This is a genomic window from Pseudomonas sp. NFPP12, assembly GCF_900103205.1.
In the GTDB taxonomy this organism is placed as follows: domain Bacteria; phylum Pseudomonadota; class Gammaproteobacteria; order Pseudomonadales; family Pseudomonadaceae; genus Aquipseudomonas; species Aquipseudomonas protegens.
This window is the reverse complement of record NZ_FMWW01000001.1, coordinates 1,137,344-1,193,730: the sequence shown is the minus strand read 5'-3', so window position 1 is coordinate 1,193,730 and position 56,387 is coordinate 1,137,344. Positions and strand designations below refer to the sequence as shown.

The window sequence follows — 56,387 nt, the reverse complement described above, 5'->3', positions numbered from 1 at the left end:
CCAGCCTGGACGAACTGCGTGATCGCCTGACCCAGGCCTTGCGCGCCCAGCGCCAGGAGCAGATCGCCAAGGCCTACCTGGAAGGCATGCTCAACACTGCGACCCTGAGCATCGATGGCGCGGTGTTGAACCAGGTCCTGGAGGACAAGCTGTAGGAGCTGGCTTGCCCGCGAAGGCGATCCCACGGCCCCGCCGTCCGCCCGCCAAGGAAGCAACATTCAACAAGACAGGGAGTCACCGATGTCATTTCTCGAACCAGCTCCACTCCAGGGCTTTGCGCCATACACCGCGCCCCAGGAACCCCGGGAAGCCTGGCTGGCCCTGGCCGCCGGCATCGAACCTGCGGTGGCCCAGTATTTTCTGGTCAGCGCCCGTTGCGGCTGCTTCATGCAGGCGGCCCGCAGCCTGAACATCAAGGCCACGCTGCTGCGCAAGCAACTGGCGCAGTTGGAGGAGCACCTACGCCGTTCGCTGTTCTGCTACCACGGCAATGCCTTGAGCCTGAGCCGCGAAGGCCTGCAACTGCAGGCCCAGCTGATTGCCCTGGCCCACCAGCGGCGGCTGCCGGTGATCGAGCAACCCCTGATCCGCGTGGCCGTGGCGGAAACCATCCTCCACGACATCCTTGGCCGTGACCTGATCGCCTTGCTGCGGCGCAACGCCAGCGCCCGGCTGGAAATCATCTCCATCGACAGCGACCTGTCCCTGCAGGCCCTGAGCGCCGACCTGGTGCTGTGGCTGGCGGCCGAGGATTCACCCCTGCCGGGCCCCAGCTTCGCCACCCGCGAGCCCATGCCCCTGGCGCGCATCGACTACCTGCCGCACATCGCCAAGCGCTATTCCCGGGTCGCGGCCCGCCCCGACAGCCTGGACGACCTGGCGGACTACATGCTGGTGCAGTGGCAGCACGACCGTCATATCGAGCCGTTCCGGCCCTGGAACAGCCTGGTGGAACAGCGCCTGGCCGGGGTGGTGCAGGTGCATTCCTATGAACTGATGCTGGAGATGATCCGCTGCAGCGCCTGCATTGGCCTGCTGCCGCAGTACATGAGCCGCTTCGACCGCGGCCTCACCGCCTTGCCAGGCCTGTTCGAGGAAAGCATGCAACGCCGCGCCTGGCTGGCGGTCAATGCCCAGGTGGAGCATGAAGAGCAGGTACAGCAACTGGTGGAACTGATCCTCAACACCTTCAGCGAACGCCAGGACTGGTTTGTCTGAACGGACCCGCCCGCTCTTGCAGAGATTCACCCCCGCGCCCACGAGCGGGCACCCACCGCGACTCCATGCAGGAGCCGGCTTGCCGGCGAAAGGGCCCCGCAAATCCTGCGTCGGCTCCGGAAACGCCTTCGCTGGCAAGCCCGCTCCTACGGGTGTGCCTGCGCGACGGTTCCTTGGCGGCGAACGAGCACCAATCCCCTCGTCATCCAGAGCCGCATGCCTTTACACTCGATGGCCACTTCGACTTCAAGGATGACCTCGCCATGCCCAACGTCCATCCCACCATCGTCATCGAGCGGTGCAACGAAGCCCATATCGACGGCCTGACGGCGCTGTACAGCGAACCCAGTGTGGCGGCCCAGACCCTGCAACTGCCTTACCAGTCCCGCGAGTTGTGGCGCAAGCGCGTCGGGCAGGGGCAGGAAAACGAGGGGCTGGTGGCCCTGGTTGCCCTGCACCAGGGCGCGGTGATCGGCAGTTGCAGCCTGCTGCAGGTGGCGCGGGTGCGCCGGGCCCATTGTGCCGGTATCGGCATGGGCGTATCCCCGGCCTGGCAACGCGAGGGCATCGGCAGCCGCCTGCTGGCGGCGGTGCTGGAGGTGGCCGACAACTGGATGAACCTGCGCCGGGTGGAGTTGACGGTGTATGCCGACAACCAGGCCGCCATCGGCCTGTACCGCAAGTTCGGCTTCGAAACCGAAGGCCAGCTGCGCGACTACGCCGTACGCGACGGCGGTTATGTCGATGTGCTGAGCATGGCGCGCTTGCGTCGTTGAGGCCGGGTTCATGTAGCCGCTGCCGCAGGCTCGGGCCGCGTTCGGACGATCGGCTCCGCAGCAGATGCAGGGCTCCTGAGGCCGCCCGAGGTTCGACAGGCGATCGCCATGCAAGGCCCTGCGGGCCTTGACGTTCACTCCAGCAAAGCGAAATCCACCGCCGCCCGGGCATGCAATTCGGTGGTGTCCAACAGGGGCAGGGCGCTGTGTTCGGGCTTGAGCAGCAGGCCGATTTCCGTGCAGCCGAGGATGATCGCCTCGGCACCACGGGCCTGGAGCCCGTCGATCACGTGTTGGTACAGCCGCCGCGAGCTCTCGCTGACAACGCCCACGCACAGCTCCTCATAGATGATGCGGTGCACCGCCTGGCGCTGCGCTGCATCGGGCACCAGCACCTTCAGGCCCTGGTCTTCCAGGCGGCCTTTGAGGAACGCCTGCTCCATGGTGAAGGCTGTGCCCAGCAGCCCCACGCTCAGGGTGCCGGCTGCATGGGCGGCCTGCACCACGGGGTCGGCAATATGCACAAAGGGCACTCCAATGGCGGCCTCTATCTGCCCGGCGACCTTGTGCATGGTGTTGGTGCAGAGCACCACGCATTCGGCGCCGCCGGCTTCCAGGCGCCGGGCTGCCTCCACCAGGATCGCCGCCGCGTCGTCCCAGCGCCCGGCATGCTGGGCCTGTTCGACAGGCCCGAAGTCGACGCTGTACATTAACAGCCGCGCTGAACGCAGCGGCCCCAGTCGATCGCGAACCTGCTGATTGATCAGGCGATAGTATTCGGCGCTGGACTCCCAGCTCATGCCGCCGATCAGGCCGATGGTGCGCATGGGCAACTCCTCTGTGGTGCGGTTGGGTAAGGCTCAGTTTCACGCCGCCACGGGTGGCGATCTATCAGGAAATTTCACATGCCCCAGGTGCTCGAACATCGTCTGCTGGACGGCCGCCTGCTGCTGCAATTGCTGCCGGCCGCGGCCTACAGCGCACGGGATCCGGCCCAGTGGCAGACCTTGGGGGTGACCCTGGAACGTCAGCGCGGGGTGCATGCCATCGACTCCGACCGCCGCGAGGATTTCGATACCTGGCCCGGCACCCTGGCCCTGACGCCCGCTGGCATTGAAGTGTTTTCCGAATCCGCCATGGGCGGCGAATACCTGCTGCTGCGCTGGCAGGGCGCGACGCCGCTGGTTCCTGGCCAGCGCCGGATGCAGAGCCCGGGGCATGCCCGCGCCCTGGCCCTGGGGCGCGAAGCCAGGCGCCTGCTGCTGGCGCCCGAGGCCGATGAGCTGGCCCTGGAGCAATGCGCGCTGGCGTTTCTGGGGCTGGCCCAGCCCGGTCGGGCGGCGCCAGCCCCGGCCCCGGAGCTGGGGCAGGTGCTGCAACAGATGGCCGATGAATACGCCCGGCCCCTGTCACTGGCGCAACTGGCCCTGACCTACGGCCACAACGAACTGCGCCTGCTGCGCGACTTTCGTCGTGCTGTAGGCATCACGCCCCATGCCTGGATCACCGAGGTGCGTCTGCAAGCGGCCCGGCGGCTGCTGGAGCACACGGACCTGCCCCTGGCGGCGGTTGCCCAGGACTGTGGTTTTGCCCATCAGTCCCACCTGGGCAGCGCCTTGCGCCAAGCCACCGGCCTGACGCCGCGTCAGTACCGGCTGCAGTTTCAGCGCCGAGCGGCGGATACCGCGCTGTAGATTTTGCCTGGTAATGCCTCGCCGGTGATCGCCGTCAGCGGCCCGCGGGATCATCATCGGTGGGCGCAGCTACAGGGCTCGGCGAGCCGGCGGGCAAACAACTCAACGCCCGACACCGGCATCTGCCATGCTCAGGGCCGGCGACCTGCTGTTCTCAAAGGTCGAAGCCAGGGACACAGCACAATGGACGATATCCAGCAACTGGGCGAGATGCTGCGCCACTACGCGGCCAGTGAAGCCCACAAGAAGCAGCTGTTCGACAGCCAGTCGGTGGTCTGGGCGCGTCGCATTCATCAATTGTTCGGGCAGATCGAAGACTGGCTGGCGCCGGTATTGCTGCCGGACCTGCTGGCGTTGCAGCGCGAGCCCTATGTGGCCTTCAGCCCGGCGGTGCCGCTGGAGGTCTCGACCTTCAAGAGCGAGAAGCTGACCATCCATATCGCCGGCAAACCGGTGGAGTTCGTGCCGGATGTGATGGGCCCCCAAGGGCAGATTTCCCTGGCGGTGATCGGCCTGACTGCGGCGCGGCTGGGCAGCGTGTCCCTGGTCGGCGAGGCTTCGGGCGGCTGGCAATGGCGCAAGACCAACGGCTTGAAGGACCCTGACGTCTTTGCCTTTGACGGCAATTTCCTCGCCGCTCAGTTGCAGAGCCTGATCCCCCGCGAGCGCGCCTGACCCGGCCAATACCCCCACTGTAGGAGCTGGCTTGCCAGCGAAAGCGATGCCCGGGATTGCGCGAGGCGTGCTGGCCCCTTCGCCGGCAAGCCGGCTCCTACAGGGGATTGCTGGCGCTGGCTTGCCAGCCAAAGCGCTCTACATATCCAGGTTGATCCAACCCGGCTTGGCTTCCTCCGGCGCCACGGCGTTGATTTTCTTGCCCGTGGCCAGCTCCACCCGGCGGGCTACGTCGGGGTCGTCGGCGAAGGGGATCAGGCTAGCGTCGTCCAGGCTCTTGGCACTCTGGTGACGCAGGCAGTACTCGATGCAGAGGTAGAGAAACGCCACCCCCAGCAGGTTGAGCAGTATATCCATGGGTTTTCAGGCTCCCTGAGACGCAACACGCCGGCCACGGGGGCCGGCGAGGGGCAGGTGGGTCAGGCGATCCGGGCGTCGCTCAGCGCCAGGCGCTCATCGGCAACGCGCACGGTGCGCCAGGTGTTGTAGGCCATCAGCAGCATGCCGCTGAGGAAGAACACGCCGCCGGCGAAACGCACCACGAACCCCGGATGGCTGGCCACCAGGGCCTCGACGAAAGAGTAGGTGAGGGTGCCGTCTTCGTTCACTGCCCGCCACATCAGGCCCTGGGTGATGCCATTGACCCACATCGAGGCGATGTACAGCACGGTGCCGATGGTGGCGAGCCAGAAGTGCAGGTTGATCAGCGGCACGCTGTACATCTGCTCGCGGCCGAAGACCTTGGGCACCATGTGGTAGATGGCCCCGAAGGTGATCATCGCCACCCAGCCCAGGGCACCGGCGTGTACGTGGCCGATGGTCCAGTCGGTGTAGTGGGACAGGGCGTTGACGGTCTTGATCGCCATCATCGGGCCCTCGAAGGTGGACATGCCGTAGAACGCCAGGGACAGCACCAGGAAGCGCAGGATCGGGTCGGTGCGCAGCTTATGCCAGGCCCCGGAGAGGGTCATCATGCCGTTGATCATGCCGCCCCAGCTCGGGGCCAGGAGGATCAGCGACATGGCCATGCCCAGGGACTGGGCCCAGTCCGGCAGCGCGGTGTAGTGCAGGTGGTGCGGGCCGGCCCAGATGTACAAGGTAATCAAGGCCCAGAAGTGCACGATGGACAGGCGATAGGAGTACACCGGGCGCCCGACTTGCTTGGGCACGAAGTAGTACATCATCCCGAGAAAGCCCGTGGTCAGGAAAAAACCTACGGCGTTGTGCCCGTACCACCACTGGACCATGGCGTCGGTGGCCCCGGAATACACCGGGTAGGACTTGAACCAGTCCACCGGGATCGACAGGTGGTTGACCACGTGGAGCATGGCGATCACCAGGATGAAGGCGCCGAAGAACCAGTTGCCGACGTAGATGTGCTGGCTCTTGCGCCGCACCACGGTGGTGAAGAACACAATCGCGTAGGCGACCCAGACCACCGCCATCCACACGGCGCCGGCGAATTCGATCTCGGCGTATTCCTTGGTGGTGGTGTAGCCCAGGGGCAGGGTGATCAGCATGATCACGATCACCGACTGCCAGCCCCAGAAGGTGAAGGCGGCCAGGGTGTCGGAGTACAGCCGCACCTGGCAGGTGCGCTGGACCGCGTAGTAGCTGGCGGCGAACTGCGCGCTGCCGGCGAAACCGAAGATCACAAGGCTGGTGTGCAGCGGCCGCAGCCGGCCGAACGTGCTCCAGGGCAGGTCGAGGTTCATCTCCGGCCACACCAGCTGCGAGGCAATCCACACCCCCATGGCCATGCCGATCACGCCCCATACCACTGTTGCGACGACGAATTGGCGAACCACCTTGTAGTTGTAGGCCTGTCCGATTGTTGCTGAGTTCATGGTCAATGCTTCCACGGTTGCAAAGTCTTGCCAGGCCACCCGGTCTGGCACGGGGTGCACTGTAGGAATCAGCGGGGAAACAAAACAGGCTCAGAAAAACCACATTAATACGGATCAGATTTTCCTCATGCCTACGGTGGTGCAGCCTTGGCTGATATGGTTTTTTAGTTTTTACCTGAATCTGTAACGCTCTGCGCCGTACGCGCATAGTCGCCCCCTCACAACACGCGCCGTTTAGAGCACGATCAGCTTCGATGAGGTAGGGACATGTATCAGTACGACGACTATGACCGGGCCCTGGTGCTTGAGCGGGTGGCGCAGTTTCGCGACCAGGTCGAGCGCTTCATGGGCGGCCAACTGAGCGAGGAGGAGTTCCTGCCCCTGCGCCTGCAGAACGGCCTGTATATGCAGAAGCACGCCTACATGCTGCGGGTGGCGATTCCCTACGGCACCCTCAGCGCCCGGCAGATGCGTACCCTGGCCAGCATTGCCCGGGACTTCGACCGCGGCTACGGCCACTTCACCACCCGGCAGAACCTGCAGTTCAACTGGATCGAGCTGGCCCAGGTGCCGGATATCCTGCAGCGCCTGGCCGAAGTGGAGATGCACGCCATCCAGACTTCCGGCAACTGTGTGCGCAACATCACCACCGAAGCCTTTGCCGGGGTGGCCGGCGACGAATACCTGGACCCGCGCCCCCTGGCGGAGATCCTGCGCCAGTGGTCCACCATCAACCCGGAATTCCTATTCCTGCCGCGCAAGTTCAAGATCGCCATCTGCTCGGCCAAGCAGGACCGCGCGGCGATCATGATGCATGACATCGGCCTCTATCTTTACCGTGCCCGCAACGGCGAGATGCTCCTGCGGGTGATAGTCGGCGGCGGCCTGGGGCGCACGCCGATCCTCGGCCTGCAGATCCGCGACGGGCTGCCCTGGCAGCACTTGCTGTCCTATGTCGAAGCGGTGCTGCGGGTCTACAACCGCTACGGCCGGCGGGACAACAAGTACAAGGCGCGGATCAAGATCCTGGTCAAGGCCCTGGGCATCGAGGCCTTCGCCAGGGAAGTGGAGGAGGAGTGGCAGCACCTCAGGGACGGCCCGGCGCAGCTCACCGAGGACGAATTCCAGCGGGTGGCCAGCGCCTTTGTGCCGCCGATCTACGAGCGCCTGGCGGACACCGACCTGGAGTACGGCAGCCACCTGGCCGAGTCCCCGGCCTTCGCCCGCTGGGTGGCGCGCAACGTGCACCCGCACAAGGTGCCGGGCTACACCTGCGTGGTGCTGTCGACCAAGCCGGGCCCGGCCTCGCCACCCGGTGACGTCACCGGCCAGCAGATGGAAGCGGTGGCCGACTGGTCCGAGGACTACGGCTTTGGCGAGATCCGCATTGCCCACGAACAGAACATCGTCCTGCCGGATGTGCCCAAGTCGCGCCTGTTCGAGCTTTGGCAGCGGGCCTGCGAGCATGGCCTGGGGACCGCCAACGCAGGGTTGCTGACCGATATCATCGCCTGCCCGGGCGGTGACTTCTGCGCCTTGGCCAACGCCCGTTCGATCCCCATTACCCTGGCCATCCAGCAGCGCTTCGACGACCTGGACTACCTCCACGACCTGGGGGACATCAGCCTGAACATTTCCGGCTGCATGAACGCCTGCGGCCATCACCACATCGGCAATATCGGCATCCTCGGCGTCGACAAGAACGGCAGCGAGTGGTTCCAGGTCACCCTGGGCGGGGCCAAGGGCCGTGACAGCGCCCTGGGCAAGGTGATCGGCCCGTCCTTCAGCGCCGAGGAAATCCCCGAGGTGATCGAACGCATCATCGCCACCTTCGTACGCTACCGGGAAAGCGACGAACCCTTCGTCGAGACCCTGCAGCGCATCGGCCTGGAGCCGTTCAAGGAGCGGGTCTATCCCAAGGCCCTGGAGGCGCTGGCATGAACAACCTGCTGCGTTTGCACGAAGGCGAGGCCCAACGGGTGGAAGACGATGCCTGGAGCCTGGTGCGCGGGGTCGACGACGCATTGCCGGACGGGCCGCTGATTCTGCCCCTGGCCCTGTGGCTGATGCGCCGCATCGAGCATCACCCGGCCCGGGACGGAGTGTGGATCGGCCCGGATGACGAAGTGGAAAGCCTCAAGCCCTGGCTCAAGCTGATCCCGCTGATCGCCGTGGACTTCCCCAGCTTTCGTGATGGCCGGGGTTACAGCCAGGCCTACCTGCTGCGTACCCGCCTGGGCTGGATGGGCGAATTGCGAGCGATTGGCGATGTGCTGCGCGACCAGTTGAGCCATATGCGCCAATGCGGTTTCGACAGCTTTGCCGTGCGTGAAGACAAGTGCGCGCTGGACGCACTCAAAGGGTTGGCGGGGATGAGCGTGCTCTATGGCCGCTCGGTGATCGAGCCGCGACCGCTGTTCCGTCGGCGCTGAAGGTGGCGCGCGGTTGCGCTGGTTAATGTAATTTCTAGAATAAATTGTCTTTTAAAATCAATAGATTAAAATTGATAGTTAATCCTATTTGATTGGTTTTAGTGGGGCTCGGGTAACCGAGCCCTCCTTGCCACCCTGCCTATTGCAACGCCGGATCCCCGGGGTTGAGCTGCTTCCATTGCTGCATCAGTGCCTGGGCCTTGGGTTCCTGGCCGCTCTCCAGGTAGTACTGGATCAGGCTCAGGCGCGCATTGCGCTGGGTCGGCTGGCGCTGCAGCAGCGCTTGCAACTGACGGTTGGCAGCGTCCTGCTGGCCACTGTCGTGCAGGGCCACTGCCAGCACATAGGCGTACTGAGGATTCTGCGGTTCCAGCTCGGCGGCCTTTTTCAAGGCGGCCATGGCCCGGGCAGTGTCGCCCCCACGAATCAGGCTCAGGCCCCGGGTGTGCTGCAGCAGCGCCGACTCCGGGTGCTGTTGCAGGGCCTGGGCCAGCAGTTGCTGCGCCTCCTGGCTGCGGCCATTGGCTTCCAGCCACTGCCCCAGGGTCACCAGGGCCGGGAAGAAGTCGCTGTCGCGGCGCAAGGCTGCGCGCAGGTAGGGTTCGACCTCGGCACCGCGCCCGCTGGCCTGGTAGAGCATGGCCAGGTTGAGGTTGGCTTCGGCCCGCTCCACGAGGCTCAACTGCACCGCCTCATATTCGCCAAGGGCTTTGTCCCAGACCCCTTGAGCCGGGCCCAGGCCACTGCGCGCGGCGCCCAGCAGGTCGCGAGCCGCGGTGATCCGCACGGCCTTGACCGGGTCTTGCAGCAGGGGCACCAACAGCGGGCCACGTTCGGCCGGCGGCACCAGGGCGCTGGTGGCTCGCACCGCGCTTTCGCGCACCTGGGGGTCCGCATGCCCGAGGGCCTGGGTAGCCAGTTGCAGTGCCTGGGCACTGGGATAGTTGGCCAGCTCGGCCAGCAGGGTGGCACGCCGGATCGGTGGCAGATCGCTGCGCTGCAGTTGTTCCTGCAACGCCTGGGCTGCTCCTGGGTGGCCGCCGCGGATCAACCACAGGCTGTCGTCGTAGCGTGGTGGCTGGGGTGGGCTGTTGGCGGTCCATAACTGGAACTGCCGGCTGATGCGTTCGCCGGCCTGTTGCCCCTGGTGGCAGCTCAGGCAGGCATCGGCCGTGCCAAGCTTCTGCGCCCGCAGCGGGTTGGGCAGGCTGAAGCTGTGGTCATGGCGATAGTCATTGCCCATGTAGACCTTGCCCGGCATATGGCAGTCCACGCATTGCGCACCGGGCTGGCCGGGGGTGTGCCGGTGATGGTCGGGGGAATCGTAATCCTTGGCCTGCAACCCGCGTCCGTCGATGCCGGCTGCCGCGCTCTTGCCGGCGGGGTTGTGGCATTGCAGGCATACGGCGTTGCCCGGGGCCTTGAGCTGGGTGCTGTGGGGGTTGTGGCAATTGCTGCAGCGCAGCCCCTTGTCGAACATCTTGCTCTGGGCGAAGGAGCCGTATTCGAACACCTCGTCCTTGATCTTGCCGTCCAGGGCGTACAGCTCCCGGGTCAGGGCGCTGGGCAGGTAGTCATCCATCAGGCGCTGGCCGACGTGGTAGCCGTCGCCCAGGGGCGCGCGCCGGGCGTGGCAGCGGGCGCAGGTCTCGATCTCCTGGGTGGCGCTTGCGGCCTTGAGGTCCACGGCGAAGCCGGCGTTGGCCAGGGTGGCCTTGCTGGCCGTGGCCTGCAGATGGTTGGAGGCCGGGCCGTGACAGGCCTGGCAGCCAACGCCGAGGCTGTTCCAGCGGCTGTCGAAGCGCTCCTGGCTGGCGCTGAAATTGCGCTGGTAGCCGGTGGTATGGCATTCCACACACATGAAGTTGGCGTTCTGGCTGGGCTTGCTCCAGTGCAGCGGGTTCTTGAAGTTAACGCCCTGGCCCGGATACAGGTGGAACCACTGCTGCTTGCGGGTATCCCAGGCCACGCCCAGGGCCTGCAGGCGTCCCTGGCCGACCTCGATCAGGTATTGCTGCAAGGGCTCGATGCCGAAGGTGTAGGCCACCTTGAAGTCCGCGGGCCTGCCGTCGGCTCCGGGGGTGTTGACCCAGAACTCGGTCCCGCGGCGAAACAACCGGGTGCTTTCGCCTTCGGCCTTGAAACGCTGTTCATTGAAATTGCCCAGCACCGTCTGCGGGTTGGCCTCCTGCATCGCCAGTTGATGGTGCGAGCCTTGCCAGTCCCTGGCCTGGGCCTGGTGGCAGCCCTGGCAGGCCTGTTCATCGACGTACTGGGCGGCCGGTAGCGCCGGCACGGCCTTGGGCTGGGCGGGGGGCGGGGCCGCAGCCACCTGCGGCGCCGCCAGCCGGGGCGGTTCGGCCAGCAGGAACCAGACGAGCCCGCCGAGCACCAGCAGCAACAGCAGGGCGCCGAAGGGGAACAGATAGCGGTGGGGCGAAGGTGCAGTTGAAGCAGGGGGTGTCGGGCGTGGGTTACTCTTCTTCGGCTTGGGCATTGCGACGTCCGTATCCAGAATGCGGTGCCTTGATCGGCACTCTCAGGCTCGATGGAGCTTTGACGGCAGCTGCCGGTCTGTCAAATCCGGGCTGTGAATCAGCCCGCAAGCCGTGACAAACAACCCGCGCCGGCGGGGCAAAGCGCCGGCTTTTGGCTATACCTTAATTTCCCCTAGCCAGTCCCTGGCTGCTGCACCTACAGGAGTTACACATGAAGCTTGCTCTGACCCTCAGCACGCTGTGCCTTGCCACCCTCGGGATGGTGGGCTGTTCCAGCAAAGTGCCCCAGCCTGACGAGTACTCCGGGTTTCTCAGCGACTACAGCCAGCTCAAGGAAGCCAAGTCGCCCTCCGGCGTGGAGGTGATGCGCTGGATCGATCCCAAGCTCAAGCTGAGCAACTACAGCAGCGTGTACATCGAACCGACCCAGTTCTACCCGCAGCCGCAGCCGACGGCGAAGATCCCCCAGAGCACCCTGACCGCCATCACCCGTTACTACGACCAGGCACTGCAGCGCGAGGTGAGCAAATCCCTGCCACTGGCCACCGGCCCGGGCCCGGGAGTGATCGTGGTGCGCGCGGCGATTACCGCAGTCACCAGCAAGACCGAGGGCCTGAAGCCCTATGAAATCATTCCCGTGGCCCTGGTGGCGGCGGCGGTGAGCACCGCCAGTGGCATCCGCGACCAGGAAACCACCCTGGCCACCGAGGCGGCGTTCCTGGATGGCAGCACCCACGCGGTGATTGCCGAAGTGGTCCGCAAAGGCACCGGCAAGCCCCTGGAAAACGACACCCAGGTGATGCAGGCCAGCGACGTGAAGAACGTCATCGACGGCTGGGCCTATGACATGCACCAGTCCTACCTGCAACTGAAGAAAAAGTGACCGACCGTTGATGGCCGCGGCATCTTGAAAGGTGCCGCGGCCATCGTTCGGTTTCAGTACTGGCTGCGCGCCAGTTTGTTGTAGTGGTAGAGCATCTGGTCGTAACCCTGGGTCACTGCGTGGTAGTCGTCGCTCAGGCGTTGCGGCTCGGCATGTTGCTGCCAGTCGCGGTGCAGGGTGTCCAGCGCCTTGAGGTACTGTTCGCCGGGCTGGGCGATCAGTTGCCAGAGGTACAGCACCTGCTCGGTGTTCTTGTCCGGCTGGCCTGTTTTCAGGTACTGCTGCCGAGCGTCCCAGGTCTGGCGCAACTGCCGGGTGACCTGCGTCAGTTGGTCCGGGGTCAGGCTTTGCTGGCGTACGCCTGCCTCGACAAACTCCACAGTGCTGCGGGCCTGGATCATGTAATCGAGCAATGCCCAGTGGGCATTGCGCCCCAGGCGTTGCTCCAGGCGCAGCAGTTGCTGGCTGCGCGGTTCGATATCCAGGGCCGGGAGCAGCCGGCGCACGGCATTGGAAGCTTCCAGGTAAGCCTCGCTCTGTTGCGCCAGTTGGCGGGCAAACTCATCCAGTTGCGCCTCGGTCAGGGGCCGCCCGATGCCCATTTTGCGCATGAAGGAATCCTTGGTCAGGGCCGCGAAGGGCCCGAGCACTTGCAGATAGCGCACGGTGGCGGGGAGCAAAGGGCTGTCCGGGGCCAGGACCTGCAATTTATCGGTGATCCTGCCGGGGCAGTTGAGGCGGTACAGCGCGTCGATGTCCTGGTGGCTGTAGGCATACAGGTCGTAGGCTTCGGGCGCCTTGGCCCGGGGCGCACCCTCGGCCATGAAGGCCTGGTGGGCCAGGCGCCAGGGTACATCCACCTGGTTCATGCAATTGACGATCGGTGCCAGGGCATTGGCCTGGGCGGTGCTCGGGCTGTCCTGGTGGTCCAGCCACAGGTCGAGGCGCCCCAGGGGCTTGCTGGCCCCGGCCAGGCCGACCAGCGTCAACCCCAGAACCAGGCCGATGGGCAGCAACCAATTGGGGTTCATGGCTGCCCCTCCTGGCCGTACCACTGGCGGGCGGTGGCCGGGGCCGCGCAGCCCTCGGCATTGGCGGGCATGCGCGCGCACAGGCGTTCGCTCCATTGCTGCAGGCCCTGGTTGGGGTTGAGCGCGCGCTGGCTGGTGAACAGCTGGAGGCTGCCCAGGCCTGCCACCAGCACCATGCAGCCCAGGCCGATCAACAGCCGCCGGCGCCAGGGAGCGGGTTTTTCCCAGGAAGCCTGGGCCTTGAGTTCGCGGCGCCGCAGGCTCGCCACCCCCAGCAGCACGGCCAGGTAAGTGGCGGCGCTGACCGGGCCGCAGAAATATCCCAGGGCACTGCTGACCAGCAGGGCCGGCAGCAGGTCGCGCAGGACCAGCACCTCACGGTCCGGGTCGAGCCAGTGCGGCAGGCGTGCGCCGAGTGCCTGGTCGCGTGCCCAGAGGCGGTGAGCCAGAGGCTGCCAGAGCCACCCCAGCAGGGCCCCGGCGCCGGCAAAACAGGTGCTCCAGAACAGCGTCACGCCGATGATTTCCCCCAGGCTGCCGGCTTGCGGCGCATAGCGGGCCACGGCCCCCGCCAGGCAGGCGAGGACAATGCCCAGGTACATGGGCCAGGCGTTGAAGGCGAACTCCCAGTCGCGCCAGAAGAACGGCGTGCCGCCGGGCATGCCGGCCGATACCTCGGGGTGATTGGCGTGCAGCCGCGAGCTCAGTTGGCGGCAGCAGGCCCAGTCATCGGGGCGCAGGCGCCGGGCGAAGTTGCGCCGGCGGGTGAAGCTGATGGGCGCCAGCAGCAGGTAGGCGGCGCGCTGTTGCGGGCTGGCCGGCGCCTGGGTGGCCAGGGCCTGCTGGCGGGCAATGAATACCGGTGCTTCGTCACGGGCTTTGAGGCGCTCCCATTCCAGCGCCGGACAGGCGTTGTCCGCACCGTTGTGCCAGCCCTGGCCGGCACACACCGCGGCGAACCCCGGGCTGGACCAGTAGGGGCTGTTGAGCAGCAGCTCCACCAGTTGCAGGTTGAACCACTGGCCCTGGTCCAGGCTGTTCAGCCAGGGCTGCTGCTGGCGTTGCGCGTAGGCCTGGAGCAGAGCCTGGTCGTCGCGCTGGGCCAGAGCGTCCTGAAGGGGCTGCAAGAGCTTTTCCTGGCACTGTTCCAGCAATGCATCGATCAGGTACTCCGGCAGTTCCAGGCGCTGCCAGGCGCTGAGCCAGTGGAACGTGGCAAAGGCCCAGGCCAGCAGCTGTTGCGAGTGGTCCGGGCGTTCCACGCAGTGGCGCAACAGGCCCAGCTCGAACTCCAGCAGGCAGTCGCTCTGGATCGCCTGCTGATAGCGCAGGTCCAGTTGTTCGATGCGGATGCCCTCCAGCAAGGGGGCGACTCGCTGCGCCGGCGACAGCGGCTTTGGGCCCTGCGGCGCCTGCCCGGCCAGCGGCACCGGGTCTTCGTCCGGGTGTGGATCCTGCTCCTGCATGCCCAACCACCGGGCTTGCTCCAGCGCCGATTCATAGGCTTCGCGCAGACGCTGGAACGCCACCGGGTCTTCATCCGGGCGGGTCTGCTTGAGCAGCCTGGCGTAGTGGCGTTTGATGGTGCGGGTATCGGCGGTGGCCGGCAGGCCGAGCAGGGTCCAGCAACTCATTGGGCGGTACGACTCCATGAAAGACCGCCGCGCCCGGGCAGTGGCGCGCTGAAACTGCGCACCCTACCGGTTTCCTGAAAAAAAGTCCCAGGCCGCATGCAACGGCCCGGGATGGGCGCTTCAGCTCACTGGCCGACGAACCAGCGGTAGTAGGGGTTGCCGCCATCCACCTGGAGCAGTTCGCGGATCTCCCGGGCCCAGGCTTCGCGGTCGCCCTCATAGGCGTGCAGGCTGGCGCGGTAGAACTGCATCAGGTTGCGGCTTTCCTGGTTCATCCGCTGGCGAAACTCGGGGCTGACATTCACCAGCACCGGTGGATGGCGCAGGTTCAGCAGTTCCGGCAGAACCCGGTTGATCTCCCGTGGCCGCACCCAGGGTGCGTACTCGATGCGCGGCCGGTCATCGGTGACCGCCGGGGCATCGCCGGCAAAGCGCTGCAGGCCGTCGCGGTCGCTGACCCAGGTGGCCAGCAGCGCCTGGGCGGAATTGACCCCGACTTCCCCCAGGGCGCTGCGCACGCTGTCCTGGGCAAAGCGCCGCTCGATCCTGGCCGCGTCCAGCTCGATGGGGTCCGGGGAACCCACCAGCAGCATCTCGTGGAACTCGCTGGTCCACAGGGTGGCGTAGGGGAAGACCTCGAGGAAGCTCTGCACCAGGGCGCGGGAGTCTTCGGTGTTCTGGGTCGGCAGGGGCAGCCACTGGGCCACCAGGCCCTGGGTGTTGAGGCGCCGCGCGGCCAGTTGGTAGAAGTCCCGGGAGTACAGGTTGACCACCCCGGCAGCGGAGGGCGGCGGCGGTTCCAGGGTGATCAGGTCATAGTTCTGCGGGCTGCGCAGCAGTGCCTGGCGCCCGTCCTGCAGGCGGATCTGAATGCCCGGGTCGCTGGCGGCATTGAAGTTGCCCTGGAACAGCGGCGCGGCGTCCAGTACCGCCGGTAGCAATTCCGCCACCACCCGCTGTTCCAGCCCCGGGTAGCGCAGCAGGGCCCCGGCGGTGATCCCGGTGCCGAAGCCGATCACCAGCGCCGAGCGCGGCTCGCCGTTGTGGATCAGCAGCGGCAGCAGGGCCTGGATGCGCATGTAGCGCAGTGACGGCATGGCATCGCCGGTGTTCGACACGCCCTGGATATACAGGCGATGGAAGCGCCGCTCGGGCTGGCCCTGGGTCACCACCGCCACCGTGGCGCCGCGGCCTTCCTGGTAGAAACTCAGTTCGGCGTGGCGGGCCCCGGGCAGGAGTTGCGCCAGGCGCTGGGGCGGGGTCAGCAGGGCCACGGCCAGGGACAGCAGCCCCAGGGCAACCACCCCCTGGCGCCGGCCCTTGTTCACCCCGGGGCCCTGGCGCACGGCAAGCAGGCCCACCAGCGCTGCGATCAGCGCCAGCAGCCCCAGGGTGCGCACCAGCCCCAGCCAGGGGATCAGCACGAAGCCGCACAGGGCCACGCCAATGATCCCGCCCAGGGTGTTGCAGGCCAGCACGGCGCCAACGTCGCGGCCCACTGCGCGGCCGTCACAGCACAGGCGCAGGGCCAGGGGGAAGGCCGCCCCCAGCAGCAGGGTGGGCACGAACACGATGCACAGCGCGGCCACGGCAAAGCGCCCGCTCATGCCCAGCAGCGGGCTGCCCCCCAGGCTGAGGATGAGGGCTTCGACCTGGGTCTGGGCGAGGATCAGCCAGCGCCCCAGCAGCGCCATTTCCAGCAGGGCCAGCAGCCCGGCACCGGTAATCAGCAGGCCGAACAGGCCCCAGGGGTCACGTACCCGGTCGGCCCGCGGGGCCATCAGGCTACTGCCCAGGAACAGCCCGCCCAGGTAGGTGGCCAGCACTACGGCAAAGGCGTAGGTGCGGGTGCTCATGAACGGCACGATGGACTGCGACCAGACCACCTCGTAGCCCAGGGCCACGCCGCCGGCGAGGCTGTACAGCAGCAGGGCCAGGCGTGCCGGTCGCGGGTTGCGGGCCAGCTTTGCCGGCGCGCTGGCGGGCAGGACCTGCTGTTGTTGCAGGGCCAGGGCACCGAGGGCCGCCAGCAGGTTCAGCAGCGCGGCGGCCAGGGCGCTGCCGCGCACGCCGAGGGTGGCAATCAGCACAAAGGCGCTGAGCAGGGTGCCGGCAATTGCCCCGGCGGTGTTGGCTGCGTACAGCCTGCCACCGGCGCGGCCCAGTTGCCCCGGGTCGGCCGCCAGGGCTCGCACCAGCACCGGCAGGGTGCCGCCCATCAGCACCGCCGGGGCGCCCACCAGCAGCAGTGGCAGGCCCCAGGCCAGCAGGCCCAGGTGCAGGGCCAGTTCAGCGAAGGGTGCGGCGGCGCCGGCCAGGGCCAGGGTCGCGCCCACGGCCGTCAGCGCCACCAGCAATTCCAGCAGCGCGTACAGGCGCCAGGGATTGGCCACCCGGTCGGCCAGGCGGCCGAACAGCCAGCCGCCCAGGGCCAGCCCGGCGAAGAAGGCGCTGATACCAGTGGTGATGGCATAGACCTCGACCCCCACCACCAGGGACAGTTGCTTGATCCACAGCACCTGGAAGATCAGCGCCGCAGCGCCGGAGACAAATAACAGCAGTGCCGGACACCACTGCGCGCGGGTATCGAGGCCGTGGCTGGCAAGGTGTGGCCGCGAGAGGGGAGAACTCATGTTCCATGGCCTTATGCAGAAATCGAAATGCCCTACGGATGGGCAGGTGCCGGAGTCCCGGCGAATGCGGACTCAAGCGTAGTACAAGACTGGCGGACGTCTTCGTCGGCAAGCCGACTCCTACAGGGAATATGCGTACCCGCCCGTAGGAGCTGGCTTGCCAGCGAAGGCGTTGGCGAGGATGACGCAGGGCTTGCGGGCCTCTTCGTCGGCAAGCCGACGCCTGCTGTGTGGGGGGAGAGGCCGCCCGGTGGGCCGGGCGGCGTCGGGTCATTGGGCCGGTTGAGCCTTCATTTTCTCGGCGATCTTGGCATCCACCGCGGCGCGGATCTGGTCGATGCTGAAGCTCGCCGGTTTCTGGCTCGGTGGGTATTCGATGAAGGTCTCGAGGAACTTCGCCGACTTGGTCACCGCGACCCCGGCCAGGTAGACATTCTTGGTGTTCCAGTCATAGAACTGGTCGGACACCACGTCCGCCCGCTCGTAGGGGTCCATCCGCAAGTTGAGGATCTTCGGCACCCGCAGGCATACGAACGGCTCGCTCCAGACCCTGAACCCGCCGGGCTGGCGCTGCTCGCAGAACACCACTTTCCAGTTGTCGAAGCGCATCGACACCAGCACCCCGTCATCGTTGAAGTAGTAGAACTCGTGGCGTTCCCCCTTGGGCTGCTGGCCGGTCAGGTAGGGCAACTGGTTGAAGCCGTCCAGGTGCACCTTGAAGCTGGCGCCACCGGTGGTGGGGGCCCAGCCCTTGAGCAGCTTGTCCTTGACCCCGCTGTCGCCGGCCGCCGCCAGCAGGGTGGGGAACCAGTCGAGCCCCGAGAACATCTCGTTGGAGACTTCCCCGGCCTTGACCTTGCCCGGCCAGCGAACCATCGCCGGCACCCGGTAGGCGCCTTCCCAGTTGGAGTTCTTCTCGTTGCGAAATGGCGTGGTCGCCGCATCCGGCCAGGAGAACTGGTTGGGCCCGTTGTCGGTGGTGTAGACGACGATGGTGTTGTCGGCGATCTTCAGGTCGTCGAGGGTCTTGAGCAGTTTGCCCACATCGTTGTCGTGCTCGACCATGCCGTCGGCGTATTCGTTGCCGGGCATGCCGCTCTGGCCCGCCATGGACTCGCGCACATGGGTGAACACGTGCATGCGCGTGGTGTTCATCCAGACGAAGAACGGCTTGTCGGCCTTGGCCTGCTTCTCGATGAAGGCCTGGGCGGCGGCGGTGGTTTCGTCGTCGATGGTCTCCATGCGTTTCTTGGTCAGGGCGCCGGTGTCCTCGATCTTGCCGTCGGCAAAACTGTGGATCACCCCGCGTGGCGAGTTGGCCTTGACGAAGTCCGGGTCGTCCTTGGGCCAGTAGGGGCGCTCGGGCTCCTCTTCGGCGTTGAGGTGGTAGAGGTTGCCGAAGAACTCGTCGAAACCGTGGGCGGTGGGCAGGTACTCATCCCGGTCGCCCAGGTGGTTCTTGCCGAACTGGCCGGTGGCGTAGCCCTGGGACTTCAGCGCCTGGGCGATGGTGATGTCGCGTTTTTGCAGGCCCACCGGGGCCCCGGGGATGCCCACCTTGGACAGCCCGGTGCGTAGCGGCGTCTGCCCGGTAATAAAGGAAGAGCGCCCGGCGGTGCAGCTGTTCTCCGCGTAGTAGTCGGTGAACAGCATGCCTTCCTTGGCGATGCGGTCGATGTTCGGTGTCTTGTAGCCGACCACGCCCATGGAATAGGCGCTGATATTGGTCTGGCCGATATCGTCGCCGAAGATCACCAGGATATTGGGTTTCTCTGCCGCCCCGGCAGTTGCCGAGAGCGCCATCACCGCGGTCGCCACCAGGGCGGCCTTGGGTAGCCACTTGCGTATGCGAGTCATCTGACTTGCTCCTTTTTCGGGTTCGCTCGCCTGGGGCGAGCCACGTTGAGTGCTGTCCTGCCTTGCGTCTGTTGTTGCTTCTCCTGTGGTCATTGCGCTTGCTCGGGTGCCAGGGGCTCGAAGGGGTAGATCCGCCGCCATTCGGCGGCCATGTCCACCAGCGTCCAGCCGTGCTGCTGTGCTTGATCCAGGGCCTGGTCCAGGCGCCCGACCTGGGACTTGCGGTCGTAGGCCCACTCGCGCGCTGCGTCGGTGTGGTGCACCAGGGCCATGAACCGCTTGCCACTGCCGGCGGCGGTCCACTGCAGCATCTGCAGGTCGCCGTCGGAGTTGCCGAAAGCCAGCAGCGGGCGCCGGCCGATGATCCCGTCGATGCTTTCCGGCTTGCCCGGGCCGTCGTCGTTGTGGGCCAGCTTGGCGGTGCGCAGGATCGAAGGCTGGCCGTCCTGGAACTGCCACTGGGTGACGAAGTTGCTGCCGATCACCTGTTCCGGCGGGATGCCGTAGGCGCTTTCGGCGAAGGCGCGCATGAAGGCGGTGTCGCCGCCGGAGACGATGTAGGTCTTGAAATCCTGGCTGCGCAGGTAGTCGAGCATTTCCAGCATGGGCTGGTAGATCATCTGGTTGAACGGCCGCCCGGTCTTCGGGTGGCGGGCCTCGGCCAGCCAGCGCCGGGCATTGTCGATAAAGGCTTCGCTGCTGATGCCGGTATGGGTGGCGCCGATGATCTGCAGCAGGCCGTGCATGCCGCTGGCGGCCAGGGCCTGGTGATCACCTTCGAGCACGGCCTGGAACGGCTGGCGGGTCTTCCACTCGGGGTGCTGGGGCGCCAGGCGCTTGATTTCGTCGAAGGCGAACAGCACCTCGAAATAGGCCGGCTGCTCGCTCCACAGGGTGCCGTCGTTGTCGAACACGGCAATGCGCTCGGTGGGTTTCACGTAGTCCGGGCCGCCCTGGGTGGTCACCGCCTGGACGAAGGCGAGAATGCCCTGCTTGCTCGGGCCGTCCTTCCACGAGGGCAAGGGGTCGCTGTTGGCCAGGGCCAGCAGCGGGGCGGCCAGCAACAGCAGCAGGAGGGGCAGGTGGCGCACGCGCCAGGGGGCTGGAAGTGTCATGGGAAATCCTTCTCGTGACGGGGGTTGAGGGGGCGCAGGCCGTGGCCTTGAGGAGGGGCTTGCGGCGTACCTTCGGCGTGCAGCGCCGGCAGCGCCTGGCGCAGTTGCTCCAGCGCCGCACCGGCGTGGGGCGCCGGGCCATAGCAGGCCTGCAGCAGGGCGCGCAGGCGCGGGCCCTGGCTGGCCAGATCGAGGCGGCCGCTGCTGCGCCGACACCACAGGTACAGGGCACCCAATTGCGGCGGCTGCTGCTTGAGCTGGCCCGGCACCTGTTCCCAGGCCCAGGCGGCGGAGTGCTCCCAGGCAGCCTGGCGGGCGGCCCGCCAGTGTTGCCAGGCCTGCTGCCCGCGTTGCCACCAGGGGCGGCCCAGGTACAGAGCCAACATGCTCAGCGCCAGCAGCAGGGCCAGGCCGACCAGGTACTGGGAAATGCGCCAGGGGTTTTGCCGGCCCAGGGCCTGGAGATCGTCGCGGATGGAAAACACCGGTTGATAGCGGCTGGCGGCCGTGGCCTCGAAACTCAAGGCCGGCAACTCGCTGACCTGGGCCCGATGCGCCTGGCTGTTCCACCATTTGATCCGCAGCGCCGGCAGTTGGTAGTGCCCGGGGCGCTGGACTCTGTAACTCAGGCGATCGATGCGCTGGCCACCGCTGATATGCCCGCGACCGTCATCCAGGTTGCTGATGCGGGGGGCCACCGGGTAGGCCTCCAGGCCGACCACGGCGGCCGTTTGCGGCGGCGGCAGGGACAACCCCGGCGGGCCGTCGGCCTGCAGGGTCAATTCGCGGACCAGGGTGTCGCCCACCGCCGCTGGTGTCGTGGACAAGCGCAGGGTCTGGGTCAGGCGCAGATCATCGGCCACCAGCACCGTTTCCCCCGGGGCGAAGCCCGGCGGCTGGCTGGCGCTGAAGGCCAGGGGCGGGGTCTGCGCCGACTGTTCGGCGCTGGCCTGGGCCGGGGTGGCGCGCACCACCAGGGGCGGGATCTGGAACGAGCGGGCCTGTTGCGGGGTGATCCGGTAGCGGTAGCGCATGCCGAAGAACGGCTGCCCGTCGAGGGTCTGGTTCAAGTGCTCGGCTTCGCCGTCGGGTGCCAGCACCAGGGCCCCGGGCAGTTGCAGCTCCGGCAGGGTCGCGGCCTGGGTGAACCAGGTATTGGTCAGCACATCGACCTGCAACTGCAGGGTTTGCCCGACCATCACCGAGGTATCGGGCTGCAACTGGGCCTGCACCCGCAACTGCGGCTCTGCCGCCAGCGCCTGCCAGCCCCAGAGCATCAACCCAAGCGCCACTGCCCACAGACCTCTCAACGCTACAGGGTTCATGGCGTCACCTGCGGCGTGGTGTTGTCGAGATCCTGCAGGCTGAACTTCTGCCGCAGGAACGCCGCCGGGGAGGTGCTGAGGTTCTGCAGCCAAAGCTCGTCGCTGGCGGCCTGCTGGGTCTCGACCTTCTTGCTCTGGCCCTTGCCCGCAGGCTTGTCAAACTTGATGGCATCGGGCTTGACCTCGGGGGCGTTCTGCTGCGCGCTCTCGGTGTCTTTTTTCAGCGCCTGGGCCAGGGCCAGGTTGGCGCGGGCCTCGGCAAACCGGGGCTGCAACTTCAGGGCTTGCTGATAGGCGGCGATGGCCTCGTCGAACTTGAAGCGCCGCACATGGATATTGCCCAGGTAGAAATACGCCGCGGCGCTGTCCAGGCGGGCGAAGCTGGCCAGGGCCAGGTCGAAGTCCGCCGCTTTATAAGCCGCGATGCCTTTCCAGTAGGGGTCGGTGAACAGCGCGGCGGCGGCCGGGTAGTGGCCGTGTTCGAAGGCCCAGCGGCCTTGCTGGTCGGCGCTGAAGAAGGCGTCGGCCAAGGTATTGGCCCGGGCCGTCGGCGCTTGCAGGCTCAAGCCCAGGCCCAGCAGCAGGGCACCCAGCCAGTTCAGGCTCCAGCCGCGGCGCACGCAGCAGAACGCCAACAGCAGCAGTGGCCAGCACAGCCAGTAGCCGGCGTCTTTCCATTGCAGTTGCCGGTCGGGGGCGCTGGCCGCGGTGAAATGCTGCTGGGCATGCAACTGCACCCAGTCCAGGTCGTCGTCATTCAGGGTCAGGCTGCCCAGGGGCGCGTCGCTGGCGGCGGCCAGTTGCTTGAGCGCGGCGCTGTCGAAACGCCCCAGTTGCGGGCGGCCGTCACTGTCGGTGAGCGGCTGGCCGCTGGCGTCGCGGATGATCCCGCCGTCGCTGCTGCCGGCCGCGAGGATCAGTACCTGCAAGGGGCTGCCGGCCAGTTGCTGTTTGATCGCCGCCAATTGCGAGGTGTCGGCGCCGTCGCTGATCAGCAGCAGGCTGCCGGGGCTGTGCTCGGCCTGGAGCAGGCGCTGGGCTTGCCGGATCACCCCCAGCACATCCTTGCCCGGGCGCTGGATCAGCTCGCTGCCCAGCGCCTGGATGAAGCTGTCGAGCAAGGCCGGGTCGTCGCTGGCCGGCAGTACCAGGTGGGCGCTGCCGGCGTAGGCGATCAGCCCGGTGCGGGCGCCACGGCGTTGCTGCACCAGTTGCTGCAGCTTGTGCTTGGCGGCCTCCAGGCGGCTGGGCGGCAGGTCGCTGGCGTTCATCGAGGGGGACAGGTCGAGGGCGATGATCAGCGGTGCGCGGTTGTGCAGGAAATCCGGGCGGTCCTGTTCCCAGGTGGGGCCGGCAGCGGCCAGGGCGCCCAGCACCAGCAGCGCGCTGAGCAGATGCACCGGCCGCAGGCGCTGGGAGTCCTGCGGGGTGACCAGCAGGTGCGTCAGCAGGTGTGGGGCAATGGTGCCCCGCAGGCGGGCCTGCAGGTCATGCCGGCGCTGCCAGAGCCAGGGCAGCAAGGCCCCGGGAATGATCAGCAGCAGCCACAGTGGGCGCAGCAGGTGCAGGTCGCTGAGGTTGATCTGCATTTCAGGCCTCCTGCGGCGGGCGAACCCGGCTCGGGCGCAGGCGCGGCGCCAGCCAGGCCAGCAGGTGATACAGCACCAGCAGGCCCAGGGCCGCGCCCAGGGGCCAATGGAACAAATCGCGCTTGGGCTGGTGGCGCAGGGTCTGCACTTGATGGGGGGTGAGGCGGTCGAGGGTGGCGTAGACCTGGTCCAGGGCGCTGCGGTCCTCGGCGCGGAAGTAGCGGCCACCGGTGGTCCGGGCGATCTGCTCCAGGGCCGACAGGTCGACCTTGGCTTCACCTTCGGCGCTGGGGTCCCCGATGCCGATGGTATGGATCACTACGCCTCTGGCTGCGGCCATGGCGGCGGCGTGTTGTGGGGTGATGGCGCTGCTGGTGTCGTTGCCGTCGGTGAGCAGGATCAGCACTTTTTCTGGTTCATTGGCCTGTTCCAGCAGCTTGAGCGCCAGGCCGATGGCGTCGCCAATCGCGGTGTTGGGCCCGGCCATGCCGATCCCGCTGTCTTCGAGCAACAGGCTCAGGCTGGCGTGGTCCAGGGTCAGGGGCGCCTGGGCAAAGGCGCCGCTGCCGAACACGATCAGCCCCAGGCGATCGTCCTTGCGCCGCTGGATAAAGCCCTGGACCACTTCTTTCACTGCGCTCAGACGGTCGATCCGCTGGCCGTTGGCGTCGTTGAAATCCTGGGTCTGCATCGATTGCGAGAGGTCGATGGCGAGCATCAGGTCGCGTACCGGCCGCTGCTGTTCGAGGGGAGGCTCGACCCACACTGGCCGCGCCACCGCCAGCACCAGCAGGGCCCAGACCAGCAGGTTGAGCAGCAACTGCCCGCGGTTGCGGCGGCTGCCGGACGGTTGCGGCGCCTGGCCGACCGCGCGGCTCATGGCGGCGAAGAACGGTACCCGCACCGCGCTGCGGGCCTCGCGGTAGACGGGCAGCCAGCGGTAGCCGAACCAGGGCAGCGGCAGCAGGAGCAACAGCCAGGGAGAGTCAAGCTGCCACATGATGCTGCTCCACCCAGGTGCGGCACTGCTCGAACAGCTGTTGTTGCTGGGCGGGCGACAGGGCCTGCAATTGCGCCTGGGGGGCGTAGGCCAGCAGGGCCAGTTGCTGGCTGAAATCCTCGGGCAGCGGTAGCGGGCAATGCTGTTGCAGAAAGGCCTGCCAATCCGCCCCTCGCAGCCCCGCCACCCCCCGCGGGCCAGCAGGCGCCGGCTTGCCCGTGAAAGCGCGGGTGGCTGTGGCAACGGCTTCCCCGGCAAGCCGGCGCCCACGGGATGCGTGGGGGGCAGGGGGCATGGACAGGGCCACGCGCTTGAGCAGTTCGGGCAAGGCGCGCAGGGCATGGATGCGCTCGTTGCTGGCTTGCAGCCGGGCCAGTTGCGCCAGCGCTTCGCGCCGATAGGCATCCCGGCGCCAGCGCCAGTAGCGCCGGGCGCCCCAGGCCAGGGCGCCGAGCAGCAGCAGGGCCAGCAGCACGGCCCAGCCCCAGGTCTGCGGCAGGTAGGCGGGCGGTGGTGGCAGGGGCATTTCCTGCAACTGGTCGATGCTGGGGAGGGTCGGGTTCATCGCCGCGGCGCTCCCAGCCTGCCCAGCTCGCTGCGCAGTTGCCCCAGGGCCTCCTGGGCCGTGCTGAACATCATCAGCGGTACCTGGCTGCGGCGCAGCAGGCTGGCCACGTCCTTGAGCCGGCCACTGAGGAAGTCCCCCAGGGGGCGGTGCACCTGGCGCTGCTCCACCGCCAGTTCCACTTGCAGTTGGCCCTGGGTCACCAGCAGCCGGCCGTTGTGCGGCAGTTCCAGGGCCAGGGGGTCGTAGACCTGCAGGGCGATCACGTCGTTGTGCCGGGCCAGTTGGCGCAGGTACTGCAGGGTGCGCGAGCTGGTGCCGGCGAAGTCGCTGACGATACAGACCAGGTGGTCGTGGGCGGCGAGGTTCAGGCATTGCTGCAGCACCCGGTCCAACTGCGCGTCGCCCTCATGGTCGGGGTTGCCGGCGTGCAGTTGCTGGTTGTGCTGGACGATCCGGCTGCACAGGGCTTCCACGCGCTTGCGGCTACGCAGCGGGGCGAGGCTGTCGATGCCCTGGTCGTTGAACACCAGGCCGCCGACCCGGTCACCGGCCTGGAACACCATCCACGCCGCCAGCGCCGCCAGTTCTGCGGCCAGGGCCGACTTGAAGGCCCGCCGCGAGCCGAAGAACATCGACATGCGCTGGTCCACCAGGATCAGTGCCGGGCGGTCGCGCTCTTCGGTGAAGGTACGCACCACCGCCTTGCCGGTGCGCAAGGTGGCGCGCCAGTCCAGGTGACGCAGATCGTCGCCGGGCTGGTAGCGGCGCAGTTCGTCGAAGTTCAGGCCGCGCCCGCGCAGGCGCGAGGCGTGGTTGCCGGCGAGGATGCTGGCTTGTGGCTGGCGGGCGACAAAGCTCAGGGAACGGGCCTGGAACTCCAGGGCCATCAGCTGGCTCAGGGCGACATAGACCTGCCCGTCGGCTTCGTGCAGTGGCGTTGCCATGGCGGTTCTCCTCAGGCCGGGATGGCCACGCTGTCCAGCAGCAGGTCCAGCACCTGGTCGGCGCCGACGCCGTCGGCCACCGCGTCGTAGCTCAGTTGCAGGCGGTGGCGCAGCACCGGGTGCAGCACCCTGCGCACGTTGTCCGGGCTGACGAAATCCTCGCCCTGCAGCCAGGCATCGGCGCGGGCGCAGCGATCCAGGCCGATGCCGCCCCGGGGGCTGGCGCCGATGGCGATCCAGCGCCCCAGGTCCGGGTGATAGTCGGCGGGGTGGCGGGTGGCGTTGACCAGGTCGATCAGGTAGCGGTCGATGGCCGGGGCCACGGCCACCGCGCCGACTTCGCGGCGGGCATCGAAGATTACCTGCTGGGACAAGGCAAAGCCCGGCACCCCGGGCGTGGCGCTGCCCAGGGCCTGTTCCTCGGCGCGCAGCAGGCGCAGCACCTGGCTTTCGTCCTCGGGCTGGGGGTAGTCCAGCAGCACCTTCATCAGGAAGCGGTCCATCTGCGCTTCCGGCAGGGGGTAGGTGCCTTCCTGCTCGATGGGGTTCTGGGTCGCCAGGACGATGAACAGCTCGGGCAGGGCATGGCTGGTGCCGGCCACGGTGATCTGCCGTTCCTCCATGGCTTCCAGCAGCGCTGCCTGGACCTTGGCCGGAGCGCGGTTGATCTCGTCCGCCAGGATCAGGTTGCCGAACAGCGGCCCGGGCTGGAAGCGGATCTGGTTCTGCCCCTGTTCCTGGTGCAGCACTTCGGCGCCGGTGATGTCCGAGGGCAGCAGGTCGGGGGTGAACTGGATGCGCCGCATGCTGGCCTCCAGGTGCCGGGCCAGGGCCTTGACCGTACGGGTCTTGGCCAGCCCGGGCAGGCTTTCCAGCAGCAGGTGGCCGTTGCCTAGCAGGCCGATGACGATCTGCCGGATCACCGCTTCCTGGCCCAGCACCGCTTCGCTGATGCTGGCTTGCAGGGCCTGTATATCGTTACGTGCGCTCATGCTCGGTTCCTTGTGCATAGCCATTACCAGGGGGCCGCCACGACCACGTAGCGCAGGCTGCCGCCGATGTATTGCGGCTGGTACCAGGTGTTGCCGCAGTGTTGGTAGGCCACGCCGCTGGCCACCACCGAAACGCAGTCCGGCGGCACGTTGTCGACCTGGGTGCCGATGGCGAATGCCGCGGCGGTGGTGGCGCCGACCACCGCCGCTGCGGCCCAGGGGTGGTACCAGTCGTCGCCGTGATCGGGTGGTGGTGGCGGTGGCCCGGGCGGCCCCGGATAAGGCTGGGGCCCTGGCCCTGGATAGGGGTGTGGCTCAGGGCCCGGGCCGGGATAAGGATGCGGGCCGGGCCCTGGTCCCGGCCCGGGATGGGGCTGCGGATAGGGATGGGGCTCGGGATGCGGCCCCGGTTGCGGTGGCTGGGGCATGGGGTGCGGCATCGGCCGCGGCTGGGGCATGGGCCTCGGCGCCGGGCCGCCCCCACCGTGGGGCACGACGAAGGTGCGGGCACCGCCGCCACCGCCGCGCAATTGCCAGGCCTGGGCCGCCGACACTTGCAGCAGGCCAAGGGTCAGGACGCTGCACAGCAACCAGTGATTGCGCTTCATGGCTGTACCTTCCCTTGTGCTGCGCTGCGCTCCAGGCGCCGCAATGGCACCTGCGTGGCGCCGGCCGGGGGCTTGAAGGCGAAGCTTGCGGCACTTGGCGCCGGCTTGAGTTGCCAGCGGTAGTCGACACTGTGGCGCGGCTGCTCGGGGCTGTCGCGGCGGCTGATGACCAGGCGGCAGGGCAAGGGCCGGGGCCCTTCGCGCAGCCACAGCTGCCAGTCGATGTCGCTCTGGCGGAAGGCGTAGTGGGCGCAACGCTGGTCGCCCAGGGTCTCGCTGGCGATGTACAGCGCCGACGTCAGGCCGACCTTCTGCGCGGTGTCGGCGTCCCAGCGGAACAGGTCCGCCAGGGGCAGTTCGATGCCGTAGCTGTCGCTCAGGCGCTGTACCAGAGCGTCGATGCTGGCGGGCGCCGGGGCTCGGGCATAGTAGGGGCCGCGGCTGTCGTAGAGGGTGAAGGCTTCGCCGTCGTAGTACAGGCTGCGCCGCGCGCCCTGGCTTTCGACACTGACCCGCAGCCTGTCGGGCCGCTGGGCCAGCAGTTCGGTGTGGTGGCGAAATTCCACGGCCTGGCCGCTTTCCAGCAACTGGTCGGTGACGCTGTCGGCCTGGATCGCGAACTCGCGCAGGCTGCGCAGGTAGCTGCCCATCTGCTGCAGGGCGCCGAGGGCACGAGGTTCCAGCTCATCGGCGGCGTGCAGCGGGGCACCGGCCCAGAGCAGGCCGAGCAGGGCGGCCAGCACAGCAGAGAATCGGGCACGGTCGGACATGGCGGGCTCCGTTCAGAACATGAAAGTGGGAATGACCGGGATAAAGGACAGGCGAAAATTCCAGCGGCTGCCGATCTGGTCGTCGGGGTGGATCGCCGAGTACTGGACTTCGCCGGAGATCCTCACCGGCAACTTGCCGACGTTGAAAATGCGCCCGGCACCCAGGCCGATGGGGAAGGTCACCTTGTTACCGCCGTCGGCCTTCCAGTTGACGGTGACATTGGGGGTCATGCCGATCCGCCATTGGGCCGGCCCCGGCAGGGCGCGCTGGATGAAGTACTGGATGTTGCTCAGGCTGACGTCCTTGCGCCGTCCGTCGCCGGCCACCGACCACCAGTGCTGGGGAAACACCCCCAGGGTCCAGTCCGGGCCCAGGTAGGCGGCGACGAAGGCCGGGCCCAGGGAGTACTTGCCGGTGCCCAGCACGTCCTGCTCGGCGGTGGGAAACATCGCCGTCGGCCCCACGCCCCAGACCAGCTTGCCGCCGCCGGCAAAGCGCAGTGGCTCCTTGGGGGAGAACACCCCCACGTAGGCCAGGTCGCCGAAGCCGCTGGTGCGCTGGAAGGGGGCCTCGATCAGCGCTGGAAAGTCCCGGTCGCTCAGCACTTCATAGGGGCTCAGGCCCACCAGGTTGCCGGCCTTGCGGTTGACCGGGGCGCTGACATAGCTGATGGGCAGGCGGTTGATCAGGTTCCAGTCTTCCCCCAGGGAGATCGGGAAGGTGGGCATGAAGCTGTATTTGCCCAGGTAGCGCGTGCCGTTGCTATGGGGGCCCTTGAGGGCGGTGTAGTCGAACTGGTTGAACAGCAGCACCAGGTTGCCCACCGGGTTGTCCATCAGTTTGGCGATCTGCTCGGTGGAGGGTTCGCAGCCGGCCTTGACCACTTGCTTGAGGTCGATATCGAAGTTTTCCTGCAACTGCCGGCAGGTCTCGGGATCGCCCTTGGCCGCCGGGCGCTTGCCGTCTTCCCCCAGGGCTGGCAGTTCGCTGGCAAGGGCGGCGAGGCTGCCCAGCAGGGTGGAGCACAGGGCCAACTGGCAAGCGATACGCATTGGCGTGCTCCTAGAAAAAGGCCAGGGTCAGGTTGACGCTGACGCCGTTGCCCTCGGGGCGATTCTTGGTGTCGAACTCGGGGATCCAGCGCGCGCTGATGTTGGCCTGGGCATCGGCGAACTTGCCGCTCCAGCCCAGGGTCGGCCCGGCGCCCACGGAGCGCCCGCGATAGCCGTTGAGTTTGTCTGCGGTGTGGCCCTGGTCGTCGCTGATCTGCTGGATGTAACCGACCACCAGCCCGGCGTTCCAGCCGCTGCCGAAGCCGTGGGTCCACAAGCCATCGAGGCGCAGGATGTCGCCGTTGCGGTAGTCGGCGGCGTCGTTGCGGGTGTAGAACTCCAGGGCGCCCATCAGGCTGAATTCGCCGCCCTTGCCGTCCAGATGGGTGAAGGCGATGGTCGGCATGAAGGTGTAGTTGTTCTGCCCGGGGTTGGCCAGGCGGTTGTCGTTGTAGGCCCCGGTGGGCACGTAGATCGGCAACGACAGGGCGATATGGTCGCGCTCGTTGATGTGGTAACCGGCGGCGATCGGCGTGACCAGCAGGTCGGCGAACTGGGTGCCGCTGTCCTGGGTGCCCACCGTGCGCCCGCGGGGGCCGGTGAGGCTGGCCTGGATGTCGGTGTACTGCACCGGCACGCCGATGGCCGAGGCGTAGTTCCAGCGGCCCTTGCCGGTGTCCCAGACCCGGGTGAAGTTGCCCATGGTGTAGGACACCTTCATTTTCAGCCCCGAGCTGAGATCGCCGATGATCGGCACCTGGCCGCTGCCCTTGAGCTCGCCGTCGTAGTAGATGCTGGTCAGGGACATCACCCAGCCCGGTTCCGGGGGGATGATCCCGGCATTGGAGTAGATCTGCTGGCCGGTGATGGGCCGGCCGACCCCGCCTTCGGCGGCATGCAGCAAGGGGCTGGCCGCCAGCAGGCAAAGGGCCAGGGATGAACGCAGGGGCGAAGGGCTGGGCATGACGGGCTCCGCTTATTGTTGTTCAGGGGCGACCGGCGTCAGCGGCGGCATCTTCCACTGGCCGTTGCTGACGTCGGGTTTGGGCAGGTAGATCCGCAGCACCCCGTAGAAGGGGCCGTCGGGGGCCGGCAGCCAGTTGCTTTGCAGCTCCTTGGCCGGCGGCTGGTGCTGCACATGGAGGGTCAGGCCGCCGTCGGCGTCGGTTTTCAGCGAGGGCAGCATGCGTGAGTTGATCAGGTAGCGTTGCAGCGGGTTGGCCACCAGCAGCTTGCTCTTGCCGTCGTACATCGTCAGCGACCAGAAAGCATTGGCCGGGGGCAACTGGCCCTTGGCGAAGTGCAGGCGGTAGCGGTGCTGGCCGGCGTTGAGCGGTTGGCCCTGGTCATCGACGAAGTAGCCGATATAGCTGGCCTCTTCGGCGGAGTTGCCGAAGATCCCCATGTTGGCCCCGGCGTAGCGGTACAGGTAGTTGTCCTGCAGGTGCTGGCGGCTGCCGAACAGGTCGCCACTGGTGATCTTGTGGGTATCGACCTGTTCTTTCTTGAAGGCGGCGAATTCGGCCTTGCCGTCGCTGATGCCGTCTTCCAGGGCCTGCTTTTGCGCGCTGCCCAGCTCTTTGAGGGGGAAGGGCTGGCCGGGAATGATGCCGATACTGGCCAGGCGTGCCAGCAGGTCCTTTTCCTCGGGCTGGGGCTGGGCGAAGGCCAGCATGAAGTTCAGGTAGCCGAACAGTTCCGGGCTGTCGCTCATGGTGGCGGTGGGCGGGGGCCAGTGGATCGCTGCCGGTGCCGGGGGCGGCGGCCGGCCGAGGAACTGGCTCAGCGCCTGGACCTGGTAGCTCTGCTGGATCTTCTGCACCTGCTCCAGGTCTTTTTCATCGAACAATTGGGTGCGGTACAGGGCGTAGACGATGTTGCTTTCACTGTGCAGCACCTTGTCGATACCGGCTGGCGTGGGGCCTTGCCAGTCAGGCCCGGCGATCAGGTAGTGGCCGCCCTGGTTGCCGGTGCTGCGGGTGCCCAGGTAGTCGAAGTTCTGGGTGTAGAGGTCGATCAACTGCACCGAGTAGTAGCGCTGGGCATCGATGGCCGGCAGGCTCAGTACCTGGGGTTCGGCCCGCAGGTCGAGCCAGGCGAAGGAGTAGGGGGTGTCCGAGTTGGGGGTGACGAAGGCCGTGTCCTTGGGGCTGAAGACCTGGGCGATACCGCCGATGCGGTTGAACGGTGCCTTGAAGTTGGGCCCCCCCTGATCCACGGCCTGGGTGTAGAGGGTCTTGTACATCTCCACCACCGGAAAGCCGTAGAGGTAGGCCTGCTTGGCGATACCCCGGGCCTGCTCCGCGGTCGCGCTGAAGGCGCCCAGGGACGGGCCGCTGAGGGCCAGCGTCAAGACCCCGAGCAAGCTGGGCATCACAGCCTTGATGATCATCGTTCGAATCCTTGCGCCAAAGTCAGGGGGGGCAGGCGTTACTGCACCAGAGTGATGTCATCGAGTTTCCAGCGCTTGTCGAAGTAGGCCTCGGTGGGGGCGTAGAGCCGGAAGTAGCTGAACCAGTGCTTGCCCGGCAGGGTCTGCACCCAGTTGCTTTCCAGGCCCTTGGGGGCGCTGGGGCCGAAATACAGGTCCAGGGAGCCGTCGGGGTTTTTCTTCAGGTCCTGGCGCGAGGACAGATCGGCCTTGCGCTGCGGGTTGTCGATCAGGCAGCGGCTGGCACTGTCGTAGACGGTCAGCGACCAGAACTGCCTGGCCGGCGGGTTGCTGCCCAGGTGCAGGCGATAGTGCTTGCCGCCGTCCAGCCACTGGCCGTTGTGGTCGGTGTAGGCGCCGAGGTAGGTCTGGCCCAGGCCCGGGGTCTTGGACACCATGCCCTTGGTGTTGGTGACCGCTTCGTAGAACCAGGCGCTGCGTTCCCACAACTGGTCGTAATAGGCCACGCGCTGGGACGGGTCGGCGATGTTCAGCACCTTGTCCCATTGCCGGTCTGGCCAGTACTGGGCATCGGCGAAGCGCTTGGCGAAGGTATTGGCCTGGGCGATCAGCTCACCCATGCGCGCGCCCTGTTCCAGGGCCTGGCGCTGGTGCTCGTTGGGGTTGAAGGGCTTGTCCTTCTCGATGCCGAGGCTGGCGAGCATGGCCATGTAGAAGCGGTCGCGCTCGTTGACCGGCTCCTGCTGGATGATCTGGTGCAGGCGCTCCCAGTAGGCCATGCCCCGCGGCTGGGTGCCGGACCAGGGCTTGCCGCCGGGGGACAGCAGGCGGGTCGCCGGCGGCGTCGCGCGCTGGGCGTAGGGGTACATCTTGAATTGCTGCACCAGCGCCTTGCCCTTGGCCGGGTCCGGGTCGAGCACGCGAAAGCCCACCAGCACGTTCATGGTTTGCGACTTGGCCAGGTAGTACTGGTCGGCGTCGGAAGGTTCCGGATGGCCCGGCGGCAGCACCAGGTACTTGCCGCCCTTGCCCTGGTCCGGGCCGGTCTGGCCCATGTCGGTGATCGCCCGTTGCCAGAAGTCGCCGACTCCACCGGCGGTGGGGCCGGGGGGCAGCTCGACGACCATCGGCCCGGTCTGGTTGAGGTCGACAAAACCCAGGATGTAGGGCGTGGTGGCGTTGGCGGTGATCACCCCGAGCTTGTCTTCGTAGCTTTCCAGGACCATCAGGTCGCCATTGCCGGCGTGCAGCTTGTCGCGAAATTCCCCCTGCCACTGGGCGTAGGACACCAGCGGCAGGGCCCACAGGTAGCTTTGCGTGGCCTGCTGGAAGTCCAGCTCGGCAAACAGCCCGGCAATGGCGGCCCGGGCCGGCAGTTCGCCATCCATCTTGATCGCCGTCAGGCGGCTGTTCTGCGGCTCGGGCTGGGCGCCGACCCCGCAACTGGCGGCCAGGAGCAACAGGCTGAAACCGGCAGTGCGCAGTAGTGGCTGCATGGCGCGTCCTTATTTTCCGAAAGTGACATTGATCCCGGCGAACAGGGTGAACTGGGGCAAGCCGTCGCCTTTGCGCTCCACGGTCCACTGCGGCTCGACGAAGGCGTTGAGAATGTTGTCACCGGCTTTCCAGGCCTTGCCCACCCCCAGGCCAATGGGGATGTAGTGGGTGTTGTTCTTCAGGTCGAAGGTCCAGGTGCCGGTGGAGCGCAGGTACCAGCCCCGGGGCAGGTTGTGGATGATGAAGGGCTGCAGGGTGGCGCTTTCGACATGGGCGCGGTCATGGTCGCCGGCAAATGAACTCTGGTACTGCACCAGGGCCCCCAGCAGGCCCCGGGGCGAGGCATCGATGGCCACTGCGGCCAGCCCGGCTTGCCATTTGCCGGTGCCCAGTTCGTCCTGTTCGGCAGTGGGTGCGGTGATCTGCGGGCCGATGCCCAGCTGCACGCCGTCGGTCTTGAGCAGAAAGATATCGAACAGGTTGAGGTCGCCGATGCCGGTGCTGTAGCCGTGGTGCGGATCGGGGCGGGTACTGACCGGCAGGGTGGCACGCAGCAATTGGGGGACGCCGATGAAATCCGAGGGGGCGATGGGCAGGGTGCCCCGCAGCAGGGTGTCGTTGGTGTGGGCATTGCTGTCGTACAGGCGCGGGGTGTAGTAATCCTGCAGGTTGAGGCCGGGTGCAAGGTTCAGCGGGTTGTTGCTTTTGTTGGCGGTTTCCGCGTTGTCGGCCAGGGCCGGCAGCGATGAGCTCAGGGCGACTACGGCCCAGACGGCGGGCGCAAAAAATGCTCTGGACATGCAGGTTCAATCCTTTTGCGAACGGTCACCGAGCGGCACTTCTTGAGCCGTGGGTCAACTGATAGTGTTTCTCTCTAATACCCGTAGGAATTGTCTGATGACGCTAGCAGCTAACTTTCGCTTAGCCAGTCGAAAGGATTAATTCGTTGGTTTTTGTGCACAGGATCACTGCCGGGCTGTGGACAGGCAGTGCGTGGCGGGCGGCCCTTTGAAGGTGAGCGCTGGCGAATCTCTCTTAAAGTGCTTTGTGATCATTTCAATGTAATTTGTATGGTTATAGTGATTAATTTTTTATGTGTATAAAAATTATTAAAAACAATAACTTATTTGTTTTTAATGAAGTGGTTTGTAGGTTTGTGTGGGTGCCTTCTCAACAGAATCAGCAAGGATGAACCAGAATGCCCGTGGTCGAACGCACGACTTTCCTGGCCGGATACAGCCCGCAGCAGGTGCTGGATTTCTGCCTCGAAGGCGCCAACTTTCCGAAGATTTTCCCCGAGCGTGTCACGCCCTTGGGGGGCCTCGATATCAATGACCTGCGCATCAGTGTCGGGCGTCAGTTCAGCTTCCTGCACTGGATGTTCGGTGTCATACCGGCGAAATGGACGGTGGTTATACGTGAGGTCGGCGATCGGCATTTTGTCGACGAGATGCTCAAGGGGCCGCTGCGGGCCTTTCGTCATGAGCACCGGGTCGAGGCCGCCGAAGGGGGCACCCTGTACACCGATCGGGTGACCTACAGGGCCATCGGTGGTGCACCTTTGGAGTGGTTGATGGTCAACGCCTACATGGCGCGGATTTTCGATGCCCGGCACCGCAACATGCTGCGGTTGCTCGGTTGATTGACGTGCCTTGCCCTGTTTTCCAATGCCAAGGAGCATGCCCATGAGCAAGAAGATACTGGTGGTCCTGACCAGCGTGGCCAAATACCCCAACCTGGCCCGCGCCACTGGCCTGTGGCTGGGTGAGGCGGTGCATTTCGTGAAGAAGGTCGAGGCGGCGGGCTTCGAGGTGGACTACGTCAGCCCCAAGGGGGGCTACGTACCCATCGACCCCCATAGCCTGGCCATGGCAGACGACACTGACTGGCAGTGGTACCAGGACAGCGCCTTCATGAGCCGCCTGGGCTCGACCCTCAAGCCTTCCCAGGTCAGGGCCGGGGACTATGTGGCGATCTATTACGCCGGTGGCCACGGCGTGGTCTGGGATTTTCCCGATAACCAGGAACTGCAGGCCCTGAGCCGGGAGATCTATGAGCAGGGGGGCTATGTCAGCTCGGTGTGCCATGGCGCGGTGGGCTTGCTCAACATCAAGCTGGGCGACGGTAGGCTGCTGATCGCCGGCAAGCAGGTCACCGGTTTCTCCAATGAAGAGGAGAAACTCGCCGAACTGGACCAGTACGTGCCCTACCTGACGGAAACCGAACTGGTCAAGCGCGGTGCCCTTTACCAGAAGGCCGCTGCACCCTGGGCGCCGTTCGCGGTGGAGGATCAGCGGGTGATCACCGGGCAGAACCCGGCGTCCGGCGGCCCGGTGGCCGATCTGCTCCTGGCGCACCTCAACAAATAACCGTAGGAGCCGGCTTGCCGGCGAAGGCGGCCTTGAGGCTGGCGCAAGGTTTGAAAGCGCCTTCGCTGGCAAGCCAGCTCCTACAACCGGTAATGCCGGTGTCGGGGCGGGTTGTTGGACAATTTCCCCCATAGGGCATAGGTGCCCGGGCCGTTTCATGCTTAACTTCGGCCTCTCAGGAATTTCTCATTGCTGTTCCATCATCACTGTTCAATAAGGACTCCGTTCATGGCTCAAGTCACTCTCAAAGGCAACCCGGTGCAGGTTAATGGCCAACTGCCGCAAGTCGGTTCCAAAGCCCCAGCGTTCACCCTGGTGGGCGCAGGCCTGGCCGATGTTTCCCTGAGCAGCCTCGCCGGCAAGCGCAAGGTGCTGAACATCTTCCCAAGCGTCGACACCCCGACCTGCGCCACCTCGGTGCGCAAGTTCAACGCCCAGGCCAACGAGCTGGCCAACACCGTGGTGCTGTGCATCTCTGCCGACCTGCCATTCGCCCAGGCACGCTTCTGCGGCGCCGAAGGCCTGGAAAACGTGCAGAACCTGTCGACCCTGCGTGGCCGCGAGTTCATCGAGAACTACGGCGTGGCCATCGCCGACGGCCCGCTGGCCGGCCTGACTGCCCGCGCCGTGGTGGTGCTGGATGAAAACGACAAGGTGCTGCACAGCGAGCTGGTCAAGGAAATCGCCGAAGAGCCGAACTACGACGCGGCCCTGGCCGTGCTCAAGTAACAGGTTTTACAATTATTCACGGCCTGGCTCTGTCCAGGCCGTTTTTATTTGTGCTTCAGTGGCTTAGCACCGCTCCTTGAAACGTCAGTCAAAGGTAAATTGCCGGTAAAGGCGCTTTGCTAAAACGGTTCCAGTGCTTATCTTTCAGCCTTCTCAAAGAAGCCTCCCACGCGCCCAATGGTTGATCACTCCATGCAATCCTCTGTCTCCCGCAACTCCCGTCGCTGGCTGTTCGGCCTGTTCGTCCTGCTGCTGGTCGCTGGCCTGTGCTGGAAATTCTGGCCGGCCAGTACCCACCAGGAGGCCGCCGGGCAGAAAGCCGCGGCCGGGCATACCGGGCGCAGCGGCAGCATGCGCCCCGGTTTCGGCGGCGCCAGCGGGCCGATCCCGGTGCGGGTGTCACCGGTGACCCAGGGGGATTTCGCGGTGTACTACAAGGCCCTGGGCACGGTGACGGCACTGAACACCATCAACGTGCGCAGCCGGGTGGCGGGGGAACTGGTCAAGGTCAACTTCGAGGAAGGGCAGATGGTCAAGGCCGGCGACCTGCTGGCACAGATCGATCCGCGTCCGTACCAGAACGCCTTGCTCCAGGCCGAAGGCACCTTGCTGCAGAACCAGGCCCAGTTGAAGAACGCCCAGGTCGACCTTGAGCGTTACCGCGGCCTGTACGCCCAGGACAGCATCGCCAAACAGACCCTGGATACCGCCGCGGCGCTGGTGGGGCAGTACCAGGGTACGGTCAAGACCAACCAGGCGGCGGTCAACGACGCCAAGCTCAACCTGGAATTCACCAACATCCGCGCGCCGATCGCCGGCCGCCTGGGCCTGCGCCAGCTGGACGTGGGCAACCTGGTGGCGGCCAACGACACCACCGCGCTGGTGATCATCACCCAGACCCAGCCCATCAGCGTGGCCTTCACCCTGCCGGAAAACAGCCTGGAAACCGTGCTCGCCCGCTACCACAGCGGCGCCAGGCTGGCGGTGGAAGCCTGGGACCGCGGTGACGTGAAGCTGCAGGCCACAGGCGTGCTGCAGAGCCTGGACAACCAGATCGACACCACCACCGGCACCCTGAAGTTCAAGGCGCGTTTCGATAACCGCGACCAGGGCCTGTTCCCCAACCAGTTCGTCAATGTGCGGCTGCTGGCCGATACCCTGAAGAACGTGGTGCTGGCGCCCTCGGCGGCGATCCAGTTCGGCACCAACGGCACCTTCGTCTACGCCCTGGATGGCGACAACAAGGTGAAGATCCGCCAGCTCAAGGTGGGCGCCAGCAACGGCGACTCGACGGTGATCCAGGACGGCCTCAAGGCCGGTGACCGGGTGGTGATGGAAGGCACCGACCGCCTCAAGGACGGCAGCGAGGTGGAAGTGGTCAACGACAGCATCGAGGTGCCCACCACCCCCACCGAACACCTGCAGGGCCAGCCCGCCGGGGCACCGGCCGCAGACGGCAAGCCGGTTGATGGCAAGGCGCAAAAGGTCGGCGCATGAATTTCTCGCGGCTGTTCATCCTCCGTCCGGTAGCCACCACCCTGAGCATGCTGGCCATTGTCCTGGCCGGCCTGATCGCCTATCGCCTGCTGCCGGTGTCGGCCTTGCCCCAGGTGGACTACCCGACCATCCGGGTCATGACCCTGTACCCCGGGGCCAGCCCGGACGTGATGACCAGCGCGGTCACCGCGCCCCTGGAACGCCAGTTCGGGCAGATGCCCGGCCTGACCCAGATGGCCTCCACTAGTTCCGGCGGGGCCTCGGTGCTGACCCTGCGCTTCAGCCTCGACATCAATATGGACGTGGCCGAGCAGCAGGTGCAGGCGGCGATCAACGCTGCCACCAACCTGTTGCCCAAGGACCTGCCGGCGCCGCCGGTGTACAACAAGGTCAACCCGGCGGACACCCCGGTGCTGACCCTGGCCATTACCTCCAAGACCATGCTGCTGCCCAAGCTCAACGACCTGGTGGATACGCGCATGGCGCAGAAGATCGCCCAGATCAGCGGCGTGGGCATGGTCAGCATTGCCGGCGGCCAGCGCCAGGCGGTGCGGATCAAGGTCAACCCCGAGGCCCTGGCGGCCAACGGCCTGAACCTGGCGGACGTGCGCGCCCTGATTGGCGCCTCCAACGTCAACCAGCCCAAGGGCAATTTCGACGGCCCGACCCGGGTCTCGATGCTCGACGCCAACGACCAGTTGACCTCGCCCAAGGACTACGCCGAGCTGATCCTGGCCTACAACAATGGCGCGCCGCTGCGCCTGAAGGATGTGGCCGAGATCGTCGATGGCGCGGAGAACGAGCGCCTGGCGGCCTGGGCCAACGAGAACCAGGCGGTGCTGCTCAATATCCAGCGCCAGCCCGGGGCCAACGTGATCGAGGTGGTGGACCGGATCAAGGCGCTGCTGCCGAGCATCACCGACAACCTGCCGGCAGGCCTGGACGTCACCGTGCTCACCGACCGTACCCAGACCATCCGCGCTTCGGTCAAGGATGTGCAGCACGAGCTGTTGATCGCCATCGCGCTGGTGGTGATGGTGACCTTCCTGTTCCTGCGCCGGGCCAGTGCCACCATCATTCCTTCGATTGCCGTGCCGCTGTCGCTGATCGGCACCTTCGGGGTGATGTACCTGGCCGGCTTCTCGGTGAACAACCTGACCCTGATGGCCTTGACCATCGCCACCGGCTTCGTGGTGGACGATGCCATCGTCATGCTGGAGAACATCTCGCGCTTCATCGAGGAGGGCGACAGCCCGATGCAGGCGGCGCTCAAGGGCGCCAGGCAGATCGGCTTCACCCTGATCTCCCTGACCCTGTCGCTGATCGCGGTGCTGATCCCGCTGCTGTTCATGGCCGACGTGGTGGGCCGGCTCTTCCGCGAGTTCGCCATCACCCTGGCGGTGGCGATCCTGATTTCCCTGGTGGTGTCCCTGACCCTGACCCCGATGATGTGCGCGCGGCTGCTCAAGCGTGAGCCCAAGCCTGAAGAGCAGGGGCGCTTCTACCGCGCCAGCGGGGCCTGGATCGACTGGCTGATCGAAAGCTACGGGCGCAAGTTGCAGTGGGTACTCAAGCACCAGTTCCTGACCCTGATGGTGGCCATCGGCACGCTGGGCCTGACCGTGTTCCTTTATATGGTGGTGCCCAAGGGCTTCTTCCCGGTGCAGGACACCGGGGTCATCCAGGGTATTTCCGAGGCGCCGCAGTCGGTGTCCTTCGCCGCCATGAGCCAGCGCCAGCAGGATCTGGCCAAGATCATCCTGCAGGATCCGGCCGTGGAAAGCCTGTCGTCCTACATCGGGGTGGACGGCGACAACGCCACCCTCAACAGCGGCCGCCTGCTGATCAACCTCAAGCCCCACAGCGAGCGCGACCTGAGCGCAGCCCAGGTGATCGCGCGGATCCAGCCCGAGGTGGACAAGCTGCTGGGCATCCGCCTGTTCATGCAGCCGGTACAGGACCTGACCATCGAGGACCGGGTCAGCCGCACCCAGTACCAGTTCAGCCTGTCGTCGCCGGATGCCGAGCTGCTGAGCCTGTGGAGCAATCGCCTGGTGCAGGCCCTGGCCCAGCGTCCGGAGCTTACCGACGTGGCCAGCGACCTGCAGGACAAGGGCCTGCAGGTGTTCATGGTGATCGACCGTGACGCCGCGTCCCGGGTCGGGGTTTCGGTGTCGAACATCACCGACGCCCTGTACGACGCCTTCGGCCAGCGCCAGATCTCCACCATCTACACCCAGGCCAGCCAGTACCGGGTGGTGCTCCAGGCCCAGGCCGGTGAGCGCATCGGGCCCCAGGCCCTGGAGCAGATCCACGTCAAGACCACCGACGGCGGCCAAGTGCGGCTGTCGAGCCTGGCCCATGTCGAGGAGCGCCAGGCGCAACTGGCCATCGCCCATATCGGCCAGTTCCCGGCGGTAATGATGTCCTTCAACCTGGCTCCGGGCGTGGCCCTGGGCAAGGCGGTGGACGTGATCGAGCAGGTGCAGCAGGAAATCGGCATGCCGGTGGGCGTGCAGACCCGCTTCCAGGGCGCGGCGGAAGCCTTCCAGGCCTCGCTGTCGAGCACCTTGCTGCTGATCCTGGCGGCGGTGGTGACCATGTACATCGTGCTCGGCGTGCTCTACGAGAGTTACATCCACCCGATCACCATCCTCTCCACCTTGCCCTCGGCGGCGGTGGGGGCCTTGCTGGCGCTGATCCTCAGCGGCAACGACCTGGGCATGATCGCCATCATCGGCATCATCCTGCTGATCGGCATCGTCAAGAAGAACGCGATCATGATGATCGACTTCGCCCTCGACGCCGAACGCCACCAGGGCATGGCCCCGGAACAGGCTATCTACCAGGCGGCGCTGCTGCGTTTCCGGCCGATCCTGATGACCACCCTGGCGGCGCTGTTCGGCGCCGTGCCACTGATGCTGGCCACCGGTTCCGGCGCCGAGCTGCGCCAGCCCCTGGGCCTGGTGATGGTCGGCGGCCTGCTGGTGAGCCAGGTGCTGACCCTGTTCACCACGCCGGTGATCTACCTGTACTTCGACCGCCTGGGCCGGCGCTTCGGCAAGCGTGAAGACGCCCAAGAGGTGGAGGCATGAAGGGCCGCAGCCTGCCTCAAGCCTGGAGCGTGTCGGCATGAACCTCTCCGGCCCCTTCATCAAGCGCCCGGTGGCGACCATGCTGTTGTCGCTGGCGATCATGCTGCTGGGCGGCGTCAGCTTCGGCCTGCTGCCGGTGGCGCCGCTGCCGCAGATGGACTTCCCGGTGATCGTGGTCCAGGCCAGCCTGCCAGGGGCCAGCCCCGAGGTCATGGCCTCCACCGTGGCCACGCCCCTGGAGCGTTCCTTCGGCGCCATCGCCGGGGTCAACACCATGAGCAGCCGTTCCAGCCAGGGCTCGACCCGGGTGATCCTGCAGTTCGACCTGGACCGCGACATCAACGGCGCGGCACGGGAGGTGCAGGCAGCCATCAACGCCTCGCGCAACCTGCTGCCCAGCGGCATGCGCAGCATGCCTACCTACAAGAAGGTCAACCCGTCCCAGGCGCCGATCATGGTGCTGTCGCTGACTTCCGATGTGCTGGAGAAAGGCCAGCTCTACGACCTGGCCTCGACCATCCTGTCCCAGAGCCTGTCCCAGGTGCAGGGCGTGGGCGAAGTGCAGGTCGGTGGCAGCTCCTTGCCGGCGGTGCGCATCGAACTGGAGCCGCAACTGCTCAACCAGTACGGCGTGGCCCTGGACGACGTGCGCAATGCCATCGCCAATGCCAACCAGCGCCGGCCCAAGGGCTCGGTGGAGGATGACCAGCGGCTGTGGCAGATCCAGGCCAACGACCAGTTGGAAAAGGCCCGTGACTACGAGCCGCTGATCATCCACTACAACAACGGCGCGGCCCTGCGCCTGAAGGACGTGGCCAAGGTCAGCGACGGCGTCGAGGACCGCTACAACAGCGGCTTCTTCAACGACGACGCGGCGGTGCTGCTGGTGATCAACCGCCAGGCCGGGGCCAACATCATCGAGACGGTGAACGAGATCAAGGCTCAGTTGCCGGCGTTGCAGGCGGTGCTGCCGGCCAGCGTCAAGCTCAACCTGGCCATGGACCGCTCACCGGTGATCAAGGCCACCCTGCACGAGGCCGAGATGACCCTGCTGATCGCCGTGGCCCTGGTGATCCTGGTGGTGTACCTGTTCCTCGGCAATTTCCGCGCCTCGCTGATCCCGACCCTGGCGGTACCGGTATCCCTGGTGGGTACTTTTGCCATCATGTACCTCTACGGTTTTTCCCTGAACAACCTGTCGCTGATGGCGCTGATCCTTGCCACCGGGCTGGTGGTGGACGATGCCATCGTGGTGCTGGAGAACATCTCCCGGCACATCGACGAAGGCATCGCGCCGATGAAAGCGGCGTACCTGGGGGCCAAGGAGGTGGGCTTCACCCTGCTGTCGATGAACGTGTCGCTGGTGGCGGTGTTTCTCTCGATCCTGTTCATGGGCGGGATCATCGAGAGCCTGTTCCGCGAATTCTCCATCACCCTGGCCGCGGCCATCGTGGTATCGCTGGTGGTGTCCCTGACCCTGACCCCGATGCTCTGCGCGCGCTGGCTCAAGCCCCACACCCCGGGCCAGGAGAACCGCCTGCAACGCTGGAGCCGGCGCAGCAACGACTGGATGATGGGCAAGTACGCCACCAGCCTGGACTGGGTGCTGCGGCACAGGCGCCTGACCCTGCTCAGCCTGCTGCTGACCATTGGCGTCAACGTGGCCCTGTACGTGGTGGTGCCCAAGACCTTCATGCCCCAGCAGGACACCGGCCAGTTGATCGGTTTTGTCCGCGGCGACGACGGCCTGTCCTTCAGCGTGATGCAGCCGAAGATGGAAATATTCCGCCGCGCCGTGCTCAAGGATGCGGCAGTGGAGAGCGTGGCCGGCTTCATCGGTGGCAACAACGGCACCAACAACGCCTTCATGCTGGTACGCCTGAAGCCGATCAAGGAACGCAATATCTCTGCGCAGAAGGTCATCGAGCGCCTGCGCAAGGAAATGCCCAAGGTGCCCGGCGCGCAACTGATGCTGATGGCCGACCAGGACCTGCAGTTCGGCGGCGGCCGCGAGCAGACCACCTCGCAGTATTCCTACATCCTGCAAAGCGGTGACCTGGGCGAGTTGCGCCAGTGGTACCCGAAAGTGGTGACGGCGCTGCGCGCCTTGCCTGAGCTGACCGCCATCGACGCCCGGGAAGGCCACGGTGCCCAGCAAGTGACCCTGATGGTGGACCGCGACCAGGCCAAGCGCCTGGGGGTGGACATGGACATGGTCACCGCGGTGCTCAACAACGCCTACAGCCAGCGGCAGATCTCCACCATCTACGACAGCCTCAACCAGTACCAGGTGGTGATGGAGGTCAACCCGAAATACGCCCAGGACCCGATTACCCTGAATCAAGTGCAGGTGATCACCGCCGACGGCGCGCGGATTCCGCTGTCGGCCATCGCCCACTATGAAAACAGCCTGGAAGACGACCGGGTCAGCCATGAAGGGCAGTTCGCCTCGGAAAGCATTTCCTTCGACATGGCCGAGGGCGTGACGGTGGAGCAGGGTACCGCCGCCATCGAACGGGCGATCGCCAAGCTGGGCATGCCCGAAGACGTGATCGTCAAGATGGCCGGCACCGCCGATGCCTTCGCCGCCACCCAGAAGAGCCAGCCGTTCATGATCCTCGGCGCGCTGCTGGCGGTGTACCTGGTGCTCGGGGTGCTCTATGAAAGCTACATCCACCCGCTGACCATCCTCTCCACCTTGCCCTCGGCCGGGGTTGGCGCCTTGCTCTCGATCTATGTGCTGGGCGGTGAGTTCAGCCTGATCTCGCTGCTGGGGCTGTTCCTGTTGATCGGGGTGGTGAAGAAGAACGCGATCCTGATGATCGACCTGGCGCTGCAACTGGAGCGGCACCAGGGCCTGGACCCGTTGCAGTCGATCCGCAGCGCCTGCCTGCAACGCCTGCGGCCGATCCTGATGACCACCCTGGCGGCGATCCTTGGTGCGCTGCCCTTGCTGCTGGGCGGCGCCGAAGGTTCGGAAATGCGCCAGCCCCTGGGCCTGACCATCATTGGCGGCCTGGTCTTCAGCCAGGTCCTGACCCTCTACACCACCCCGGTGGTCTACCTCTATCTCGATCGCCTGCGCCACAAGTTCAACCACTGGCGTGGGGTCCGTACCGATGCTGCTCTGGAAACGCCGCTATGACCGACCAATCGTCCCGTCCCGTTACTCTGCTGTCCGCCCAGCGCCTGGCCATGGCCCGTGGCTCGCGGGCCTTGAGCCTGGGCCTGTGCGTGCTGCTGCTCAGCGCCTGCGCCATCGGTCCCGACTACCAGCGCCCGCAGGTGGCCGAGCCGGTGCACTACAAGGAAGCCGAAGGCTGGCGCCAGGCCAACCCCAGCGACGCCCTGGCCCGTGGCGCCTGGTGGGAGCTGTACGGCGATGCCCAGCTCAATGGCCTGATCGACAAGCTCAACAGTTCCAACCAGAGCGTGGCCCAGGCCGAGGCGCAGTTCCGTCAGGCCCGGGCCCTGGTGCGCAGCTCCCGGGGTTCGTTCTTTCCCAGTGTCGACCTGAGCGCCGGCAAGACCCGCGCCAGCCAGGGCACCGGCAGCAGCAGTTCGGCCCTGAGCAGTTCCAGCAGCGGTATTCGCGACACCTACAACACCCAGTTGGGGGTGAGCTGGGAAGCGGACGTGTGGGGCAAGTTGCGCCGTGACCTGGAAGCCAACGAGGCCAGCGCCGAGGCAAGCTTCGCCGACCTGGCGGCCATGCGCCTGAGCCAGCAGTCCGAGCTGGCGCAGAACTACCTGCAACTGCGGGTGATCGATGAGCAGAAGCGCCTGCTGGAGGCCACGGTGGCGGCCTATCAGCGCTCCCTGACCATGACCCAGAACCAGTACCAGGCCGGGGTCTCCGGCAAGGACGCGGTGGCCCAGGCCCAGACCCAGCTCAAAAGCACCCAGGCCGACCTGATCGACCTGATCTGGCAGCGGGCGCAGTTCGAGAACGCCATCGCCGTGCTGATCGGCGTGCCGCCGGCAGAGTTCAACCTGGCCGAGAGCAAGACCATCCCCGTGCTGCCCCAGGTGCCGTTGGGCGTGCCGTCGCAACTGCTGGAGCGGCGTCCGGACATCGCCTCGGCGGAGCGTTCGGTGATTGCCGCCAACGCCAAGATCGGCGTGGCCAAGGCCGCCTATTACCCGGACCTGACCCTGAGCCTGGCCGGCGGCTACAGCAGCAGCACCTACGCCGACTGGATCAGCCTGCCAAACCGCTTCTGGTCGGTAGGGCCGAAACTGGCCATGACCCTGTTCGACGGCGGCCAGCGTTCGGCGGAAGTGGACCGCACCGAGGCGGTGTACGACCAGACCGTGGCCAAGTACCGGCAGACCGTGCTCGACGGTTTCCGCGAGGTGGAGAACTACATGGTCCAGCTCAAGGTCATGGAGGACGAGGCGGGGGTGCGCCAGCAGGCCCTGGATTCGGCCCGCGAGGCCCTGCGCCTGACCGAGAACCAGTACAAGGCCGGGCTGATCGCCTACCTGGATGTGGTCACCAGCCAGACCACTGCCCTGAGCAACGAGCGTAGCGTGCTCAGCCTGTTGCAGAGCCGGCTGATCGCCAGCGTGCAGTTGATCGCCGCCATGGGCGGTGGCTGGGATGGCCAGCTGCAGGCCAGCGAGCAGAAATAGGCCCTTGAAGGCCTTGCAGCAGGGTGGCTGCAAGGCCTGCTCGACAGCCGCAGGCAGGGCGTATCCGGAGCCGTTTGCAACTGCTCGCGACTTCCCGCAAAGCCCATGCCCACAGGGCTTGTAGGGGTATGAGACAGCCGAAAACGGCGTTCTGTCCGACTAATGGCTTTTTGCTAACTTTGTAGATGCGTTCTTCCACGCAATCAGTACAATCTGCGGTTTTGCCCGCCGCGCAGGGATGTCGGCACAACGGCCAAGAGACGCCTCATGCTCATCGGTAGCTACTCCTCCGCACTGGTCCTGATTTCCATTTTCGTGGCGATCCTCGCTTCCTATACTGCCCTCGACCTGACCGGGCGCATTGCCACCACCACCGGCCGTGCCGCTTATCTATGGATGATGGGCGGAGCCCTGGCCATGGGCGTCGGTGTGTGGTCCATGCACTTTATCGGCATGCTGGCCTTCAGCCTGCCCATCGACCTGGGCTACGACATCCAGCTCACCGCCTTGTCGCTGCTGATCTCGATCCTGTCCTGCGGCTTTGCCCTGTGGCTGGTGAGCCAGCCGCGGCTGCCGCTGTGGCAGTTGCTGTTCGGCGCGCTGATCATGGGCTCGGGCATCAGTGGCATGCACTACACCGGCATGGCGGCCATGCGCATGCAGCCGGGCATCGACTACGACCCGAGCCTGTTCGGCGCCTCGCTGCTGATTGCCTTCGGCGCGTCGCTGGCGGCGCTGTGGATTGCCTTTCGCCTGCGCCAGAACACCCCCTACGTACGTCTGGCCCGGACCGGCGCGGCGATTGTCATGGGCTTTGCCATCGTCGGCATGCATTACACCGGCATGGCCGCGGCGCGTTTCGCCGATGGCAGTTTCTGCGGCGCCCTGGGCAACGGCCTGAGCGGCAAGGGCCTGGACAACCTGGTGCTGATCACCACCCTGGCGGTGCTGATCATCGCCTTGCTGACCTCGGTGCTGGATGCGCGGCTGGAGGCCCGCACCGCGGTGCTGGCGCAATCGTTGACCGAAGCCAACAAGGAACTGACCCAACTGGCGTTGCACGACACCCTGACCGGGCTGCCGAACCGCATTCTGCTGGCTGATCGCATTGACCAGGCGATGCACCGGGTCACTGCCCATGGTGGCTGTTTTGCGCTGATGTTCATCGATCTGGACGGTTTCAAGCCGGTCAACGATGCCTTTGGCCACCACATGGGCGACCAGTTGCTGCGCGAAGTGGCCCAGCGCCTGCGCGAGGATTTGCGCAGCGAAGACACCCTGGCGCGGATCGGCGGCGATGAGTTCGTGCTGCTGGTGCAACTGGCCGAGCCGGACGATGCCCTGCGCCTGGCGGCACGCCAGGTGGGGCTGGTATCGCGCTCGTTCCGGGTGGCCGAGCACGACTTGCAGATTTCCGCCAGCATCGGCATTGCGGTGTACCCGGGCAATGGCCTGAGTGCCCAGGAACTGCTGATGAACGCCGATGCGGCGATGTACCACGCCAAGGGCACCGGCAAGAATGGCTACAGCTTTTTCGATGCCTCGATGAACAGCAATGCCCGGCGCCAGCTGCAATTGCTGCAGGATCTGCGCAATGCCCTGGAGCATCATCAGTTCCGCCTGCACTACCAACCCAAGTTCGACGCTGCCAATGGCCTGCCGGTGGGGGCCGAGGCGCTGCTGCGCTGGGAGCATCCCCAGCATGGCCTGTTGCTGCCGGACAAGTTCATCGAACTGGCGGAGAAGACCGGGCTGATCATTGCCATCGGCGAGTGGGTGCTCAACGAGGCCTGCCGGCAGATGCGCGAGTGGTACGTCCAGGGCTACACCGACTGGCGCATCGCGGTGAACCTATCGGCCTTGCAGTTCTGCCATGCCGGGCTGGTCAGGAGCGTGGCCAATGCCCTGGAACGCTACCACCTGCCGGCCAACAACCTGACCCTGGAAATCACCGAAACCACGGCGATGAGCGACGCCGATGTCAGCATGCTTGTCCTGCAACAGCTGGCGGACATGGGGGTGGACCTGTCCATCGACGATTTCGGCACCGGCTATTCCAGCCTGATGTACCTCAAGCGCCTGCCGGCCAACGAGCTGAAGATCGACCGCGGCTTCGTCCGCGACCTGGAGCACGACAGCGACGATGCCGCCATCGTCTCGGCCATTGTCGCCCTGGGCCAGGCACTGGGCCTGCGGATCGTCGCCGAGGGCGTGGAAACCGGGGTGCAGCAGACCTTCCTCACCCAACTGGGCTGTGATTCCCTGCAAGGCTATTTCCTTGGCCATCCGCTGCCGCCCGAAGGTTTCATGCAGGGCATCCACCGGGGCGAAGAAAAAGCCTGAGCCTGGCGCCTTGCCGGCTGCGGTCGCGATCTGGCGGCAGTTCGCAGGGATATGGCCGCCGCCGTGGCCCCAGCCGGTTTGCGCCGTCGGTGCGCGGGGCTACCGTGCGCTTCTACTGGCTTGATGTGGCACATTTGCGCAGTTTTCATCGCCGCCCGCGCGGTGTTTAATGGCTCGCGTTGAAATGTTCAGTGAGGGAGTCGGCAGCATGGATAAAGTCATCGTCATCACCGGTGGCGGACGGGGTATAGGCGCCGCCACGGCAGTGTTGGCCGCGCAGCAGGGATTCAAGGTGTGCATCAACTACCAGGCCGACGAGCAGTCCGCCCTGCAGGTGCTCGAACAGGTTCGCGCCCTGGGCGTGCAGGCCATCGCGGTGCGCGCCGACGTCAGTATCGAGGATGAAGTGATCGGTCTGTTCCAGCGGGTCGACAGCGAACTGGGGCGGGTCACGGCCCTGGTCAACAATGCCGGGACCGTGGGCCACAAGTCGCGGCTGGATGAAATGTCCGAATTTCGCATCCAGAAGATCATGAAGACCAATGTCATGGGGCCGATCCTCTGCGCCAAGCACGCGGTGCTGCGCATGTCGCCGCGCCATGGCGGGCAGGGCGGCAGCATCGTCAACGTCTCCTCTGTGGCGGCGCGCCTGGGTTCGCCGGGGGAATACGTCGACTACGCCGCCTCCAAGGGCGCCCTGGACACCTTCACCATCGGCCTGTCCAAGGAAGTGGCGGGCGAGGGCATCCGCGTCAACGCGGTGCGCCCGGGCTATATCTACACCGACTTTCATGCCCTGAGCGGCGATGCCGACCGGGTCAGCAAGCTGGAATCGGCAATCCCCATGGGTCGTGGTGGGCGTCCTGATGAAGTGGCCGAGGCGATTGTCTGGCTGCTGTCGGACAAGGCCTCCTACGCCACCGGCACCTTCGTCGACCTGGGCGGCGGCCGCTGAGCCCCCGCAAGTCCGCGGCCTATCCCGTAGGAGCCGGCTTGCCGGCGAAGGGGCCCTTGAGTCTTGCGCCGCGCTTGCGAACGCCTTCGCTGGCAAGCCAGCTCCTGCGGTTTCCTCAACGGGCGCGGCGGCGGCCGGGGCCGATCAGCAGGGCCAGCAACAGCCCCAGTACGCTGATGCCAAAGCTCATCAACTGTGGCATCAGGAACCCCTGGGTTTCCCCCGGGCGGTTGCAGCTGTAGCCATATCCATCGCCTTGTTCATGGGCCCAGACGCCCGGTGTGGCGCTCACGTCCACGGGCGCCGAAGGTGCGGGTTCCTCATTGGAGATCCCCAGGTTCGAATGGCTCGCGCTGCGCCTTTCCAGCTGTTCGATGGCCTGCAACTGGGCGTCGTTGCAGCGGTTCTGCGCCCAATTGCCGACCACCACCAGGACGGACAGCAGAAGCAGCAGCGGCACCGGGTAATAACGCCGGGTCCGCAGCAGGGGCGCCACCACCAGCCCGGCCAGGAAACCCGCCAGCAGCAGATTGACCCAGAACCACGGGCCGCCTTCCCAGCTCGGTGGTATCAACTGCACCAGCAGCGGGGGCAGCACAACGCGGGCGAACAGCAGGCACAGGGCGGCTGCGAGCAGGGTGATCAGCAGGGTCTTGATCCAGGATTTCATGGGCAATGCATAACCTTTAAGAAGGAGCGGTAAACGGGGGCTATCAGTGCTGCGCCAGCTATTGGGGCATCGGCGGCGGGGTAAAGCGCCGGGCGTATTCGAGCATCTCCTGGGGGAAGACCATGTGCGTTACCGCGCTGTCGTCCAGGCCGAACAGGTAGGCCACTGCCGCGGCTTCAAAGGCCCAGTAGCCGAAGTAGGAACCCTCGTCGCCGTCCAGGTGGCTGTCGTGCCATGGGGCCTGTTCGAACGTCTCGTACCACTGGTTGCAGTACTCCACCAGCAGTTCCCGGGGTTCCTTCGGATCTTCGGTGTAGATGGCCCGGATCAGGGGCGTGGAGACGTCGTGGAACCACTGATCAACGTCTTCACGATCCGGCAGGTAGGCCTTGAGCAGGTCCTCGATCAGAGTGTCCTGGCCGCCAAAGCCGGCGCGGTCCTGCAGCAGCACCAGGCGCGGCAGCAGGTCGCTGCGTTGCAGCAGGATGCACAGGCTGATCACCTGGACATATTCCTCGTACTCGTCGGGGTAGTCTTCGATGTTCAGCGGCGCGATATCCGGCCGTTCTTCATAAACCCCCATCTTGCGCTGGTAGTCCTCGTAGCCTTCGATCACCCCATCCAGCTCCCGGGCCAGTTGCTCCATGGGTGCACCGCCGGTGTAGCCCAGGATCAGGTGGTGCAGGCGCGCGCTGCGCACATTGGAAGCCTTGAGAGAGGCCTCCTGCTCGGGGCTGTCGGCCATCATCGAGTGGGTCTGCCAGTGGGCCTCTTCGCCGGCCAGGCTTTCGAGGAAGTCGTGGTACTGCTTGTGGCTGAGAAACACTTGTCTGCGGTTCATGTCGGTGCCTTGGCTCAGTACACGGGAATCAGGGTGAAGGGCGCCTTGCGCTGCGAAGTTTCCAGCAGCAGGGTCGGCAGGTCGACTTCGGCGGGCTCCAGGTCAAGCTGCTCCAGCTCTTCTTCCAACTGCTTTGCATCCGCGGGCAGGGCAACGATTGGCCGGCGCAGGTAGGGCCGTGGGTCTTCGCCGTAGTAGACCTTCACCGGGCCCTCGGGGATGCCTTCCAGGCGGGCAAAACCTTCCTGGTCGAGGTTGCCCTCGGCTTGCGAGCCGTCACTGAACACCGCTCGGTAGGCGGCGCCGGAGACCGGCTCCAGGTTCGGGTAGTGCAGGTTCAGTTCCAGCCAGTGGCCGTCACCGGTGAGGTGTTCCAGGCCCTGGTTGATGTCCTGGGCGAGGCTTGCGGCGTCGTGGGCCCCGGGTTGTGGCGCGGCGGTGAGGGTCGTTGGGCGCGGTTCCAGGGACGACTGCGGCTTGGGCGCCAGGGCCGGGCCGCGGCTGTGGGCGGCGGCCGAGTTGTTGCGTTGCTCGGCGATCCAGGGGGCGATGCGCTCTTGCACCGACACCATGAGGAACTCGGTGTGTTCGCAGGCTTCGTTGAGGTTGTGCAGCACCAGGCGCTGCTGCTGGGGCGTGAGGCCGTTGAAGGTGCTGGAGGCGCTCACGCCGCGGATGATCTCGGGCAGTTCCTCGGCCAGGCGCACGGGGTCCAGGCACTTTTCCAGCAGCTGTTCGGGGCTGGTTTTCAGGCGGCAGGCCAGCAGGGTGTGGCGGATCAGGTCGAAGAGCTTTTCGGCGTGGCGCTGGGGGGCGCGGTTGATCAGGCGCAAAAGAATCTTCAGGCCTTGCCCGGGGCCGGGAATCCAGCCGATCAGGGCCAGGGCCAGGTCGAAGAAGGCGTCTTGCTCGTCCTTGGGATTGTTGATGGCGTCCAGTTCGAAGATCGCCTGGATGCAGTCGTAGGCGTTGAGTTCCTGGGTCAGCAGTGGCAGGCGGCCGCGTTCGATGGCCTTGATCAGTTCGGCCTTGGCCTCTGGGTAGTCGTCGTAATACAGGTCTTCGACCATGACGTGTTCCTTTCCCTGGAAAATTGGAGCGCGGATGCTGAATGAGTTGAGGGGAGGTGGCAAGGGGATTTGGTTCTGTCATGGGGCGCGTGGGATGGGGTACATATCCATTCCGGCGGGTGCGGCTACTTGCGGTTCCGCTCTTGCAGCGACTCACTCGGCCTGGAGATTGCGCGGTGTGTACCGCCCCGTAGGAGCTGGCTTGCCAGCGAAGGCGTCCGCTCAGGCGCTGCATGGCTTGCGGGCCTCTTCGCCGGCAAGCCGGCGCCTACAGGTGCGGGTGGGGCGGTTGTGCTTAAAAGGACCGAATGATCCGTCCCAGGGTTTCCATGGCCTTTTCCGCGGCTTCGTTCCACGGGCTGCCGTAGTTCAGGCGGATGCAGTTGCGAAAGCGCTGGGTCGGGGAAAAGATCGGTCCGGGGGCGATGCTGATGCCTTGGGCCAGGGCCATCTGGAACAGTTTCAACGAGTCCATCTGCGGCGGCAGCTCCAGCCACAGGAAGTAGCCGCCGGCCGGCTGGCTGACCCGGGTCTGGGCCGGGAAGTAACGGGCGATCGCCGCCAGCATGGCGCTCTGCTGTTCTTCCAGGGCATAGCGCAGCTTGCGCAGGTGGCGGTCGTAGCCACCGTGTTGCAGGTAGTCGGCAATCGCCGCCTGGGCCGGCATCGAGGCACACAGCGAGGTCATCAGTTTCAGCCGTTCGATCTTCTGTGCATAGCGCCCGGCCGCGACCCAGCCGATGCGGTAGCCCGGGGCCAGGCTCTTGGCGAAGGAGCCGCAGTGCATCACCAGGCCCTCGGTATCGAAGGCCTTGGCCGGTTTCGGTGCCTGCTGGCCGTAGTACAGCTCGGCGTAGACGTCGTCTTCGATCAGCGGCACCTGGTGCTGGCGCAGCAGCTCCACCAGCTCCTGTTTCTTCGCCTCGGGCATGCTCGCGCCCATGGGGTTCTGGAAGTTGGTCATGCACCAGCAGGCCTTGATCGGGTGCCGCTCCAGGGTCTGGGCCAGCACCCCGAGGTCGATGCCGTCGCGCGGGTGCACGGGGATTTCCACCGCCTTGAGCTTGAGCCGCTCCAGCACTTGCAGGCTGGCGTAGAAGGCCGGAGCCTCGATGGCCACCAGGTCGCCGGGCTCGGTCACCGCTTGCAGGCACAGGTTCAGCGCCTCCAGGGCGCCGTTGGTGATCAGCAACTCCTCCATGGGCAGCATCAGCCCGGCCACCATGTAGCGCAGGGCGATCTGCCGGCGCAGCTGCGGATTGCCCGGCGACATGTCGGTGACCACCACCCGCGGGTCCATCTCGCGGCTGGCGCTGGCCAGGGAGCGCGACAGGCGCTGCAGGGGGAACAGGGTCGGGCTGGGGAACGCCGAGCCGAAAGGCACGGTGCTCGGGTCCTTGATCGAATCGAGCACCGAGAACACCAGTTCGCTGACATCGACTTCGGTGGACTCATTGACTTCGCTGCTGATCACCGGCTCCGAGAACGGGCTCGGCGCGTGGGCATTGACGAAGTAGCCGGAGCGCGGGCGGGCGCGGATCAGGCCGCGACGCTCCAGCAGGTAATAGGCCTGGAACACCGTCGACGGGCTGACCCCGTAGGTCTGGCTGGCGTAGCGCACCGAAGGCACACGCTGGCCCGGCCCCAGGACCCCGGAGCGGATCAGTTCGGCGATGTCATCGGCGAATTTTTCGTAGCGTTTCATCTGCGGTTGAGGATCCAGTCTGGTCATCGGGTCGACATATCTGCGGTGGCGAGGGAGTGACGAACGCCGCCAGCGGGCTGGCGGCGGGTGTCCGGTTCATTGGCTCCGGGGCCGGCCCCGGGGGGAGCCGGCTCCCTCGCCAGGGCATTCTAGAGGCTCAGCGGTTCATCGGCGCGACAAAACGACTCTTGGCCACGGCGTAGACGCCGGGGTCATCGCTGTCGCTGACCTTGAAACTGATGGCCTGGGAGCTGCTCTGCGCCTTGTCCTGGGTCATCGCCACGGACACCGGCAGGTCGGTGATTTCACCGGGGGCCAGGCTCAGCTCGGTCTTGCCCTGCAGCTCGAAGCCTTCGCCATCCACCAGGGCCAGGTGGTACTGCTGGCGTTCCTGGGTCTTGTTGATGATCTTCAGGCTGTAGATGTTCTCGATCTGGCCCAGGGCGTTCTCGCGGAACAGGCCGCGGTCCTTGCTCACGTCCAGGGACACCATCGGCCGCTGCACCAGGGCCAGGGCCAGGGCGCCGATCATCACCAGCAGCACCAGGCTGTAGCCCACCAGGCGCGGACGCAGCAGGTGGGTCTTGCCGCCTTGCAACTCGTGTTCCGAGGTGTAGGCGATCAGGCCGCGGGCGTAGCCCATCTTGTCCATGATCGAGTCGCAGGCGTCGATGCAGGCAGCGCAGCCGATGCACTCCATCTGCAGGCCGTCGCGGATGTCGATGCCGGTAGGGCAGACCTGTACGCACAGCTGGCAGTCGATGCAGTCGCCCAGGCCGACATCGGCAGGCTTCACATCACGCTTGCGCGGGCCACGGCTTTCGCCGCGCACCGGGTTGTAGGAAATGGTCAGGGTGTCCTTGTCGAACATCACGCTCTGGAAGCGCGCATAAGGGCACATGTGCATGCACACCGCCTCGCGCAGCCAGCCGGCGTTGATGTAGGTGGCCGCGGCGAAGAACAGCACCCAGAACAGGCTCAGGCCGCCGATCTGCAGGGTCAGCAGTTCCTGGGCCAGGGGGCGGATGGGGGTGAAGTAGCCGACGAAGGTCAGGCCGGTGAGCAGGCTGATGCCCAGCCACAGGGTGTGCTTCATGGCCCGGCGGGCCAGTTTGTTCAGGCCCCAGGGCGCGGCCTGCAGCTTGATCCGCTGGTTGCGCTCGCCCTCGGTGACCTTTTCGCACCACATGAACAGCCAGGTCCACGAGCTTTGCGGGCAGGTGTAGCCGCACCAGACGCGGCCGGCGAACACGGTGATGGCGAACAGGCCGAAGGCGCAGATGATCAGCAGCGCCGAGAGGAGGATGAAGTCCTGGGGCCAGAAGGTTGCGCCGAAAATGTGGAACTTGCTTTCGGCCAGGTCCCAGAGCACGGCCTGGCGGCCGCCCCAGTTGAGCCACACGGTGCCGAAGAACAGCAGGAACAGGAAACCTGCTCCGCTCATGCGCAGGGTACGGAACAGGCCGCTGAAACTGCGGGTGTAGACGTGTTTGTCAGTGGTCTTCGTCTTCATCTGTGTAGGGCGTGAAGGTTCGAAGGTTTCTACTAATCGGACGGGGATTCTTTCGCTCATGGTCGTTCGCTCATCAGCCTCCATCAGGCCGGGCAACTATGACCACGGATCTGTTTGCATAACAGACTCAGGTATTTGATAAAAAACCGGATCAGATGGCCCTTTGAAGCGCCCCTGCGACAACTTGCCGTACCCCCTTAGGTGCCACCAGGGAGGGCTGCAGGCCGTGCTGGCACAGGGCCGCGGGGCGGGCCCTGATCCAGGTCAGTCAAATCACCGAATCACCTTCACTGGCTTTCAGATGGCGCCGGCCGTCGGTGGCGCCTGCTACGGTCAATGCGTCGGCTTCTGCTTCGGTGATGTAGACCCGCTCGCCACCCAGGTCCACCGCCGACATCGACTTGGCGCTGTCGGTGATGATGGTCACGGCGCTGGCCGGGAGGTGCTGGTGCAGGGTTTCGGTGTCGAAATAGCAGGTCTGGTTTTCGATGCGCAGGCTCATGGCGGTTACCTCAAGGCAATGGCTGTACAGGTTAGGGCGCAGGGGCTGGCCAGGGTTCGACCACGGCGATCAACGGTGGCTGGGCAGGCGCAGGCTTGTGCAGGAACTGGCTGGCCAGCGAAGGCGTCCGTGGGGTTGGCAGCGGGCTTGGGGCCTCTTCTCCGGCAAGCCGGTTCCTGCGGTGGTGATGGCGGCACCTTTTGCTGGCGGGCGCGGTCCATCGCTCAGGAACCCGCGAAGGGACGAGGAGCGATCGCATGAACACCTGGTGGCAAGAAGTCTGGCTGACCCTGCAAGACGAATTCGCCGATATCGGCGATGCCCGGCAACTGACCCAGATCACCCTGCGCCTGCTGGTGGCGGCCCTGCTGGGGGGCATTCTGGGCTTCGAACGCGAGCATCAGGGCAAGGCCGCCGGGGTTCGCACCCATATGCTGGTGGCCATGGGCGCGGCTCTGTTCGTGCTGGTGCCGAGCCTGTCCGGGGCCCAGGCCGATGCCATGAGCCGGGTGCTCCAGGGGGTCATCGCCGGGATCGGTTTTCTCGGCGCCGGGACCATCCTCAAGGGCCGTGAAGAAGACCAGGGCCAGCACGTCAAGGGCCTGACCACTGCCGCCGGGCTGTGGATGACCGCCGCCATCGGCGTGGCCGCCGGCATGGGCCGCGAGGCCACGGCGGTGCTCAGTACCTTGCTGGCGCTGATGGTCTTCAGCCTGATGCCGCTGATTGTCCGGCGCCTGGAAAAGCGCCAGGACAGCTGATGCTCCGGGCCTCCCCGCGCGGCTGTCTATGCTTGCTGGCTGGGCAGGCGCCCGGGCTCAGGCGCTGACCACCACCGGCGGCATGGTAGTGGGCGGGTCGCCCTTGGGTGGCGGGGTGCTTTCCGGCGGTTCCTGCTCCGGGATCGGCTCAGGCTCGCTGGGGGGCAGGGTCGGTTGGTCGATGTTGGGATCGGGGGTTTCTGCCGGGATCGGGATATTCATCGCGCTGGCCTCCTTTGTGCTTGCAGATGCACGGGCTCTTCTGGTGGACCGCAGCGGCGCGGATTTGATTCCCGCCGCTTGGCCGACCAATCGCGGTGAACTTTCGCCGCAGGCTTTGGCTCGGAACCTAAGTGCATTGATTCACCGGGGCCGCGGCCCCGCCACCAGAGCGTCGAAGACGTGAAAAAGGGGTGATGCTCGATGACTGTAGAAAAACCGACCGAACAGCAATACCAGGCGCACCTGCCGTTGTCCCAGGCCCTGCTGCTGCCGCGCATTGCCATCGAGAGCATCCGCCCGGTGCTCGACGGCGGACAGTTCGCGGTCAAGGCGGTGGCCGGCCAGGAGGTAGAGGTGGCGTGCAAGGTATTCGCCGACGGCCACGACAAACTGGCGGTGCGGGTGCGCTGGCACAACGAGCAACAGGACAGCTGGGCCAGCCAGGCCCT

The 56,387-nt window shown here is 66.0% G+C and carries 48 protein-coding genes (2 of these 48 running past the window's edge); 19 read left to right on the top strand and 29 right to left on the bottom strand.

The genetic code is table 11. From position 1 onward, the window contains the following. The 3 genes from BLS75_RS05060 to BLS75_RS05050 all read left to right on the top strand — a co-directional run. Positions 1-155: the final stretch of a peptidylprolyl isomerase gene (locus BLS75_RS05060; protein WP_072450520.1), read on the top strand. It extends 802 nt beyond the left edge of the window; 155 of the gene's 957 nt are visible here — the last part of the coding sequence; the start codon falls outside the window, past its left edge; the stop codon is at positions 153-155. Between the two features lie 85 nt (positions 156-240). Then, complete coding sequence (locus BLS75_RS05055; protein ID WP_072450518.1) at positions 241-1,218, top strand: LysR family transcriptional regulator; 978 nt, start codon at positions 241-243, stop codon at positions 1,216-1,218. Positions 1,219-1,481: 263 nt separating this feature from the next. Further along, positions 1,482-1,994, top strand: a complete 513-nt coding sequence (locus tag BLS75_RS05050) for a GNAT family N-acetyltransferase (RefSeq protein ID WP_072450570.1) — start codon at positions 1,482-1,484, stop codon at positions 1,992-1,994. 134 nt (positions 1,995-2,128) lie between these two features. On the opposite strand, the gene BLS75_RS05045 is transcribed toward BLS75_RS05050, so the two are convergent. Next, positions 2,129-2,821, bottom strand: coding sequence for an aspartate/glutamate racemase family protein (locus BLS75_RS05045; RefSeq protein WP_072450515.1), 693 nt, complete (start codon positions 2,819-2,821; stop codon positions 2,129-2,131). A gap of 78 nt (positions 2,822-2,899) precedes the next feature. Between BLS75_RS05045 and BLS75_RS05040 the strand changes: the two genes are divergently transcribed. Both BLS75_RS05040 and BLS75_RS05035 read left to right on the top strand, forming a co-directional pair. Further along, on the top strand, positions 2,900-3,688 hold the full coding sequence (locus BLS75_RS05040; protein ID WP_041118054.1) for a helix-turn-helix domain-containing protein: 789 nt from the start codon (positions 2,900-2,902) through the stop codon (positions 3,686-3,688). Positions 3,689-3,871: 183 nt separating this feature from the next. Beyond that, positions 3,872-4,363: an SET domain-containing protein gene (locus BLS75_RS05035; protein ID WP_015635490.1), complete on the top strand. Its 492-nt coding sequence runs from the start codon at positions 3,872-3,874 to the stop codon at positions 4,361-4,363. 138 nt (positions 4,364-4,501) lie between these two features. Here the strand turns inward: BLS75_RS05035 and BLS75_RS05030 are convergent, their stop codons facing one another. Both BLS75_RS05030 and ccoN read right to left on the bottom strand, forming a co-directional pair. After that, positions 4,502-4,720: a hypothetical protein gene (locus BLS75_RS05030; RefSeq protein ID WP_011061124.1), complete on the bottom strand. Its 219-nt coding sequence runs from the start codon at positions 4,718-4,720 to the stop codon at positions 4,502-4,504. Positions 4,721-4,782: 62 nt separating this feature from the next. Beyond that, the gene (gene ccoN, locus BLS75_RS05025; protein ID WP_011061125.1) at positions 4,783-6,210 is read right to left on the bottom strand and encodes a cytochrome-c oxidase, cbb3-type subunit I; all 1,428 of its coding nucleotides are present in this window, start codon (positions 6,208-6,210) and stop codon (positions 4,783-4,785) included. Positions 6,211-6,477: 267 nt separating this feature from the next. Here ccoN and BLS75_RS05015 point away from each other — a divergent pair, with 267 nt between their 5' ends. Then, a complete protein-coding gene (locus BLS75_RS05015) occupies positions 6,478-8,151 on the top strand; it encodes a nitrite/sulfite reductase (protein ID WP_011061126.1) in 1,674 nt (557 codons plus the stop codon). Further along, entirely contained in the window at positions 8,148-8,642 is a 495-nt protein-coding gene (locus tag BLS75_RS05010; protein ID WP_011061127.1) for a DUF934 domain-containing protein, read from the top strand. Before BLS75_RS05015 ends, BLS75_RS05010 begins: the two co-directional genes overlap by 4 nt. A gap of 139 nt (positions 8,643-8,781) precedes the next feature. Here BLS75_RS05010 and BLS75_RS05005 read toward each other — a convergent pair whose 3' ends face one another. Beyond that, on the bottom strand, positions 8,782-11,139 hold the full coding sequence (locus BLS75_RS05005; protein WP_072450513.1) for a tetratricopeptide repeat protein: 2,358 nt from the start codon (positions 11,137-11,139) through the stop codon (positions 8,782-8,784). A 212-nt stretch (positions 11,140-11,351) separates the two neighbouring features. Between BLS75_RS05005 and BLS75_RS05000 the strand changes: the two genes are divergently transcribed. Next, complete coding sequence (locus BLS75_RS05000) at positions 11,352-12,023, top strand: DUF3313 domain-containing protein (protein WP_011061129.1); 672 nt, start codon at positions 11,352-11,354, stop codon at positions 12,021-12,023. A gap of 53 nt (positions 12,024-12,076) precedes the next feature. Here BLS75_RS05000 and BLS75_RS04995 read toward each other — a convergent pair whose 3' ends face one another. The 18 genes from BLS75_RS04995 to BLS75_RS04910 all read right to left on the bottom strand — a co-directional run bounded on the left by BLS75_RS04995 (position 12,077) and on the right by BLS75_RS04910 (position 33,831). Continuing rightward, a complete protein-coding gene (locus BLS75_RS04995) occupies positions 12,077-13,054 on the bottom strand; it encodes a DUF3829 domain-containing protein (RefSeq protein WP_072450512.1) in 978 nt (325 codons plus the stop codon). Beyond that, positions 13,051-14,688 (bottom strand): J domain-containing protein, encoded by a 1,638-nt coding sequence (locus tag BLS75_RS04990; protein ID WP_072450510.1) that lies wholly within the window; start codon positions 14,686-14,688, stop codon positions 13,051-13,053. Before BLS75_RS04990 ends, BLS75_RS04995 begins: the two co-directional genes overlap by 4 nt. A 125-nt stretch (positions 14,689-14,813) precedes the next feature. Next, positions 14,814-17,321 carry a fused MFS/spermidine synthase gene (locus BLS75_RS04985; protein ID WP_072450508.1) on the bottom strand — a complete coding sequence of 836 codons (2,508 nt, stop codon included), beginning with the start codon at positions 17,319-17,321 and terminating at the stop codon, positions 14,814-14,816. A 270-nt stretch (positions 17,322-17,591) separates the two neighbouring features. Beyond that, on the bottom strand, positions 17,592-19,178 hold the full coding sequence (locus tag BLS75_RS04980) for an arylsulfatase (RefSeq protein ID WP_072450506.1): 1,587 nt from the start codon (positions 19,176-19,178) through the stop codon (positions 17,592-17,594). An 89-nt stretch (positions 19,179-19,267) separates the two neighbouring features. Next, the gene (locus BLS75_RS04975) at positions 19,268-20,293 is read right to left on the bottom strand and encodes an HAD family hydrolase (RefSeq protein WP_072450504.1); all 1,026 of its coding nucleotides are present in this window, start codon (positions 20,291-20,293) and stop codon (positions 19,268-19,270) included. Continuing rightward, the gene (locus BLS75_RS04970; protein ID WP_072450502.1) at positions 20,290-21,618 is read right to left on the bottom strand and encodes a BatD family protein; all 1,329 of its coding nucleotides are present in this window, start codon (positions 21,616-21,618) and stop codon (positions 20,290-20,292) included. The genes BLS75_RS04975 and BLS75_RS04970 overlap by 4 nt, the downstream gene beginning before the upstream one ends. Then, positions 21,615-23,207, bottom strand: coding sequence for a VWA domain-containing protein (locus BLS75_RS04965; protein ID WP_072450500.1), 1,593 nt, complete (start codon positions 23,205-23,207; stop codon positions 21,615-21,617). Before BLS75_RS04965 ends, BLS75_RS04970 begins: the two co-directional genes overlap by 4 nt. A gap of 1 nt (position 23,208) precedes the next feature. Next, the gene (locus tag BLS75_RS04960; RefSeq protein WP_072450499.1) at positions 23,209-24,207 is read right to left on the bottom strand and encodes a vWA domain-containing protein; all 999 of its coding nucleotides are present in this window, start codon (positions 24,205-24,207) and stop codon (positions 23,209-23,211) included. Next, the gene (locus tag BLS75_RS04955; protein WP_072450497.1) at positions 24,194-24,772 is read right to left on the bottom strand and encodes a DUF4381 domain-containing protein; all 579 of its coding nucleotides are present in this window, start codon (positions 24,770-24,772) and stop codon (positions 24,194-24,196) included. Before BLS75_RS04955 ends, BLS75_RS04960 begins: the two co-directional genes overlap by 14 nt. After that, positions 24,769-25,719, bottom strand: coding sequence for a DUF58 domain-containing protein (locus tag BLS75_RS04950; RefSeq protein WP_072450495.1), 951 nt, complete (start codon positions 25,717-25,719; stop codon positions 24,769-24,771). The genes BLS75_RS04955 and BLS75_RS04950 overlap by 4 nt, the downstream gene beginning before the upstream one ends. A gap of 11 nt (positions 25,720-25,730) precedes the next feature. Continuing rightward, a complete protein-coding gene (locus BLS75_RS04945) occupies positions 25,731-26,711 on the bottom strand; it encodes an AAA family ATPase (RefSeq protein WP_072441949.1) in 981 nt (326 codons plus the stop codon). A 23-nt stretch (positions 26,712-26,734) separates the two neighbouring features. Further along, positions 26,735-27,319: a hypothetical protein gene (locus BLS75_RS32350; RefSeq protein ID WP_072450494.1), complete on the bottom strand. Its 585-nt coding sequence runs from the start codon at positions 27,317-27,319 to the stop codon at positions 26,735-26,737. Further along, positions 27,316-28,089 (bottom strand): DUF2092 domain-containing protein, encoded by a 774-nt coding sequence (locus BLS75_RS04935; RefSeq protein WP_072450492.1) that lies wholly within the window; start codon positions 28,087-28,089, stop codon positions 27,316-27,318. Before BLS75_RS04935 ends, BLS75_RS32350 begins: the two co-directional genes overlap by 4 nt. A 12-nt stretch (positions 28,090-28,101) precedes the next feature. After that, entirely contained in the window at positions 28,102-29,142 is a 1,041-nt protein-coding gene (locus BLS75_RS04930) for a transporter family protein (protein ID WP_072450490.1), read from the bottom strand. 10 nt (positions 29,143-29,152) lie between these two features. After that, complete coding sequence (locus BLS75_RS04925) at positions 29,153-30,106, bottom strand: SphA family protein (RefSeq protein ID WP_072450488.1); 954 nt, start codon at positions 30,104-30,106, stop codon at positions 29,153-29,155. A 12-nt stretch (positions 30,107-30,118) separates the two neighbouring features. After that, complete coding sequence (locus tag BLS75_RS04920; protein WP_239690649.1) at positions 30,119-31,516, bottom strand: DUF1254 domain-containing protein; 1,398 nt, start codon at positions 31,514-31,516, stop codon at positions 30,119-30,121. 56 nt (positions 31,517-31,572) lie between these two features. Further along, entirely contained in the window at positions 31,573-33,030 is a 1,458-nt protein-coding gene (locus tag BLS75_RS04915) for a DUF1254 domain-containing protein (protein WP_011061144.1), read from the bottom strand. 9 nt (positions 33,031-33,039) lie between these two features. Beyond that, positions 33,040-33,831: a hypothetical protein gene (locus BLS75_RS04910; RefSeq protein WP_065363978.1), complete on the bottom strand. Its 792-nt coding sequence runs from the start codon at positions 33,829-33,831 to the stop codon at positions 33,040-33,042. 398 nt (positions 33,832-34,229) lie between these two features. On the opposite strand from BLS75_RS04910, the gene BLS75_RS04905 reads away from it, so the two are divergent. The 9 genes from BLS75_RS04905 (at position 34,230) to BLS75_RS04865 (ending at position 48,654) form a co-directional block, all read left to right on the top strand. After that, a complete protein-coding gene (locus tag BLS75_RS04905; protein WP_072441941.1) occupies positions 34,230-34,673 on the top strand; it encodes an SRPBCC family protein in 444 nt (147 codons plus the stop codon). A gap of 43 nt (positions 34,674-34,716) precedes the next feature. Then, positions 34,717-35,400: a type 1 glutamine amidotransferase domain-containing protein gene (locus tag BLS75_RS04900; RefSeq protein ID WP_072450485.1), complete on the top strand. Its 684-nt coding sequence runs from the start codon at positions 34,717-34,719 to the stop codon at positions 35,398-35,400. 228 nt (positions 35,401-35,628) lie between these two features. Next, positions 35,629-36,129, top strand: a complete 501-nt coding sequence (tpx, locus tag BLS75_RS04895) for a thiol peroxidase (RefSeq protein ID WP_011061148.1) — start codon at positions 35,629-35,631, stop codon at positions 36,127-36,129. 177 nt (positions 36,130-36,306) lie between these two features. Continuing rightward, on the top strand, positions 36,307-37,626 hold the full coding sequence (locus tag BLS75_RS04890; RefSeq protein WP_072450483.1) for an MdtA/MuxA family multidrug efflux RND transporter periplasmic adaptor subunit: 1,320 nt from the start codon (positions 36,307-36,309) through the stop codon (positions 37,624-37,626). Further along, the gene (locus tag BLS75_RS04885) at positions 37,623-40,721 is read left to right on the top strand and encodes an MdtB/MuxB family multidrug efflux RND transporter permease subunit (RefSeq protein ID WP_072450481.1); all 3,099 of its coding nucleotides are present in this window, start codon (positions 37,623-37,625) and stop codon (positions 40,719-40,721) included. Before BLS75_RS04890 ends, BLS75_RS04885 begins: the two co-directional genes overlap by 4 nt. Before the next feature lie 37 nt (positions 40,722-40,758). Continuing rightward, a complete protein-coding gene (locus tag BLS75_RS04880) occupies positions 40,759-43,866 on the top strand; it encodes an efflux RND transporter permease subunit (RefSeq protein ID WP_015635503.1) in 3,108 nt (1,035 codons plus the stop codon). Then, on the top strand, positions 43,863-45,356 hold the full coding sequence (locus BLS75_RS04875) for an efflux transporter outer membrane subunit (protein WP_019095227.1): 1,494 nt from the start codon (positions 43,863-43,865) through the stop codon (positions 45,354-45,356). Before BLS75_RS04880 ends, BLS75_RS04875 begins: the two co-directional genes overlap by 4 nt. 267 nt (positions 45,357-45,623) lie before the next feature. Beyond that, entirely contained in the window at positions 45,624-47,699 is a 2,076-nt protein-coding gene (locus tag BLS75_RS04870) for a putative bifunctional diguanylate cyclase/phosphodiesterase (RefSeq protein ID WP_011061153.1), read from the top strand. Positions 47,700-47,907: 208 nt separating this feature from the next. Next, positions 47,908-48,654, top strand: a complete 747-nt coding sequence (locus BLS75_RS04865; protein ID WP_015635506.1) for an SDR family oxidoreductase — start codon at positions 47,908-47,910, stop codon at positions 48,652-48,654. A 115-nt stretch (positions 48,655-48,769) separates the two neighbouring features. Here the strand turns inward: BLS75_RS04865 and BLS75_RS04860 are convergent, their stop codons facing one another. From BLS75_RS04860 to BLS75_RS04835, 6 genes are all read right to left on the bottom strand, one after another. Beyond that, entirely contained in the window at positions 48,770-49,324 is a 555-nt protein-coding gene (locus tag BLS75_RS04860; RefSeq protein WP_072450479.1) for a hypothetical protein, read from the bottom strand. Positions 49,325-49,382: 58 nt separating this feature from the next. Next, on the bottom strand, positions 49,383-50,165 hold the full coding sequence (locus BLS75_RS04855) for a PoNe immunity protein domain-containing protein (protein ID WP_072450477.1): 783 nt from the start codon (positions 50,163-50,165) through the stop codon (positions 49,383-49,385). 14 nt (positions 50,166-50,179) lie between these two features. Continuing rightward, complete coding sequence (locus BLS75_RS04850) at positions 50,180-51,235, bottom strand: hypothetical protein (RefSeq protein ID WP_072450475.1); 1,056 nt, start codon at positions 51,233-51,235, stop codon at positions 50,180-50,182. Positions 51,236-51,530: 295 nt separating this feature from the next. Next, entirely contained in the window at positions 51,531-52,940 is a 1,410-nt protein-coding gene (gene mapR / locus BLS75_RS04845; protein WP_011061157.1) for a GntR family transcriptional regulator MpaR, read from the bottom strand. A 157-nt stretch (positions 52,941-53,097) separates the two neighbouring features. Further along, a complete protein-coding gene (ccoG, locus tag BLS75_RS04840) occupies positions 53,098-54,513 on the bottom strand; it encodes a cytochrome c oxidase accessory protein CcoG (RefSeq protein ID WP_011061158.1) in 1,416 nt (471 codons plus the stop codon). Between the two features lie 208 nt (positions 54,514-54,721). Then, positions 54,722-54,955, bottom strand: coding sequence for a DUF3203 family protein (locus tag BLS75_RS04835; RefSeq protein WP_011061159.1), 234 nt, complete (start codon positions 54,953-54,955; stop codon positions 54,722-54,724). Between the two features lie 257 nt (positions 54,956-55,212). On the opposite strand from BLS75_RS04835, the gene BLS75_RS04830 reads away from it, so the two are divergent. Continuing rightward, positions 55,213-55,716: an MgtC/SapB family protein gene (locus BLS75_RS04830; RefSeq protein ID WP_072450474.1), complete on the top strand. Its 504-nt coding sequence runs from the start codon at positions 55,213-55,215 to the stop codon at positions 55,714-55,716. Between the two features lie 57 nt (positions 55,717-55,773). Here the strand turns inward: BLS75_RS04830 and BLS75_RS32345 are convergent, their stop codons facing one another. After that, positions 55,774-55,938 carry a hypothetical protein gene (locus BLS75_RS32345; protein ID WP_019095231.1) on the bottom strand — a complete coding sequence of 55 codons (165 nt, stop codon included), beginning with the start codon at positions 55,936-55,938 and terminating at the stop codon, positions 55,774-55,776. 201 nt (positions 55,939-56,139) lie between these two features. On the opposite strand from BLS75_RS32345, the gene BLS75_RS04825 reads away from it, so the two are divergent. Beyond that, positions 56,140-56,387 carry the 5' end (the start) of an alpha-1,4-glucan--maltose-1-phosphate maltosyltransferase gene (locus BLS75_RS04825; RefSeq protein ID WP_072450472.1) on the top strand. The gene runs 1,741 nt beyond the window's last position, so 248 of the gene's 1,989 nt are visible here — the first part of the coding sequence; it begins with the start codon at positions 56,140-56,142; its stop codon lies beyond the right edge, outside the window.

Excerpts from the sequence above, each read along its gene's own strand:
- BLS75_RS05055 (WP_072450518.1), top strand. The coding sequence starts at position 241 with ATGTCATTTCTCGAACCAGCTCCACTCCAGGGCTTTGCGCCATACACC.
- BLS75_RS05050 (WP_072450570.1), top strand. The coding sequence starts at position 1,482 with ATGCCCAACGTCCATCCCACCATCGTCATCGAGCGGTGCAACGAAGCC.
- BLS75_RS05045 (WP_072450515.1), bottom strand. The coding sequence starts at position 2,821 with ATGCGCACCATCGGCCTGATCGGCGGCATGAGCTGGGAGTCCAGCGCC.
- BLS75_RS05040 (WP_041118054.1), top strand. The coding sequence starts at position 2,900 with ATGCCCCAGGTGCTCGAACATCGTCTGCTGGACGGCCGCCTGCTGCTG.
- BLS75_RS05035 (WP_015635490.1), top strand. The coding sequence starts at position 3,872 with ATGGACGATATCCAGCAACTGGGCGAGATGCTGCGCCACTACGCGGCC.
- BLS75_RS05030 (WP_011061124.1), bottom strand. The coding sequence starts at position 4,720 with ATGGATATACTGCTCAACCTGCTGGGGGTGGCGTTTCTCTACCTCTGC.
- ccoN (WP_011061125.1), bottom strand. The coding sequence starts at position 6,210 with ATGAACTCAGCAACAATCGGACAGGCCTACAACTACAAGGTGGTTCGC.
- BLS75_RS05015 (WP_011061126.1), top strand. The coding sequence starts at position 6,478 with ATGTATCAGTACGACGACTATGACCGGGCCCTGGTGCTTGAGCGGGTG.
- BLS75_RS05010 (WP_011061127.1), top strand. The coding sequence starts at position 8,148 with ATGAACAACCTGCTGCGTTTGCACGAAGGCGAGGCCCAACGGGTGGAA.
- BLS75_RS05005 (WP_072450513.1), bottom strand. The coding sequence starts at position 11,139 with ATGCCCAAGCCGAAGAAGAGTAACCCACGCCCGACACCCCCTGCTTCA.
- BLS75_RS05000 (WP_011061129.1), top strand. The coding sequence starts at position 11,352 with ATGAAGCTTGCTCTGACCCTCAGCACGCTGTGCCTTGCCACCCTCGGG.
- BLS75_RS04995 (WP_072450512.1), bottom strand. The coding sequence starts at position 13,054 with ATGAACCCCAATTGGTTGCTGCCCATCGGCCTGGTTCTGGGGTTGACG.
- BLS75_RS04990 (WP_072450510.1), bottom strand. The coding sequence starts at position 14,688 with ATGAGTTGCTGGACCCTGCTCGGCCTGCCGGCCACCGCCGATACCCGC.
- BLS75_RS04985 (WP_072450508.1), bottom strand. The coding sequence starts at position 17,321 with ATGAGTTCTCCCCTCTCGCGGCCACACCTTGCCAGCCACGGCCTCGAT.
- BLS75_RS04980 (WP_072450506.1), bottom strand. The coding sequence starts at position 19,178 with ATGACTCGCATACGCAAGTGGCTACCCAAGGCCGCCCTGGTGGCGACC.
- BLS75_RS04975 (WP_072450504.1), bottom strand. The coding sequence starts at position 20,293 with ATGACACTTCCAGCCCCCTGGCGCGTGCGCCACCTGCCCCTCCTGCTG.
- BLS75_RS04970 (WP_072450502.1), bottom strand. The coding sequence starts at position 21,618 with ATGAACCCTGTAGCGTTGAGAGGTCTGTGGGCAGTGGCGCTTGGGTTG.
- BLS75_RS04965 (WP_072450500.1), bottom strand. The coding sequence starts at position 23,207 with ATGCAGATCAACCTCAGCGACCTGCACCTGCTGCGCCCACTGTGGCTG.
- BLS75_RS04960 (WP_072450499.1), bottom strand. The coding sequence starts at position 24,207 with ATGTGGCAGCTTGACTCTCCCTGGCTGTTGCTCCTGCTGCCGCTGCCC.
- BLS75_RS04955 (WP_072450497.1), bottom strand. The coding sequence starts at position 24,772 with ATGAACCCGACCCTCCCCAGCATCGACCAGTTGCAGGAAATGCCCCTG.
- BLS75_RS04950 (WP_072450495.1), bottom strand. The coding sequence starts at position 25,719 with ATGGCAACGCCACTGCACGAAGCCGACGGGCAGGTCTATGTCGCCCTG.
- BLS75_RS04945 (WP_072441949.1), bottom strand. The coding sequence starts at position 26,711 with ATGAGCGCACGTAACGATATACAGGCCCTGCAAGCCAGCATCAGCGAA.
- BLS75_RS32350 (WP_072450494.1), bottom strand. The coding sequence starts at position 27,319 with ATGAAGCGCAATCACTGGTTGCTGTGCAGCGTCCTGACCCTTGGCCTG.
- BLS75_RS04935 (WP_072450492.1), bottom strand. The coding sequence starts at position 28,089 with ATGTCCGACCGTGCCCGATTCTCTGCTGTGCTGGCCGCCCTGCTCGGC.
- BLS75_RS04930 (WP_072450490.1), bottom strand. The coding sequence starts at position 29,142 with ATGCGTATCGCTTGCCAGTTGGCCCTGTGCTCCACCCTGCTGGGCAGC.
- BLS75_RS04925 (WP_072450488.1), bottom strand. The coding sequence starts at position 30,106 with ATGCCCAGCCCTTCGCCCCTGCGTTCATCCCTGGCCCTTTGCCTGCTG.
- BLS75_RS04920 (WP_239690649.1), bottom strand. The coding sequence starts at position 31,516 with ATGCCCAGCTTGCTCGGGGTCTTGACGCTGGCCCTCAGCGGCCCGTCC.
- BLS75_RS04915 (WP_011061144.1), bottom strand. The coding sequence starts at position 33,030 with ATGCAGCCACTACTGCGCACTGCCGGTTTCAGCCTGTTGCTCCTGGCC.
- BLS75_RS04910 (WP_065363978.1), bottom strand. The coding sequence starts at position 33,831 with ATGTCCAGAGCATTTTTTGCGCCCGCCGTCTGGGCCGTAGTCGCCCTG.
- BLS75_RS04905 (WP_072441941.1), top strand. The coding sequence starts at position 34,230 with ATGCCCGTGGTCGAACGCACGACTTTCCTGGCCGGATACAGCCCGCAG.
- BLS75_RS04900 (WP_072450485.1), top strand. The coding sequence starts at position 34,717 with ATGAGCAAGAAGATACTGGTGGTCCTGACCAGCGTGGCCAAATACCCC.
- tpx (WP_011061148.1), top strand. The coding sequence starts at position 35,629 with ATGGCTCAAGTCACTCTCAAAGGCAACCCGGTGCAGGTTAATGGCCAA.
- BLS75_RS04890 (WP_072450483.1), top strand. The coding sequence starts at position 36,307 with ATGGTTGATCACTCCATGCAATCCTCTGTCTCCCGCAACTCCCGTCGC.
- BLS75_RS04885 (WP_072450481.1), top strand. The coding sequence starts at position 37,623 with ATGAATTTCTCGCGGCTGTTCATCCTCCGTCCGGTAGCCACCACCCTG.
- BLS75_RS04880 (WP_015635503.1), top strand. The coding sequence starts at position 40,759 with ATGAACCTCTCCGGCCCCTTCATCAAGCGCCCGGTGGCGACCATGCTG.
- BLS75_RS04875 (WP_019095227.1), top strand. The coding sequence starts at position 43,863 with ATGACCGACCAATCGTCCCGTCCCGTTACTCTGCTGTCCGCCCAGCGC.
- BLS75_RS04870 (WP_011061153.1), top strand. The coding sequence starts at position 45,624 with ATGCTCATCGGTAGCTACTCCTCCGCACTGGTCCTGATTTCCATTTTC.
- BLS75_RS04865 (WP_015635506.1), top strand. The coding sequence starts at position 47,908 with ATGGATAAAGTCATCGTCATCACCGGTGGCGGACGGGGTATAGGCGCC.
- BLS75_RS04860 (WP_072450479.1), bottom strand. The coding sequence starts at position 49,324 with ATGAAATCCTGGATCAAGACCCTGCTGATCACCCTGCTCGCAGCCGCC.
- BLS75_RS04855 (WP_072450477.1), bottom strand. The coding sequence starts at position 50,165 with ATGAACCGCAGACAAGTGTTTCTCAGCCACAAGCAGTACCACGACTTC.
- BLS75_RS04850 (WP_072450475.1), bottom strand. The coding sequence starts at position 51,235 with ATGGTCGAAGACCTGTATTACGACGACTACCCAGAGGCCAAGGCCGAA.
- mapR (WP_011061157.1), bottom strand. The coding sequence starts at position 52,940 with ATGAAACGCTACGAAAAATTCGCCGATGACATCGCCGAACTGATCCGC.
- ccoG (WP_011061158.1), bottom strand. The coding sequence starts at position 54,513 with ATGAGCGAAAGAATCCCCGTCCGATTAGTAGAAACCTTCGAACCTTCA.
- BLS75_RS04835 (WP_011061159.1), bottom strand. The coding sequence starts at position 54,955 with ATGAGCCTGCGCATCGAAAACCAGACCTGCTATTTCGACACCGAAACC.
- BLS75_RS04830 (WP_072450474.1), top strand. The coding sequence starts at position 55,213 with ATGAACACCTGGTGGCAAGAAGTCTGGCTGACCCTGCAAGACGAATTC.
- BLS75_RS32345 (WP_019095231.1), bottom strand. The coding sequence starts at position 55,938 with ATGAATATCCCGATCCCGGCAGAAACCCCCGATCCCAACATCGACCAA.